Source organism: Dysgonomonas gadei ATCC BAA-286 (assembly GCF_000213555.1).
In the GTDB taxonomy this organism is placed as follows: Bacteria; Bacteroidota; Bacteroidia; order Bacteroidales; family Dysgonomonadaceae; genus Dysgonomonas; species Dysgonomonas gadei.
The window spans coordinates 468,228-525,898 of sequence record NZ_GL891979.1; the positions used below are offsets into that span (position 1 = coordinate 468,228).

Consider the following 57,671-nt stretch of genomic DNA (forward strand, 5'->3'; position numbering starts at 1 on the left):
CATGAATAGAAGGGTCGCTGCTTTATAAATAATGCAGGAATTAATAGCCTCTGAAAGTTCCTGTTTTTGGATATCGGTTTGCAGATATGATGAAAAATAATCTTCGAAATCAAAGAAGAGGTGGTATGTATATCTGTCGAAATGCTGGATTGTGCCTATATCGACGGCTTTATCTGTATTGTAATTCTTTTTTACAATATTGCTTAAAGCATCCAACTCGGCTGTTTTTATTATACTCAGTGTAGCAGAATTGAGAAATCCTGATTGCGAGTTGAAATAATTAAATGTCGATTGAGCAAATCCTTTCAGGTTGGCAGGAGACTCATACAGATAGCTTATTGCAGACTGTTTGTAGATCTCGGTAAAACCGGGGGAGACTATTTCGGCAGAAGAAACCAGTATATAATCTGTTTTATCCTTAAGCTCGTATGCTACTTCAATACCAGCCATAAAGCAGGCCTCGAAGATTATAAAATCGAAGCAATTGTCAGGTATAGCATCGGCAAAATCGGTGATATCCATTTCCTGTTTATTATCGATTAATACTGATTTGGGATTTTTCAATGTCTCCTGAGGCAACCATCCCGAGGCATGAGAAAATAAAATGAGACCATATGATGGTGCCGGGTATATTGTTTTCACTTCATTAATAATACGGCTGAATACCTTGCTGTCTGCAGAATTTTCTTCCTCATATGTATGGATAATTTCTTTTATCGGATTCCCTTTATGGCATGTGCATATTTCTATCAATTGAGGAGACGAATCAGATGGATCACTGTAAATCAAAAGTTTTCCCTCGTTATTTTTGTCCCAACCTAAACGGATAGCTTCTATCTTTTCATATACTTCGTCAGACAAGCTATTATCTCCCCCCAGATAGACGAGTACTACCCTGTTCACAGGAGGTATATCCTCATCATATATACAGGATACGGATAGTATTGCTGTTAATATGATTATTGCTGATTTGAATATTTTACCGTCAATCGTCATTGATATTATTGTTTTAGAAGAGATTAATTTCCTTTTTTTAATAAATCCTGCGAATCTCCCGACTCACAGGATTTCAGACTTTACAAAACTACACATATCTTCAACTTCGGTGTTTCCAATATGTGGATGAAGACAAATTTTTATGAATCATAGTATTAGCGAAGGGCTTTCTTTTCATTGTTTATTGTTTTTATATCAGATTCTTTATGAAGCAGATAGGTTTCTTCTAATGTATCGAACCTGTCTACAACTAGTCCGGTAGAATCGATCAAATACATTGTGGGAACTGCCGCTACCCCGTAATTCTTAAAATTCCCGCTACTGAATGATTGATAATCACACAGTTTGTTTTTCCATGGCAATTTTTCAGCATATTTCGTATACAGTGTTTTGTCTGTGTCTGCCGATAAACTGATTACATCTATTCCTTTCTCAGATAATTCTTCATATCTGTCGGTTATATTAGACAATAATGATTTGCAGCCGGAGCAATTGCTATCATAGAAAATGATGAGTTTCTCCTTGTTTCCAACCCATTCCAGTCCTATAAGGGCGGGAGCTTTTGTGCCGGGGAGCATCATTGCGGTGAGTAGACGCATGGCTATTTCGCTGTCGTCGTTCGCGCTTATATTTATTCCATTGGAATATGCTACGATACAAGCGGCTATTTTCTCTTGATCTATACCTGTTAAGACTTCGGCTGATTTGCGCACTAAAGGCTCGATAATTTCAGGGTTTTCTATCGCAACACGCTCCAGTATTCTCTTTGAAATATATGTAAATTCTTCGGTCGGAAACGCTTGAGCCGGATTTTTACTGAACAGGCTAATCCAGTCTTCAATAAACTTATCCCATAACGGTGAATCATACAGTTCTGCGAAGTTTAATGTATCGCATACGTATGCTTTCATGTCTTCCTTTTCTGCATCCGTATTTGCAGATTTCAGGTGGTAGTATCTGTTCTCTATTTCAGTGTAATTCTCATATGTCCGGGATTGGTTATGGGTACACGAAATAGCAGATAGTAACACTATTATATGTATATATGTGAGGGAATTATGTATCATGTTTTTTGTTATCTTATTCTCCGGCTTTTTTCTGTATTAAATCACCTACAGGCAATTCATGCGTTACGTTATTGGTATCGGTATATTTAATGAAGAAACAAATTTTTCGGGTATTGGATTCGTCATTCGGGCGCACTATAATATTTGAGTAACCGGTACTTTCCGAACTGGCTGTAACAGCTGTGGAACTTATGGTTGCAGATGTACCGTCTTTATTGTCATATCTTGCAATTCCGGTCCATGCTACGTTAGTTACGGCTGTAATCCTTACTGTAGCACCGGTTGATGGTAAGTCTATATTAGCTGGTTCCATACTATATATGCCGATGTATGCCGGAACCGTTCTCTTGAATGTGAGTGTTCTCTCGATATCGTTTCCCGAATCACCGGTAAAGGTTGTCAAGAAGGACAGTGTCGTGGCAAACTTTGTACCTGCAACAGGAGTATGGTCTATTGATGGTGAGAAGTGGAATGTTATATCTGCCGGTTGGGCGGAAGTCCCTCCTATATTGAACGGCGCATCCAACGGATGTGATGCATTTAGGATTATATTAGAAAAGGCATTGTTATTTGTATCGTCCGATGCTGAATACTTCCAACGTGCATTTGTTCTGATGTTTACATTGTAAATCAGACTTTGGCTTGCTGCTCCGAAGTCTATAATATCTCCATCTGCGAGATCTTTGAATTCAAAAAGGGGATCGACACTATAATAGGTTATTCTTTTTACCAGGTTTCCGGCCAGAATATCCAGATATCCGATCTCCGCCTTATCCGCAGCTGAGGTATTTACAATCAGGCCTATCTGGGTAGAGCCTGTATTTCCTTGTATATTGGTTACTTTGAGCCAGTCCGGATTTGTTTTATTATTCGTGTCACTTATTTTTATTTTCCAGCCCTCTGGTTCATCGGTACTTATTACCAGTTTTGAGGCCTCTTCTGTTCCATTAAGATTTTTTCCTGAGTAGGACAAGAACTCCCCTATATCTACACCAAGCATATACCGTCCGTTAAAAACAATGTCTTTTATAAGTCCCTCATCATATATTATAGGGTTGATATCCAGATTGGAATGAACCATATATGATGCCAGTGCATCTTCAAGAGAGGGCAGCCCGGCACCTGTAACGCCGTTTATTTCTATTTCGTATCTGTAATTACGTAACAGGGGCATATAATCTCCCTTTTCGATTCCTGCATTAGCTTCAGGATATGTAAAGTCGACCCGGTAGAATGACGAGTTGCTTGCACCGTTATATTTCCCTTCGATAATCAGACATGTTGCATCTTTACGGTCGGTGTGATCATAGCCATTGCCATCGCTGGCGGCATTGGCCTCGAAAGTATATATTTCACCATTGAACAAGGTTAAACCGTCTGCTTCATATTTTATCGCACTTCCTATTCCTGGCTTACGTCCGGGAGAAGCCGGAAGGTTAGGAGTAGTTGCAGCAACAGATGAAAGATCTCTCTGAGAGTTCCAGGTGGGGGCGATGCGTCCGTTTGTATTGTAATTGCAAAGATAAATATTGGACAATTTGAATGTAGCAGGAGTCACAGATGCATTTATCTTTACATCTATACGTGCCAGCATCCTGACTAAAGATACATTTGTTATATGCATCCCTATTGTTATATTTATCTTGCCTGTTTCGGCTATCATCGGTATATTTCTATAAATTCCATCACCATCAGCCTCCCATTTATCTTCATTGGAATATTCCAGCAGAGACAATACTTCCTCTTTTGTAGACACTCCATTGATAAGGGTACTTAAAATATTATCTACTTGTGTCCGGGCATTGGCCACCAGTAATATATTACAATCAGTAGCTTCATCTATTACAGTATGGAATTTTGCTGTGCCGGATGCATTTTTAATATTTGTCGCTTTTTTATGATAGATAAAAGTCTGCTCTCCCGAGTTACTCACTTTAAAAATAAACACGTCGACTTCCTTCACTTCATTTTCCTTTACCCCATCCATGGAATATGTGGATGGGAGATTCAGACCCGGAATGTTTAATGTAAAATTTATGGCATGCTTTGACGTGTCATCCAGCTCAATATTAGTCTCTTCGTTGCGACAAGAAAAAATCAGGGTCAACGTAGAGATTAAGAGCAGATAGATTAGCTCGCTTTTATTCCTTATTTTATATGCTTTATTTTTCATTTTCTATGTGAATGTAAATCGTCATTATGATAGAATTGAATATTAATCTTTTACACAACGTACCGAGAGCCAGTTGTTTTCGTCGGTGAGTACAGGGCCATTCATGTTATTGGCGTTACCGGTATAGTAATAAGGATTGTTGTCAATCGAAGAACACCACCAATATCCTTTAATATCCCAATCGTGCCATTCATTATTGGTATTTAAATAATAACCGGACATACTGTAGTTGTAATTGTGTCCGAACCAAAACTTACCCAAAGTGGAAGGCTCTGCTGCAATTACGCTGACGAGCGCATTAAACTCTGCTTGTGTTGGCAGATGCCATCCTTGTGGGCATGCGTTGTCTGCAAGAGTTGCCTGTTCCCAGGTATAGTAGTGTTGATAGTTTTCTATCCCCGGTACAACGCCTATAATTGTTCCTCCCTCTCCATATTTATCAGAAGCATAACCGGGTACATTCCCACTAAACAGTTTTTCTTCTCTCGAATTTTCGACCATCCAGCATTTCCCGTCATACAAATGGGTATAGTAGGCACTATTTTGGGTAATTTCCATCAATTCGGCTGTTCCGTTATCTCCACAGCCTTTCTGGGCCACTTTTACCACATAATTCATATTACCGGCAGTTACTGTTATTTGTGCCTGTCTCTTCGCCTGATAGTTGTCGTCATTAGTGGATATTTTCCATTTGTTGGCGCTTAACTGTGCAATTTCGAGCCATCCGGTCATGTTTTCATCAATGTATGTAATAGGGCTTATACTTATCCCTGACGGATGGGTAGTGCTTATTTCTATCTCCTGGTCTTCAATGTGATTTTTGAAATCAATAGAAGCTTTGTTTAGGATCAGATTATACTGGCCTTCGAATATTACATTTTGCTTAGCGAGATTCCATGGAGTGACTGTAGCGGTTATTTTTATTTCTCCATCAAAAGCGTTTTCCGGTGTTTCCGCGCCTTCGTCAGCTACAGATTGTATTTCGATATCATAAAGATGGTTTCGGAGAATATCCCCACTGAAATCTGTGCTGGATGTTTTCGGAATGTCTATGCGGTAATATGTTACCTTTGATGAATTAGCTGGATAATCATAATAGCCGCCAACAATGATAGCTGTAGCTTCACCCCGGCTTTCGGCTCCTTTAGCTTCGAATGTATATATACTTTGTGTAATTTGATGCGATGCGTCTGTACTATACAGGATATTATTCAACTTTGTAGTTATAGCATCTTCAGGTACATCGGCCATCGTTACTTTTGTTCCGTCCCAATAGTAATCTTTGTAAGCGATATATCCTCTATTTTTACGATTGAATATACATGCATTCACCAGTTGAAAATCAGTAATGCCGTCCTTTGCCCTTATATCCAGTCTGGCTAGCATTCTTGTTAGGTCGAAAGTGCCTAAAGTCGAGGTTGTGTTGCTGATAATAGTCGGGACTGTTTTACAATACATTGGAATATTACGTAATATACCAGAATTGTTATTGTTTGCATCCCATTCCGCATCGCTACCCGCTGTCAGGAGGGGAAGGACAGAATTTATATTGTCGTTCAATGCAATATTAACAGTGCTTAATTCATCAGATGCGTTAGCTAATATAACTAAAACCTGAGATTTATAATATTCAGCAAGAGTTACTTTGAATGTACCCTCTCCGTCGTTCAGGGATATGTTCTCTCCTTTCGATTTGTATGTATACAGATAATTTCCACTACCATCGTTCATAAAAGCAAGGACATCGATCGTTGTTACGTCTTGTTCTTGTGCTTCCGTCATCGACTTGGTAGTTGAAGATGCATTCTTGCGCATATCTCCGGGTAGTTTCAATGATAACGTAACAGTCTTCATATTTCCCTCATCTATAATGACATCAGATTTGTCATTGTCTTGACAGGAAAATCCCAGGATAAAGAGAATTAATATGATATAGGGTAATGTTTTTTTCATCATTAATCTGTTATATTAAATTTCTGGTTCAACGGGTACTTCTTCCCATTTAAGAAGTTCTATTGTTACATTTCCATTTTTGAACAGAATCAGTATTGGGATAGTCAGTTCTTCTCCTTCCTGAACTGTAATGGAATTATCTTCCATGAATTTACTGAGTCCCACTGTACATAATATGTTGTTTCCGATAGTATTGTCCAAAAGCTCTATCGTTATAGGATTGTCATTTTCAAAGCGCAATGTGTTGCATCGTGCAATAGCCGTTTTTTCTGTACTATCTATATTTACATCAGGATAATAGGTCGTGCCTGTACCTGCCGTTTGCATATCAAAGTTGCAGGTGGGATCGAGATTGTTTATCCTTATTACCGGATATTGTGCAGGTAAGAGGTCTGTAGATAATGCTGCTAGACCTTTTACATATACATGTATTTTGATGTGTGAAGGTTTGAAATAAACAGTATGTTCAACTCTGTCTCTGGATGTGACCGTGAAATTATGCTTTCCGTAATATAATGAATCATGTGTCGGTATTTGTAGAGCTGTACCATAGTTGGGATGTGAAATTATCCCATCGTGTATGAATGAATTAGGATTGAAACAGGTAATACGCGTATCGTCGAAAGCATTGCCCCAACAAATAGCAGTGTATTCTCCTGTATTGAGCGTTAGATATGTTCCTTGAAACGAATTAAGATTTTCTTTGTCAATCTGTTGATTGAGAACGTGTGCCCCATCTTTATCAAAAATACCAACATTCACCCGATTAATACGATCCGGAAAACTGGGGTAATCGAAATGTAAAATAACATTATTCAGAGGAGGACAGTCGTCCATGTTGTCGCCTATACATCCGGATAAAAATATGGATATAATAAATACAGGCAGAGCTTTCAACAGTTTCATTTATTTTCTATTTAAATTCCTCGTTTTGAAAAATCCATGCAAGCGGGCAGTAAAACCTGCCTGCATGAATTATAATTAAGTCTAGTGCGCCTATTATAGATTATAGAGCAGGTTCAACATCTACACCTACCCATGCCTGTACCTGAACGGTCACAGTGACGTTTCTGGCTCCGGTTTCCGGTTTCGGACTTAAATCTTTTCCATCTATATCGATAGATGTGATTTTATATACTTTTCCGGCTTCCAGATGAGTCAGTTCAAGAGTAGTATTGCTATCTATCAGTTTTGTTATTGTCAGATAAGCAGGGGAGAACCCGAGATTGCCACTGGTTGTTGTTACATCTTCTAATTTTGCAACAATATGTGGTACAGATGTTTGAACTTCGGTGTCGATAGTAGTACCATTACCTGCAACAGGTGGCATAATAAAGTATGCCCATTTATGGAGAGGATTTACAGGCTTGAAAGAAGCATCTGCAGTTACGCTGGCGCTAGTCCATTCATCTTTGAAACTTGCAGGATATGATCCGTCTGTAAATTCTATTGCGTCAGCCCCGTATTGAAGAATATCTGTTGCTAGAGTAGGAACATCAGCATAGTTTAAACTTACTTTTGTATAAGCATTATTAATATAGATACCTGTTAATTTGAAATCTACAAGAGGCAATTCCGCACCGGCCGTTTTAGCTTTTATTTCACCAATCTCTATGCGGGAAATAGCTGCGCGTACAGGAACATTTACAGCTGCATCTCCAGTACCGGTTATAGTACCGGATCCTAACAGGTTGACTGCAGTTTTTGCATGAGTTTGTACACTATGCTCAAACATTACAGCTTCTAGCTGTGCTTTGGTCGTTATAGTGGTTGGCAATGCAGGAGAAGTTAAATTGGTACTGTTACCAACTATGATAATTTCTGTAGCCGCCGCAGGAACATCTGTAAATTGCTTAACCGGAAATCCTGCTTCACTATCGTCCATAGAGCCTCTCTTCAGTATATTTCCACTACCGATAAAGAATACTTCTGCATCATAAATATCCGGGGCTACATCAATAGCAGTTTCTTCTTCTGCATATGTTGTTGGCTTCACTATTTTAACTGTTACATTCTTCGGTTCTCCCGTGCCTACAGGGACAGTTTCCTCGCTACCACAACTCGCAAAGCCGAATAGGAGAGTAGCAGCTGTAATCATTACATACTTAAATTTCATTTTCAATTGTTTTTAATGAATAATAAATTAATTGTGTTATCAGAATCTTTTTAAATGACATCGAGTCTAATCATAGAATAATATATCTATGCTGATTATCCTTTTTGAGTGAGTGATTTTAGTTCAGGAGTATATTGTAATCCACATTCTTCTGCAATTCTAAAATACTCTTTGATCTAATTATAAATGCATTATGGGCTATGCAATTATATTTGTTGAATACTAACCTGGAAAATTTGTTATTGTAACACCATTTCTATTTGGGCTTCGTCCATCCAGTTTTCATAATTGATCTGCACAGAGTATGTACAACTGAACGATTTATTTCCATTGATTGCCTTATATATGTTATAAACAGAACTTACTGTTTTTTTTCCGACCGAACGTACCATTTGCTTATAGCCTTTATGCCGGCTTTTTCCATTAATCAGAAAATAAGGAAGTTCTTTTTTATTTTCACCTACTGCCAGCAGAGGTGTTAATATTATATATGCATTCTCTGCTACATGAAAAGGCGGCATTTTTATTCGTAGGTCAATATGCAGATATTCTCCTTTTTTTATAAACTTATCTTTTTGGATAATCTGTGAAATCATAATTATTATTCTTTATAATTACAGTTTGATCTATATTTAACAAATCTGGTAGTATAGGCATTGTTATGATGTCTCTCATTCAACGATTACAAAAGTAGCAGGTCTTTTTGTCTGTCTTGTTATTTAAACTTACCTAGTATTACATAGAAATTACCTTTTTTGAAACTTATATTAATTTTACTTAATGTAGATTAAAATTTTAAAAAATACATTTTTGTTTCAATTTGTTACTTTATAGAATTGCTTATTGTTTATAATCGATCTAGATAAACTTATTAAGGATATAGAATGATTGTATAGCTTACTAATAGTCATTTTCGGACTGTATTTCAAATAAATAAAAAAACACAGAAACTCTTAGTCAGACACGAATTTGTTTCGAAATATACATTCGGTATTTTTTCGTTAATGAAAACTGGTGTCAAGTTTATATTAAAAAAATTAATATATTTGCGAACACTAATATAAAAAATATAGGAGCAGGCTTCTTCTATAAATAAAGAGGGGATAATATTTCGCAAATGTCATAAACTATATTATAAACTATATTGTATTGATAAAGCAGAGGGATCTTAACTGAATAAGCCGAGAATAAAATAATTTACCTGAAACGAAGTGTATATAAGGAGTGATGGAATTTACTATCTCTTAGATGGTTTATTTTTCTTATATATACATTTCCGATTGGGGATTTGTTAACACGTCAAAATAACATATATATTGATTATGGGTATCATTACGGACTTCCATGAGCATAGAACATGTGTCAATTATGAAGATGTTAACACTAACTCAAATAAAAAACCAATTATTGAAATTACTGAATTCTTGAAAGGGAAAATCAAGGAGAAGACTCTCTCCGAATCTAAAATCATGTTAGTTATGAAAGGCGAATTTCGTATATCGTATGAGAGGCATATCGATAAAAAAGTAAAAGAAGGAAAGATGCTCTTGCTTCCATCCAGCAGTAAATATATTGCAAGAGCTGAGGAAGATGCTTCTGTTTTTATTTTTAGACTTCGGGATAAAATTGATTTATGTGACCGTATAGGTTTAGAACAATTATTTCATAAGTTTAAAGAACCGGAAAATGGTTTCAATCTTTTGGACATAAAGGAAGAAGTATCATATTTTCTAAAGGGTTTGGAGGCTTGTTTGTCAGATGGTTTACGTTGTCGTTATTATTTCGAATTGAAAATGAAGGAGTTTTTCTTTCTTATAAGGGCTTACTATACAACCGAAGAGTTGGCACGATTTTTCTACCCTTTATTGAGTAACGATACAAGTTTCTCCGAATTTGTATATAACAACTATAGTAAGGTGAAAACAGTACAGGAATTGGCTTCGTTGTCTAATTATAGTCATTCGGGTTTTATCAAGCGTTTTAAAAAGACATTTGGAGTACCTGCATATCAATGGATCAAACAGCAGAAAGCCAGTCGTATATTGCATGAGATTAACTGTACGGATAAAACGCTGAAAGAGATATGTGATGAACATGATTTTAGTTCATTATCGCAATTTAATGACTTTTGCAAATCTAATTTTGGATACCCTCCTAGTTATATAAGGAAGAATAAAGCATTCTGAAAAAATAGCCTGTAAATAAGCGTTAAAATAATAATGTCGGCGCAACTGAATTTTTCGGTTGCGCCATTTTTTTGTGCATTGTAAACGTATTATAAATCAAGTAGATTCCGAGAGTGTCAAATCCTTTAAAGAAAGAATAATATAAGATGTTTTTATAGGATCAAATTAAATTTATGTCAGAATTATGTAATAAGGGGTAAATATTAATAAGTATACAAAACGTTTATTAGCCTAAGTTTGCAAAGGTTTTTCCAGTTAGTGTTCATCTATCACTGTTTTGTGATACAAAAGTAAATTTTAGTTTTTAATTACAACAAATTACAAAAAAATTAATCACTTAAGATCAAATGTTGAAGCTACACCTCTTTAAATAAAAAGAGAAGCCAGACAGTTATAATAATAAAATATTACGAGGCCAATGTTAACGGTATTTTATTATTAATAACAGAATATAATTTAATTTATTTAACAAATGAAGAAAGTTTTTATTAGTTTAATTACTGCTACACTATTGTTCTCTGCATGTAGTAACGATGACGGGCAAAAGCCTGATGGAGACGAAAACAAAACGGGTTCACTATCTTTCAACCTTGCGTTTGAAGAAGCAGGTTCGGGTGTCAAAGCCACAGCTCTTTCTAAAGCTATACCAATCACAAGTTGGAGTAATATTGAGCGCGCACAGATGTTTTTATATGAACAAGGAACAGGTAAAGTTGTCTTTTCTTATGAAATACAACCATCTGATGGCAATACGACTTTTCCATGGTCCAATATTCCTGTAGGTGATTATGACCTGGCACTGGTTGCAAATATGAAAAATAGTACAAAAAACAATATCACTACTTATGTAGCCGGGGGTGCAACCAGTGAGGCAATTACAGATTTTAATGTAAGGGGAAGAATTTTAAATTCTCAGATCTTTATGGATCTTAAGAAAATTACTTTTCCTACAGGACATGTCTTTGAAACAGGAGATGAGGCTTATGCACCTGCTTCGGAAGTGTTTACCGCTTATGCAGAAGATGTTCATATCGTAGAAGGAACTCCTGCTAACCTGGGTACTTTAAAGCTCAAGCGTGATGTCTCTCTCATGCGTGTAAGGATTAATAAGAAAGCTGATTTCCTTAATGAGACAGGAAAAAAAGTGAACTTTGCCGATGCATCTAACTTTATTGTAGTCCATAGGTTACCTGTTGGTTTCGGGATCAAGACACCACATACATCACCTGTGTTTTTGGGTGGTATCTTAAATCAGAATTCCAACGAGAATAGGGTAATGATAGGTGCTACCGGTACTACTACATTCAATACCGCTAATCCTGGTGCAGATAAATATAAAAATCCTGAAATCATAGATGCTGACTTCACGCTGTGGCAGGATATAATTGTATTACCTAATGTTTTAACAACTGCCAGTATGGATATTAGCGCAGATGCACAGGATAGCAGGAAATACTATGTCGTAATCAGTGCTTTGGCTCCAGCCGGATATAAACTTGATGATGGAACAGAAATAACAACTCCAACACCTTTATATTGGTCAGGAACTATAAAAGGAGGATTTACTCCGAATGTAATCCGTGAAGTAAACCTTACTATCAGATCGCGCGGTTCGATCATAAATCCTCCCGGTCCGGAAGAAGAAGGTGATTTGATAATCACAGTTGAACCGCCTCAGGACTGGAATGATAATATACAAAGAACAGATCAGGAAGTTTAATTAAATACAGCATTCAGACACATCAATCTATTACTTGATCTTCTCCTTTAGGTGCAATGATCCGGAGTTAAATTCGGATTATTGCATGGGAAGGGGTTACCCAAACAGAAGCTTTTTCTTCACAAAGCAAAAGAACAAATGACAAATAGAATATATAGCGGTCTTCTTTATTTTATATTATCGGTATGCATCTGTTTTGCACCATCTTGCACATATGATTATTTCGAAGATGAATCGAACTATGTAATATATGTTCCTAAGGTTGACATGAATACGAGGACAGATACTTATAAAATAAATGATATCAGCATCTTTATATATAATAGCAATCTGGAAAAAGAGCGTTATTCATCCTACCCGTTCGAGGATAATGCCCGAACGAGAGTCGGTAATTTTAATTTTAAGCTTTTTCCCGGAGAGCATTCTGTATATTGTTTCACAAATATTTCCGGAGTCAATTTCTCGGAGATCGATGCCTTCAGTACAGCCCGCTTTGGGTTGAAACAAAATGAAGAAGGATATTATGAAGAGCCGTCAGTAATTTTTTTGGAAAGCATGAAACCCTTCATCCACTTTCCTGGACCTGTAGTGACAGATACTGCGTGGTTTGAAAAGAAATATGTAGGGCGTATATGTGTTGCTTTCAAAAATATGACCAACCTGAATTCTTCACTCACTTTTAGTAATATTAAGAAAGTTGAAATATTGGCAAAAGGAGTCGGAGTGACACAATACTTATCTCAAATAGAAATAACAGACCCACTTGATACAAGGTCTTCACGTAACAGTATCGATGACAAAATTTTACTTACCTCACAGTTATCCGAAAATCCATATCCGGATTTTGACTTTGGATTTGATAATTACTATTTTCCATCTCTAAGCCCGGTAGATGGTGTCACAGAGCCAATAAGCCTTCAGTTAAGCTTCCTGGACGAAAATAACGATATAATAAGTACACTTGCCATAGACCTGATTGACAGAGTTACAGGGGAAGCGACTATCCTTCATATGGATGAAACTATCCTTGTGACAGTAGATGGAAATAATATACAGATACTTCGTCTGGAGGATCCATCAGATTGGAACTCTGACATCGAATCGGGGGGCAACAATACTCCCGGAGGTGGAGGAACAGAGATATGATAAGACAAATAACTAATAAATAAACACGATTGAATAAATGAAACGTCCTTTGCGGTACATATTTAGCAGCTTACTTTTATTCATAGTATGTTGTCCCGGAGCCGACGCTCAGGCTATAAAAACAAACATACCACTGATTGCTACAGGAAATCCCAACATCGGTATTGAATGGTCGGTCGGAAAACAGCTTACTGTTAATGGCGATGTTCTTTGGGCGCCTTATCTGTTCAAAAAGAACGAAGAGGTATTCAGAACACTGATAGGAAGTGTCGATCTGCGATATTATATCAAGCCAAAATATTATTACACCAATGATCTTTGGGATGGATTGTACATCGGTCCTTATGCCATGGCCGGGAATTTTAATATTGGCCTCAAAAACAGCGATGATACTAAAACCAGTTATCGAAGAAAAGGATGGGGGATTTCCACGGGTGCTACCATTGGCTATAAATTTTATCTATCCAGCAGATTTCGCTTAGATATCAATGCCGGAGTCGGATATGCCCATTTACAATACGATAAATTCGAACTGGGAGGAGAATATGCCGATTTTCCTCTGGAAAGTAAAAAAACGAAGAGTTATTGGGGACCGACCAAGTTTGGAATTCACTTAGTGTATAATATATTCAGATAATATATAGCTAATGATAAACAGAAAAATAAGAATGCGATTTTTATCCCTATGCTGTTTGGTTGCATTATCGTTTAATGTATACCCTCAGGATGTGCGGCAGGATAAACAGGATAATAAAGCCCGTAAAATAGAGGTAAAGGCTGACCGCAAGTTTGTTGAACAGGATTTTGATAAAGCAATGAAACTTTACGAATCTGCATTAAAAGAAGTAAAGACTAATACTTATACAGCCGTCCTTCACCTGAAAACAGCAAGGCTTTATCTGACATTATTGGATTATGTGTCGGCAATACCTCATTACGATGCGGCAATATCATCAAACGAAAACCTATTTACATCTATAGATATCTGTAACTATTTGGATGCATTAAGGTATTCCGGTGAAAAATTGAAAGCAATCAGAATTGCAAGGGAATACGCCTATAGAGATGTATACAAAAAGGATCAACGCTATCTGAATATATTACATGCGTTAAATTATGAGGATGGTTTCTTGCCTGTAGGTACACCCGAGTTTAATATTCAAAAGCTCGATAAGTTTAACACTCCATATTCTGAATTCTGGGTAGGAAAAATGAGAAATGAATATTTCTATGCTACAAGTAGCAGCCGATTCCATGACCCGAACAAAAAGTTTTACCACAGAACCAGATATTACTCTTTGGATGAGAATTCCGAATATTCGATCAACTCATCCCAAAAAGGAAAATCGAAGCCATTACTGCATATGATTCCTGTCGATTTGCAAAATGGGCCGCTATCTTTTTCTGATGATATGTCAAAAATGATAGTAACGGAGGTTGCATATGATAAGGGTGAATCTATAGAGATGTCCTCCGGTGGTGTGAATACCTATAAAACAAAGTTACGTTATTCCGAATATAATAAGAATCGTAAAGGCTGGTCAGCATTCAGGGCCGCTTTCCCTCAGAAAGAAGGAGCTTCTTATGCGCATCCTTTTATATTCAACAGGAATCGTTCTGTCCTTTTCTCATCCGATATGGATGGTGGCTATGGTGGCTATGATATCTATATTGTTCATTGGGATGAGAAGCTACAAAGTTGGGGTGATCCTATTAATCTGGGTGAACAGGTAAATACAGAAGGTGATGAAATATCTCCTGCCATATTTAATGATATGCTGGTCTTCTCATCAAACGGACATGTTGGCTTTGGAGGCTATGATATATACGGTATAAGCTATGAAAATGGTAAGATCCTGGATGGAAGTCTTACCCATTTCGATTATCCGATAAATACTGTTCTCAACGACTTCAGCATGCTCCGAATAGACAAGGATAAAGGATATGTGGTATCAGACAGGCAGCGTTTCAACAAAGATGATATTTTTTATTTCGAACGGAATAAGAATTTTGGCAGGGAAAATCTTATATACGGAATGTCGGAAGTAGATGCAATAACAAATGGGGCTATAGTTTTAGTCAATAATGAAGGAAACTTTAATAGACCTCGCAGGGAGTCTGTGCCTGAATTCAGTCTTGAATCTGAGTCTTTACTGAGTGTGTATTTCGACTTCGACAAATCGGTTTTACTTCCTTCTGCAATTCAGGAATTAAAGATGTGGCTTGCAGAAACAGACCTCCATAATATAGAGTCTTTGATCATTGATGGATATGCAGACGAAATGGGGACAGAAGACTACAACTACGATTTATCGAGAAGAAGGGCTGAAGTTGTTGCCCAATGGCTATCACAACAAGGTATTAAAGCACGTGCGAGGGTGACAGGTAAAGGTAAGATATTCGTCAACAGCGATTCACCACTGGAGGTCCCATTCTATAATGATAACCGGAATACATCTATTTGGAACCATAAGATATGGATGAATAGAAAAGCCAGAAGAGTAGATATAAAAGCAGTAATTAAATAACATAACAAATATATACATGAAGTACAGAAGAAAAATATTGGAAAGTTTACTGATTTGTGCTCTATTGATTGGGTTTTCAGTACAAAAGGCTAATGCTCAGTATATGCCGGTAGTCTATGACAGGACGTATGATGGTGAAGGTATTCAATACCAGCATATCTATCCGGCTTCGGATGGTCAGGTTGTATTGGTTGGGTCTGTGGGTGAGAAGACCACAATAACATGGGTGAAGCGTGAAGGAGATATTTATTTCTCTCATTCCTTACCATCAGGCTTCACATCAGTGAATAGCGTTTCTTATATAGACAAAAATAAAATATTAATTCTGGGACAGTCCAATTATCTTATTTTGAAAAAGAAAACAAATAAGGTATGTGGTCGTGCCATTATTGTAGATAACACAGGGAAAATTCTTACCGATGTGTATCTCGGGGAAGATGGTAGCGAATTATTCTGTGGAAAAGTATTAAAAGACGGAAATCTTGTACTCGGTGGCTATGAGCCAAAGACAGGGGATGTAAGAGCCGGATTGTTGGGAAAAGTAGATGCTACAGGGAAAGTCATATATAAATATCTTTCCAGCGAAAGCGGGACTTGTATCGGTTTCGATGTTTTAGGCAGTACTACAGAATATATACATGCCGCATTTACCGGAGAAGAGGGGACCACTGCTTCTGTAGTTCGTTTAGATAGTAAGGGCAAACCGTTTTTTGTAACAAATCTGCCCGATCAGGGTTTTCATATACACAAAATGATAACAGCGCCTGACGATCATATCTTCCTTATAGGGAGTAGTGCTTCTACAGGCGGTCGCGTTATAAAAATCAGAACTGAGGGAGATATTGTCTTTAACAAGGAAATTGTTCCTGCTTCGGAGTTTTCTACATTAGAGCATCTCTATTTGGCAAACAATGGAAACATACTGGTTGGAGGTAATGGCGGCGATAAATGTTATTACTCGCTTTTGCGTAACGATGGTACAGACCTCTTGAAGTATATCTTGAGAGGAAGTATATCAGGCATGGGTTTGAATCCTGTTTCAGGAGAATCTGTCGTAGTCGGTTTCGATGCAGATCGTGGTCGCGGAACAATTGTAGGATTGGCTAAAGACGGACGGCAGATATATCAGAAATCTACCGATGGAAATTTCGATAAAACCCAATTGACTCAGAATGGTATTTTCCTAGCTAGTACAGCAACGGGACGTATTTGCATGCTCTCCAACATGGGTGATATGCTCTTTGACCGGTATGCTATCGAAAATGAGAGGAATGTTTTTGAAGAAATCAACTTTACATCCAACGGAGACATATTGTTCAAAGGAAGAAGCAACAGGGTGGTTAAGCTCGGTCATGGTGTATATGTGTCTGATGTGAGAATTAATAAACCTGTCAATGGTTATACAACTGCATTGTTTACAGTAACACTTACTGGATATTCAACCACAGAGCAAGGTGTACCTGTGCCTGTAACCGTTGAATACGGAACTAAGGCAGGGACGGCAACAGAGACGGACAACTACTCCCCGATAAAAGGAAGCCTTTCTTTTGTTCCAGCCAATGACGGTGCTACACGCTATATGATAAAACAAGATGTGGAAGTGCCTATCAAGGCTAATAACCTAATGGAGGGACGCAAAGTGTTCGAAATGCATCTGGCTAATGTAAATCACAGTTACCTGGTGAAGCCTGTAGGTATTGGTACGATTGAGGATCAGGAAGTTTTGGTAAAATTGGTAAATACCGAAGATGGTGTCGAAGACCAGAAAGATGTTACATACGAACTGGGAATATTCAAGACAAATGGTGAGATGCTAGTGAATTCAACCGGATCAGACATTATTGTAGATGGTGTATACGGTAAAGGGACTGCTGACGCTTTGGATTTTGATATGGGAATAATACCGCGCGTAGTCATAAGCAAAGGCCAAAAAACAGGTGCGTTTAATGTGAAGACCCTGAATGATACACGCTATGAGTTACCTAAGTCAGTGGTGGTGGATTTCAATAAAATACATGCTATAAACGATGCAAATATCAATTTTGAAAGCTCGCTGTTGAGTTGTGCCGGTAATATTATCGACCAACAGGCTATGATTGCTATTACTTCTTTGGGTGACCATGGAAGAATGAATAATATTGTCTCTGGCTTTTATCGCATATCATTGTTGAGAGCGTCTGACGGAGCATTACTGACAAATGCTACAGGAGGAGACGTAAATGTAACATGTTCGATTGGAGCTGAAACTACAGCCACAGAGGGGAAAGACTTTGTTCTGACTAACCTTCATGACCTCCGTATCTGGGGTGATGGCAATCGTAGTACCGTGAATCTGAATGGTATCGTTCTCTTCGATAAAGATAAGGCCGGGCCTAAAAAATTAGTTATGGAAATTAATTCTGTAACCACACCGGAGTATAGCCCACAAATATCCATTTCAACCGAAGGCAAATCAGCAAGCTTTGTAATTAATGATTAACAATTAAAAAGTATCTGTTTTGTTTTTATTTGCTGACCCTGTTTTTGAATAACTAATTTAAAGAATGAGAAATATGGAATATTTAAACGTCCCTTCTATTCTGTCTTTTAGACATTCTGTAATTAAAGAGTTTAAGGTATATGCTGGTTCCCGTAAAGGGGCAGTAGAGTTGGATTCTTCCGAATTTGACCCGATGGCCATTTGGAAACAATATATTGTACAGAAAAAAAATATCTGTAAGGAATTAATGTTGGCGTTTATAGATGATACAACACTGGCTTTCTTTCCCGAAAAATATACTTATACCTACAGATTCGAAAACGGGGTTTTGCAAATATATAATACCATACATAATTCCTGGAACAATTTTGCTTATGGCGATAGGAATAAACTGGTGATAAAACAAGGTCTTACCGGTGTTGGAAAAGAATTGTCCTTTATGCAGCGCAGGGCAAAAAATAGGGACGAAACCTGTTTTGGTGCATTAAATTATGCAGGTGTAAATTCATTATCCTATCTAAAAGATAAAAAAGCAACTATAGCTTGGTGTAATGTACATTATACCTTTCAATAACATCCTGAAAATAATATGCTTGATTCCTGAATATTAAGGAATGAGGATCAGTGTAATCGTAAGGATAAATGGTACAAGCAATGAAAAAAATGAATATAAAAGAACATATAAATATGACCATTATACTCCTGTGGATAATGGGATTTGTATGTTCCTGTTCCGCAGATAGTGTCTTTATTGATGAGGGTGGCAATACTGATGGTGAAAAGAAGATTTTTCTTTCCATGTTACTGAACCCGAATGAGGATACAAAAGAAAAGTCGGTAGGCAATATTGATGATTCTGATTTTGAAAGTCAGATTTACAGACTCGATGTTTTAATATTTAAATCAGCAGGAGAATATGAAGCTGGAAAAGTTGACGGACATGATTCTGTACCGCGTAAAATAATCAACGGAAATGAGTCTCAAACCATAGATGAAATAAAAGGCATCAGCCTGACAGCCGGAAAACGGGATATATATGTTATAGCCAATGCCCCGGAAGGATATTTTGCCTCTGTCAAAAATATTACACAATTTCTACAAAAATATGAAAAATTAAATACGCAAGGTTTATTTCCTCATCCTGGGACGGTAACTCCCAATCCGGGTGATAATCCTCCAATAGGGGGGATTAATCCTTCAGATATGAAGACCAATCTGACCATGTGCCATTATGAGAAGAATGTAAGTTTTAAAAATACAGAAGAACAACATTACTTGGGATATACATCAAATAATGGCCGTCCCGGAGATGTTGCATCTGATTATGGGCATGCTTTGTTTGGAGCTGATCCGTTTGTATTGGAACGGCTGGTGGCAAGGGTAGCGATTCAAAAGATTGAATTTGACCTGGCAACTGATATAGAATTTGAAAAGGATTACCCTACAAGTAATTATACATATCATATCGATTCGGTATTTATGATGAATGTGAAAACTGCATCGTGGTTTCCTGCCGAATCAGGAAATGTGCTGTCCGGAAAATTTGGTCATGGATGTAATATCGGATACCAGTTTTTGAAAAGTCCGATGTTATTAAATAATCTTAACCCGGCAAGCGAATTGACAAACTATTTAACAGAGCCAATCTTCACACAAAAATATGATATAACATCTGACGTAACGGCCAATGATACCCCTTTATGGTATTATGTTTTCGAAAACGATGAAAGTACCCTTTATCCTACCTATTTTGTGATAGGTGTAAGATACAATTTTGAGAGTACAAAAGATGCAGGGGTTATTAAAACGGTCAAGTGCTATTATCCGGTAATAGTAAATGCTCCGGCACCGGGAAAAACAACACATGATTACATAAAACGCAATTACCAATATGGTATCAAAGCTACAATAAAAGGTTTGGGAACTGTATATGGAAATAATGCTAGCCTCTTAAAAAGTGCACAGAGTCCGAATATGGCGATCGAGATAGATGAAACAATAGGTAAGAATCTCTTTCCTTGGGAAGGAAATACTTATAAGTAAGAAAAAAGAAAAATTATGAGAATAAAAACTATTATATATACATCTTTACCTCGTTTTGTTTTCTTCTTGAAAACATGTATGACTTTATTCTTCTTAACCTTTATAGTATTGCTTTTAATGCTTCTTCTACAAGGTTGTACGGACAGTAATGTTATGCAAATTCCTCAGGGAGAGGACGGACAATCCAGCCTGTCCTTGCAAACAAAATCAGTACCTGCTGAATTAATTAATAATTCACATTTGTATGTATTTGATGAGGATAGGAAATTTGTCAAAGAACAATTTAATGTTGATAAATCAGGGGACAAACTTTCCACTACGATGGCAGTTGGGGAGTGGAATCTGGTACTCATCAGTTGCAATACAGATGTTTCAGGCCAATTGAATATTCCATACGGAGGCGATATTGATACTTCCCCGATGTGGGAGACCAAATTGATAGCTCCTGCGAATCAGTTCCTATCACAAACTCCGGCAGAATTAAGTTATGCGCCTATCTTCAATACAGAGATACAACAAGGCATACCAACTTATAAGAATGCTTCTCTAAACAGAAATGTGGCAAAAATACAGGTGATATTAGAAGAATATACCGGTTTTAGTAATATCGTAGCGGGAACTAATCCTCTTGCTTTTGTGGAATTACTGGATGTACCAACAACTTTGGCTTGGAGCGGAAAGTATCTTCCTACCAGAGATACTCCATACCAGTCTGATAAGCCAATAAGGGAATATTTCAATTTTAATAGTCAACTGAAAGCAGATACTGTCGATTTTATTGTACCGGCACATAGAGGTGATGACTCATTTGCTACTACACATAGCGATACTACGCATCACAAACTACGCCTGCGTGCAAGTATGCCGTTAAATAATGCCAGTTATTATGGAAAAACTCCTATCGAAATACCTTTTGTCCCTAAAATCAACCGTATTGTTCAGGTAGTACTGAAATTCAGAGGCGAACCTGATACTGACCTCGATGTAAAGGTGACGGTGAAAGACTGGGAGGATTTCATAGATCAGGATATAACATTCGATTAACGAATAATGATGTAGCCCAAAGTGGGTTATTCGAAGTTTTGTAAAGTTTGTGTTAAGGTGAATCCTGTGAGTCGGGAGATTCGCAGGTTTCTTTTAATCGAAGTATTTCATAATTAGATTTTAAACATTTTAGAAAAGATGAAAATCAGAAAAATACATAACAATTTAAAAGCAATATTTTTATCCGGATTTCTTCTGGTTTTTCTTGGAGCTAATGCTCAATATATTAGTACCGAGGATAGTATTGCAATAGCAAAAGAGAGGGCCAGGGGGTCTATAATGCCACGAACATCTAATCGTCCGGCATCACCTAATGCAAATAGTATTTCTGTAAACAGGGATGCGGCCATCGTAACATATACCCCGGCCGAACTTGTAGAAAAAATATTCCTCAAAAGTCAGGGAGGTGATTGTGCAACGGAAGGAGTCATTGAAGATGTTACACTTCATGCACTAAACTGGACAGGTACAGCATGGTCAACAACGAGTCCCGAATACAACAGATCCATGTCATACTTTAGTGGAGGACAGACGACGGGAACCCGTGTATTGGGAGTAGAAAGCGGAATATTACTGACCACTGGGCCGGGGCTGTATGCTGAAGGCCCCAATGGTAGTGGAAGTGGGGCTCAGAGTGCACTGAATGGAGGTAAAACGCTTAGTGATGCTGATTTACAAGCTTTAACAACTAATGGTATAAATTGTGGTACGGTATTGGAATTTACTTTTACCCCACAATCATCTCAAATTAGTTTTGAATATGTATTCGGGTCGGAAGAATATCCTAATTATTCTAACAACCAGACTTATAATGACGTATTTGGGTTTTTTATCTCGGATGAGGATGGTGTTTCCAACAAAAGAAATATTGCGATAGTACCCGGAACTACCGATTTACCAGTTGCAATCTATAATGTAAACCAACTAAGGAATACTGAATATTTTGTTAATTGTTATACTACTGCCGGACAACAAGTAGAATATAACGGACATACAACTGTACTGACAGCAAAAGCCAATGTTGAGCCGGGGAAAAAGTACAGATTAAAGCTTGCGATAGCTAATGTAGGGGATAGCAGTTATGGGTCGGGAGTATTCCTTAAAGCTGGCAGCTTCGACTTAGGGCTTGGTATCACTAATCATGGGAACGAGATTCAGGGTATGGACAATGTCTTCCAGGCTTGTGAGAGTAATAAATTCACATTGAAGATAAACAAAAGTTCTGTGGCAAGGACAATAGCTATGACTTATTCCGGAGCAGCTTTGAATTTTATTAAACAGCCGGATGGAAGTAATATGCCTGCGACAATTAATGTACCTGCATATTCGACGGAAGTAAGTGTACCTTACAAAGTATTGAGTACTGTGTCTACAAACGGTGGAGACTTTAATATTAAGGCAACGATTCCGGGATGTGGTGAAATTACAAAAACAATATATGTATATCAACAGTTCTTATCTGCTACAGTAAAGACTACACCTTCATGTAATGGAAATGACGGCAGTTTATATGTTGAGGCCGCTGGTGGTTCTCCACGTGTAGAAATGAGCCGGAACGGAGGGGGCGACTGGCAAAAGATAGCTGTACCTTTTACCGGACTGGCACCGGGAAATTATACTGTACTTGTGCGTGACTCTATCGGATGTAATACAGAGACACTTACTGCCGTTGTAACTGGTAAACCTGTTATAAATAATACCTTCACCGAAACTACTGTCTGTGCCGGGACTATTGTGCCTAAAGTAGCACTTACAAGTACTGTCGCCGGAACTACTTATGTCTGGACATGCAATAATTCTGCCATCGGTTTAACATCAGGTACAGGGGATATTCCTCAATTTACCGCGAAGAATACAACCACAGGACAGTTGGAAGCTACGATAACAGTTACTCCTACAGCATTTGGTTGTGTTGGTGTTTCAAAAAGTTATAAGATAATAGTCAATCCGGTTGCCGGTGTAAAACCTATTTCTAATCTGACAGTCTGTAATAACAGCCAGGTATCGTCTATCCCATTCGAAACTACGGCAATGCCAACAAATAAGGTAACATATACATGGAAAAATAATAATGCTGCTATCGGTCTTGTTGCCAGCGGTTCGGGTTCGAATCTACCGTCTTTTACTGCTGTAAATTCAGGTACTGCGCCTGTAACAGCAACAATAGAAGTAACACCCAAATATGAAGATTGTATTGGCACGCCGTTGTCATTCACCATTACGGTCAACCCGACAGCCGTAGTGAAGCCTATTACTAATTTGACAGTATGTAATAACAGTCAGGTACCATCTATCCCATTTGAAACTACAGCTACTCCGTCCGGAAAAGTGACATATACATGGAAAAACAGTAATACTGCTATTGGCCTTGTTGCCAGTGGCACTGGATCTAATCTACCTTCTTTTACTGCTGTAAACCCGGGTACTACACCCATTACAGCCACAATAGAGGTAACACCCAAATATGAAGATTGTATTAGTACGCCATTGACATTCACTATTACGGTCAACCCGACAGCCATAGTGAAGCCTATTACTAATCTGACGGTATGTAATAACAGTTTGGTTTCATCGATTCCATTCGAGACCACCGCAACACCAACTAATAAAGTGACATACACATGGAAAAACAGTAATTCTGCTATTGGTCTCGTTGCTAGTGGCACCGGTTCAACTCTACCGTCCTTTACTGCGATAAATCCAAGTACTGCGCCAGTAACAGCTACAATAGAGGTAACGCCCAAATATGAAGATTGTATCGGCACACCGTTGACATTCACTATTACAGTCAACCCGACAGCCATAGTGAAGCCTATTACTAATTTGACGGTATGTAATAACAATCAGGTACTATCTATCCCATTTGAAACGACAGCTACTCCATCCGGCAAAGTGACATATACATGGAAAAACAGTAATACGGCTATCGGTCTTGCAGCGAGTGGTTCGGGATCGGTCTTACCTTCTTTTACGGCTACTAATTCAACAAATAGTCCTATTACAGCAGTAATAGAAGTAACACCGAAATACGAAAACTGTGAAGGTACTAAACTTACATTTACTATTACCGTAAATGCTCCTGTTATGGCAGGAACTATAAAGGGCAATCCGTTTGTATGTGAAAATCAGAACCCATTGGAAATAAAAGAAATTACAGCAGCTTCGGGTGGGAGCAATTCATTTACATATCAGTGGAAGTACAGTACAGACGGTGTAATATGGACAGATATACCGGGTGCAAACAATATTTCTTATACACCGGGCCTCCTCACTGTTGATACACATTTCAAAAGAATGACTATCGATGGGTTCTGTGGACAACAATTTGAAAGCAACACCTTTACCATAAAGGTTATGGCTCAGCCGACAACATTATATTGGAAATCAACAGCCGGAGACAGCAATTGGAATAACCCTGACAACTGGGTGGATAAAGATGGTAACCAGTTGGGAATGGTGCCATTGGCATGTACCGATGTTCAGATAACCGGTGGTTCTGCTAATTATCCTTCATTGGACTTGGTGAGTACACCCGTTGATTTATATGGAGCTCCGCAATGTAAGAATATTACTTTCCAGTATGGATCTGAAGTTGCGTATCAGCATAAATTAGCTTATGAAAAAGCTTTTGTTCAGTATAACTGGGGATATTACAGTAGTACAAGTGGGCTGACGGAAGGTACTCAGCCGGACAAGAACGGATCAGGTTCTCCATGCTTGGTGAAAGAACGGGATACCTGGTATGCCTTAGCTGCTCCATTAAAGAATATGGCATCGGGAGACTTTTCATTTGGCGGTTTTCCGGTAACATGGCAGGGTGGTTTTAATATACAAGACCCTGTAACCGGGCAGTCTGTAGAGGTAGAAGCCGGAGACTTCAGTAAAGCATATGCGAGAAATGATATTAATCTGGCAGAAACTAACAATGCGGTTGCAATAAAAGTTCCTTCATACAAAGATCAAGTAGGCTATAATAATCATTGTCATATGGATGGCCTTGAAGGAGTACTGGAATTCCCATACTTTGAAAATGAAACGAAAGCGCCATTTTATCCAGCTCACACTTATGATAAATTTACCGGAGAAAGTAAGTTTTTCTATTTTGATACTAAAACACTTCAATTGATATATTCTCCGGTAGGACAAATGAAACGTGGATCGGAGGCTTATCGCTTTATATATGAAACATCTTCGAATGAGGTTAAGAACATTAATATAGGTGGAAATAGTGTACCAGGATATGCTCAGGAAATATCGAAACACATTGCCACATCACAGAAAGTTATGGTTGGAAATCCATTTATGGCATCTATAAATTCTAAGCGTTTCCTTGATGCCAATAATATAGATCCGATAGCACCGAAACTATTGGTTAGTGATGGATATTTTGTATTCAATAGCACATTGCAAATATGGGAGAACCGCCCGTTTTCGGCGACAAACAATATCAAACCTCAACAGGCATTTATTGTGACATTGGCCGAAGGGGTAAATAGCACGGAGTTATTGTATCCATTCGAAGGGACATATGCTCTGACCGGACCTGCTTTCAGAGGACTATCCCAAGTATTGCCGGAAGGAAGTTCTCTCTATCTGAAAACGAGTGACAATAATGATATGTCAGGAGACTATGCTATATTGAATGCATCCTGGATGGGGAATATTGAAAGTAATGTGAAGAAAATGATATATACAGAGGGACACATTGTACCCGAAACATTCTTCATCACCCCTGACGGTAACGATTATAATCTTGTTCAGGCAATTGAGGAAGGTGTCAAGGAAATAGGTATAGGTGTAAAATGCTCCGATACTCAAAAACCTCTGAAGTTTACATTCGAAAATGTATCTGAATTTTATTCGACTTATGGCGTGCGCCCTGTATTAGTGGATAAATTTATGTCTATAGAGCAGGATTTGACCGATAATGATACTTATCATTTTAATCAGCGAAAGACAACAGTAGAAAACAAATACATAGATGCAGACAGGTTTGTGTTACGTATGGCATCTCCTGGCGATATTGTTGGAAGTGTAAATGATGGCATTCATATAGTTTATCAAAATGGAGTTTTGGATGTAAAATCGGATAGAATAATTAAGACTGTTCATGTATATGATTTGTATGGAAGGCTGATACATTCAAATAGGCAGATAAACACAACAGTTTATACCAAATCTCTATCGTTAGCCCAAGGCTTATATATTGTAAAAGTGCGAACAGAAGATGGTAAAACTAAAGTGGAAAAAATAATGGCTTTGTAAGTAATAATTGATTAAAATAAGCGAACTCATGGATAACATGCAACAAATATTGATGAAAGAAAGTAAAAATGATTCTGATAATAACCAGATATACCTGTATAAAATTAATGATTATTGGTTTGCGTACGAATATTCGGCATTTTATCTATACTCTATTTGTTGTGTTGATGCCGTTTTTAAATACGTAGAGCCTGAAAATAAGAAAACAATATTAATATCTGTCTTAAAGAATGGATATGAAAAGGCCGGTAATCCTCAACTAAGGGTTATAGAAAGAACAGAACATCAAATGGTACTCAATTGCGGGATTAAATGCAAAGGTTTTCAACAATGGAAAGACGGGTGGATAACCTTATTTAAGGATCGGTATTTTGTTCAGATTATTCAGGAATTTTATCGCTCATTGTGTAAATTATGAACGAAGGAGCACGAAAGTAGTCATTTTTCGAGTTTTACTTATTTATTTAAAATATTACAAATTAAAATCATATAAAAATTGAATATGTTTAATAAGAAAAATAATATATCAGGTATTATATCAGCGACCTCTTTGGATAAGTCGCATAGCGTTCTATCCCAATCAACAATGTTTTCGGGAGAGATAAACTCAAAAGGAGATCTAAGGATTGATGGTAGTATCGAGGGTAATATTAATTGCGAAGGAAAAGTTATTATTGGTCCCGATGGAAGAGTCAATGGCAATATCAAAAGCAGCAGTATCGAACTGATGGGTAAGATTAACGGCGATGTTATTGCTTATGATATTGTCCGGCTTAAATCATCATCTTATTTCAAAGGAGAGATAACTGCTTTAAACTTAGAGATCGAGGCAGGCGCAAATTTCTTCGGTACCTGTAAGATGGTAACAGAACAAGATACAATTGAAAGAGCAACTTTTGTACCGGAAGCCTTAGCTATAGAATAACTGTTTTGTAAAATATAATTGAAATTTCGCACGACGTATTCGAAGTACATTAGAAGCCGCCTGATATAATTTATATCAGGCGGCTTTTACCATAAAAGTATCGATTTCAATCCTCTATTTCAACATTAAGCATACAATCATTAATAATAGGTATGGTTAATTTCAATTTTCATTATTTTTAGGGATTGTACAAGCTATACCTTACCCGTACATTTGTAATCGTAAAATTGGCACTATTATACTGAATTTTATGAAAAAACAATAATCCCGGATATTATTTAAAATATCTAATATATTCTATAAACATATGTTAAAGTATATATTTATAGTGACTGCACTCTTTGCAGCTACCTTGAATACTATTGCGCAAAAAACGACAAAAGAAAAAGTTTCAGGAATAGTAAAAACTACTGATGGACAGCCGGCTGAGTGCATCTCAGTCTCTTTGAAAAATACAACTTATGGTTGTATAACAGATGAAAATGGTCGCTTCCAATTTGATGCTCCTGCCGGGGAATACACGCTGGTCGTATATTCTATTGCAGCTCACCGTAAAGAAACACCTGTTGTTATTAAAACTGGCGTTTCAAACTTCTTTCCAGACCTTACTATTATAGAAAATAAAAATCAGTTGGAAGAAGTGGTTGTAACCGGACAGTTTACCCCACAGTCGCTTCGCAATTCTCTTTACAAAGTAAGAGTAATTAATAATCAGGCCATCCAGCAAAAAGCAGCAACTGATATGCAATCGTTGTTGAATACTGAAATCGGGGTACGGATTACCAATGATATAGCTTTGGGAGAAAATAAATTTGAACTGATGGGAATGGGGGGCAATAATATAAAAATTCTCGTAGATGGAGTTCCTCTTGTAGATAGGGGTGCTACTAAGCAAAGCCTTAGCCAGATAGATATAAATACGATCGAACAGATAGAGATTATAGAAGGCCCTATGTCTGTCATATATGGTACCGATGCCTTGGCTGGAGTGGTAAATGTGATAACTAAAAAGGCAAGAGTAGTACCCGAAAAGAATACCTATTCCGTATCAGCACGCGTGCAGGAAGAGACAATAGGAGATGAGTATGAAGCATTTTCGGGAGAAGGTATCCACAACGAAAGCCTGAATCTGAACTGGGGATCAAAAACAGGCATCTACCTCGATGGTGCATACTCGCGTAACGTCACAGGAGGATGGAGAGGCGACGAAGTGGCACGAGCCAGAACATGGGCACCCAAGGATCAGTTCTACTACGACGGAACTGCCGGATATAAGAAAAAAAACTTGAATGTATGGTATCGCCTTAGTTATCTCGATGAGACGACATTTAAACCGGAAAATCCCAAAACAGAAACTTCAAACGAAATTGTAGACGTAGATTACCTTGTTGATAGATATACCCACAACATGCAAGCTGATTGGAAAATAAGCAATAGGCTGGGTGTCAACGTCGTTTCTTCCTATCAGGATTATAAACGTCGTACACGTACAATTGTTTCTGATTTGGAAAGCGGTGAGAGATGGTTATCGACAGATGAATCGGCTCAGGATGTATCAAAGTTCCAGGGGGCGTTTATGCGTGCCACAGCTACATGGAAAGCAACATCAGCTATAGATTTACAGCCGGGAGTCGAATATAATTGGGACAAAGGCTCGGGAGGGCGTATATTGGGAAAACCAGATATTTCTACCTTTGCCGCTTTTCTGTCAGCTGAATGGCGTGCCACAGAATGGTTCAGCATTCGTCCCGGAGTGCGTTCCATTATAGTTGCCGATTACGATGCTCCGGTGGCCATTCCGTCGGTAAGTACAAAGTTTTCGCTAAATCCGGATATGGATCTGCGCCTGTCGTATGCATACGGCTTCAGAGCGCCTACATTACAGGAGTTGTACTTCTCTTTTCACAATGCCAATCACGACATAGAGGGCAATCCGGATCTGAAAGCCGAATACTCCAACAATTTCACAGGCTCTTATACATGGCGTATATTTCACAACGAAAATATAAGGCTTACTTCTACACTATCAGCTTTCTATAACGATTTCCAAGACCGTATAGAGACAGCTTATGAATCGGAGAATTCGACCAAAACCACATATAAAAATATATCTAAGTATAAAACAACCGGCGGAACGTTAGAGAATGCACTGATATGGAAAAACCTACAGGCAAATATCGGCTTCTCTCTGGTTGGGCGCTACAACAATCTGCAAGACAACGAAGATGTAGCAGCCGAAAATAAAGATATGCCCGATTTTCGTTTCTCTCCCGAACTGAGTGCGAGTATCACTTATCATATAACAAAGAGTAAAACTAACCTTAATCTGTTTTACAAATTTACAGGTAGCCGAGACGAATATCAGTACGATAGCACGACCAAAGAATTGTATCTCGGAGGCGTAGGAAGTTTCAATTGGGCTGATTTTACAATTAGCCAGCGCGCAGGTAAATATCTGAATATAAATGCCGGAATTAAAAATATATTTGATATAACAACCGTAAGAAATACAACCGGAGGTAGTGGACACGACGTCAGTGGCCCTTCCACACTGAAGGGATGTGGACGTTCCTATTTTATCGGTTTAAGTTTCCTTTTTAACAAATAATTAATCAATAAATAGACAAAATGAAAAAATTACTGTATTTATTTCTTTTTACGGCCTTGATAGGCTTCAACTCATGTAGTGATAGTGAAGACGATGTGAAATTGCCAGATATTACTGTCAATTTTACATCTGCTGAATTGGGACTCGATGAAGATAACGAATCTATAGATATTACTATAAACCTGAGCCGTAAGGCCGAATCAGCAATTGATGTCACTCTGGGAGTTACAGCTACTGGAGCAGTCTATGGTACACAGTTTACAACTGGTCCTGCCGTTACAAATAACCAACTTGTAGTGAATATCCCTGCAGGAAGTACATCAGCTTCATTTAAAGTATCCAAAGTTAGCGAAGCTTTATTTGATGGTACGGAAACCTTGACTTTTACCATATCCTCGATATCCATAAATAATGGAATTGTTATTGGCGATAAAAAAGAAGCCACCCTTAAATTCGGTGCAATAGTATCGGAAGGTCAAAAGCTGATTCTTGAAGGAAAAGTAGGTGATGTAGCTTACGCTAATTCTGTGTATGTAGATTTGAGTAGTAATACACAGACTCCTGTGGACCGTAAGAGCTGGAATTTAGGCTTCTACGGTGGCAGTGATTTTAAAGTTGTATTGAATGGAGCCTATGCGACTACGGCTACAGCTTCGACTAAGACGGATATTACGGCCGTAACTCTTGCCGATGCAGAAGCTGCAAAAGATATAGCTGCAAGTCCTATGACTGTAGAAGGGTTATCTACAGAAGTAATAGACAGTTTTGACGGCGATCTTTCAAAAACCGTATTTGCTACAATATCTGCTACAGATAGTGAAAACAAGGTTTATTTTGTTGCATCGGAAGGAAATAAATCGAGCCGAGATCAATGGTATAAAGTGAAAGTCAGCCGTAATGGAGAAGGTTATAAAGTACAATATGCCAAAGTTAGTGAAACCACAATCAAGACTGTCGAAATAGCTAAAGATGCCGCCTATAATTTCACATTCTTGTCTCTGGAGACAGGAACAACGGTTAATGTAGAACCGGAAGCTAAGAAATGGGATATCGTATGGGGGTATAATATCGGTTCTACGATGGGCATGCCTTACTTTATGCAGGATTTAGTGCTTATTAATAATGTTGCCGGAACGGAAGCTATACAAGTAATGGTTTCGGATATTGCATATGAAGATTTCAATGAGTCTAAAATTGCAAGTCTCACATTCTCGAAAGTTCGTAACGTAATTGGTAGCAATTGGCGCGTAACATCTAATATGGGTGGATCTACAGCTCCTCTTGGCATACAGTTTGACCGCTACTATGTGATAAAAGATGCTAACGGATTCTATTATAAACTGCGCTTCCTGACAATGGGCTTGGCTAATGATAAGGGGGACAGAGGACGTCCGCAGATAGAATATGCATTAATTAAATAAAAATATATTCAGATAGAATAAATACAAGTATGGCAGACCGATTTATCGGTTTGCCAACTTGCGTTAAAATATCTGACTAATAAATTAAGTAACTGTTACGAAGTATGTCTAAGTCAAAACTTATAATTATAATATGCGCTGTATTGCTAATTATTGCCGGATGGATAGTTTGGGGTAAGCTTGTTTCCACCACCAAGATCGGTCTTGTCAATTTTCAGCAGTTTCAGGTCACCAGCCTTATAAAATCAAACACAGATGATTTTATAAGTTTTGAAGAGGTATCTCTTGATGATCTCGACAAACTGAAAAAGTATGATTTCGTCCTGGGATTCGGTATGGGAATGAATATTTCGGCAGAGCAACGTGCCGAAATACAAAATGCAGCCGATAATGGAGTTCCTATTTATATATACGCTGCTACCAATCCCGACAATAATATATGCAATCTCGATAGTATACAGAAAGAGAGCGTTTCTTCATATATCAGCAATGGAAATAGAAAGAATTATCAGAATCTGGCAAGGTATATCCGTCAGCATATCGATAAAAAGTCATTCTTTGTTACTCCAGCCGATTCGGTAGTCGAAAGTGCATCCGATGTGCTTTATCATTTAGATGAGAATGTATCGTTCAATACGGTGGGTGAATATGAAAAATATATCAAAGAACATAACTTCTATAAAGAAGGCGGGGCTAAGATTGCCATAGTAGGCGGACTTAACGATCCTTTTAGTGGAAACAGGGCAAATATAGACAGCATGATCGTTTCGTTCCAAAATGCAGGGATGAACGTTTACCCTGTTTCTTCAGCCATGAAGCGTATCGATTTTCTGAAACAAATACAACCCGATGCGGTAGTATATTATGCACATGGCCGTTTGGCTATGGGGCAGGCAGATGCTGCTGTGGAGTGGCTCAAAGAAAGGAATATACCTATATTCTCACCTCTTACTATCTTGCAAACGAAAGAAGATTGGATGAAAGACCCGATGGGAATGTTTGGCGGATTCATGTCTCAGAGCGTAGTCATGCCCGAATTGGACGGAGCCATCTATCCGTATGTTGTCAATGCTCAGGAAGTTGATAAAGACGGCTTATATCTATTCAAGGCTATACCCGACAGGTTGAAGAATCTGACACAGATTGTCAATAATTTCATCAACCTGAAGAGAAAAAGTAATACAGATAAGAAAGTTGCTATCTATTACTTCAAAGGAGCAGGACAGGAAACGTTGACAGCTCAGGGATTGGAAACAGTTCCATCACTCTACAACTTGCTGAAGCGACTAAAGGCTGAAGGCTATAAAGTAGACAATCTGCCTGCAACGGAGCCGGAGTTCGAAAAGCTGCTCATGGCTCAGGGTGCAATCCTAAGCACCTATGCCGAAGGGGCATTCGACAATTATCTGAAAAACGGAAAACCGGCATTGGTCGAAAAATCGGAATATGAATCTTGGATACATCAATCGCTTTCGGACGAACTCTATGCCGATGTCGTAAATACATACGGAGAAGCTCCCGGAGCATATATGAGTGTTCACAAGGATAACAAATATTATCTGGCAGTTGCCCGTATCCAACTCGGAAATATAGCACTCCTGCCTCAGCCTATGGCTGCACTGGGGGGTGATGCCTTTGCCATTGTCCACGGAGCTAAATCAGCACCTCCGCACACATACATCGGAGCATATCTGTGGTCGCAGTATGCGTTCAAAGCCGATGCTATGCTGCATTTCGGCACACATGGCAGTTTGGAATTTACACCTCAAAAGCAAGTAGCGTTGAGCAGCAACGACTGGCCTGACCGTCTGGTAGGGACTATCCCGCACTTCTACTATTATACCATTGGCAATATCGGAGAAAGTATGATGGCCAAACGCCGTTCGTATGCTACCACGCTATCGTACCTGACACCGCCGTTTATGGAGAGCAATACCCGTTCGCAGTTCAAATCTTTACAGGATAAAATCCGAGATTATTACAAGATCGATGAGGCTCATCAGTCAAAAGCTTCGCTAGCCGTGAAGAAAATTGCCGTGCAGATGGGATTACACCGCGAATTGCGATTAGACAGTGTTCTTACCTCTCCCTACACTACGGCAGATATAGAACGCATCGAAAATTTCTCGGAAGAGATTGCCAACGAGAAGATGACAGGCCAATTGTACACCACAGGAATACCTTACGATGCTGAAAAGATAAAATCGTCTGTATTGGCTATGAGTGCCGACCCTATTGCATACAGTTTGGCAGCACTCGACAAACAGCGAGGTAAAGTAACCGAACAGCAATTGAAAAATAAAGTTGTATTCACTCAGCGTTATTTAGAACCTGCCAAAATATTGGTAAATCAGGTATTGAATGGCAAAACAGTAGACAGCACATTCGTTTGCCAAGTGGCGGGTATTCAGACAAAAGATCTCGGCGAAGCAAAAAAAATGCTGACACCGCCACGGCGCGGTATGATGGCAATGGCAGCATCTTCTGGTGCAAATGCAAAACCTGCTGCCAAATCGGGTGGGGGGCATCCTTCGTGGATACCCAAAATAGGAGAAAGACCAGAGGAAACGAAAAACAAAAAAGAGGAAACTCCTAAACCCGCAGAAAAGCCTAAGAAGCCCGAATATACAAAAGAGCAAAAGGACCGTGCCCGTGCTATTACAGAAGTAGAACGCACGATCAATAATATTGTCAACTATAAGAATGCATTGGTACAGAGTCCCGAATTGGAACTAAAATCTATCCTAAATGCACTATCGGGTGGCTATATCGCTCCATCATCGGGTGGCGATGCAGTGGCAAATCCGAATGCTGTGCCTACAGGGCGCAATCTGTATTCTATAAATGCAGAGGCTACACCATCGGAAGTGGCTTGGGACAAAGGAATCGCCCTTGTAAATGCAACACTGGATCAGTATAAGACACAGCATGGAGAATATCCGAAGAAAGTGAGCTATACATTCTGGAGCAGTGAGTTTATCGAAAGCGAAGGAACTACTATTGCGCAGGCTCTTTACATGCTCGGTATAGAGCCGGTGCGTGATGCTTTTGGCAGGGTATCGGACATTCAATTGATTTCGTCCGAGACTTTGGGACGTCCTCGTATCGATGTTGTAGTGCAGACATCGGGTCAGTTCCGCGATCTGGCTGCATCCCGCCTGTCTCTGATTACGCGTGCTGTGGAAATGGCAGCTTCGGCCAAGGATGATAAGAATGGCAACTATGTATCTACCAGTACAACCGAGATCGAGCGTCAGCTTGTAGAGCAGGGCATACCGCCAAAGAATGCGCGTGAAATGTCTACCCAGCGTGTGTTTGGAGGTATCAACGGTATGTATGGTACAGGCATTCAGGGCATGGTTACCAGTGGCGACAAATGGGAGAGCGAGAAAGAAATAGCCGATACCTACATCAATAATATGGGTGCAGTGTACGGAAGCGATAAAGAGTGGGGCGAATACAAAGCGGGACTTCTTCGTGCAGTGCTTCACAATACGGATGTTGTAGTACAGCCTCGTCAAAGCAATACATGGGGAGCATTGAGCCTTGACCATGTATATGAATTTATGGGAGGGATGAATCTGGCTGTTCGTGAAGTAACGGGCAAAGACCCGGATGCTTACTTTGCCGATTATCGCAACCGCAACAATGCCAAGATGCAAGAACTGAAAGAAGCTATCGGCGTAGAGTCTCGCTCTACGGTTTTCAATCCGGCTTACATCAAGGAAGTAATGAAAGGTAAGGCATCGAGTGCCGCACAAATAACTGAAGTAGTGACCAATACCTATGCATGGAATGTAATGAAGCCCGACGTTATCGACAACGAGATGTGGGACGAACTGTATGATGTATATGTAAAGGATTCTCACAATCTGGGTGTTCAGGGTTTCTTCAAACAAGAAAATCCGGCTGCTATGCAGGAGATTACCGCCGTAATGTTGGAAACCGCCCGTAAGGGTATGTGGAAAGCATCGGAACAGCAACTGGCAGATGTGGCCAAACTACATACCGACTTGGTAAATGAATTCGGCGCAACAGGATCAGGCTTTTCGGGTTCGAATGCGAAGTTACAGGATTTCATCGCACAGAAATCTACCCCTGAGAATGCGGCAGGCTATAAGCAACAGCTTCAGAAGATGAAGACCGCAGATGCGTCATCCGACATTAACAAGAGTGGAACTGTGCTGAAAAAAGACTCGATGAGCCAGTCTGACAATGGCGAAGAAAACTCATTGAACGGTATCATTGTTGTTGCAGTCGTTCTGCTTGCATTCCTTGCACTATTGTTCGTACTGCGCAAAAAACGTAAGAGTAATAACTAAATATAGAGGTCGGAGACGTTGTCTGTACGATTTCTCCGACCTTTTATTTTATGGAATTAATTATACAGATATTAATGCTTTTTATTGTTATAAATTGCATTGTAAAACTAAGTTTCTGGAAGCCTTGGCAGGCAGCTATATTCGGTCTGATTTGTGCTGTTTTCGTCCTGTGGACGTGTCAGTATGCCACCATGCAGTCGAAGACCCAATTGGCTGACTACCTCAAAAACATAAAGGTGATGCAGGATGCTGCCGTACTCATTACCATTGAGTCGGCTATTTGCTTTGCTTTCTGCTTTGCCGCCTTACGGGATATGTTCGGGAAGAAGGTGAAACGGTGGATACAACCTCTCTATTGGTATCCTAGTTTACTTATATTCCCCGTACTATTCTATCTCCTCACTCAACTGATATTCAGTTTTCCGGGAACGGATTTCGATGCCATATCCTACATCTTGGCTGCGGCCGCTCTCCTTATTTTACCCGCATTGAGCTATCTGGTCAGGTATATTTATCATGAAAAGGAACTAAGACTGGAGGTGTATTTCCTTGTCAGCCTTTTTGTCTGCATTATAGGTCTGATAACTACCGTGAATGGCAATGTGACTTATGCCGCAGTAGAAGAACAACTGAATATTAAGGCCTTATTGCTGTCTTTGGGATTGTTTAGTACAGCCTTTGTGCTGGGCTTTTTCTGGAATAAGGTAAAATGGATTATCCGACAAAAGAAAGAATCAAAGAACAAATTATCACAACCAACTAAATAAGAATTATTAATGGAAGTAATTTCAAAAGTATTATTCTGGGTAGCCAATAGTTTACTTATACCCGACATTATTATCCTGTTATTTCTTTTTGCACGTTCACTACTGCTAATTGGTAGTTTCTACAATCAGTTTATGGTAAAAAGGAAAAATGATAAAGAACTGAACGATAAGATTAAAAATCTAAGCATAACAAACATAGATACGCTGAAAAGCTCTTTGCCCGAAAAAGACAACTCTTTGTTTGTCAGATATCTTCGCGATTTGCTTACCACTCCCGCCAGCGATGCCTATTCAGATTATCTGATCTCTAACTTTGAGAATGAAGCGGAGAAAGATGCATCTCTATCGAAACTTCTTGCCAAGATGGGGCCCGTACTTGGTCTTATCGGTACGTTGATAGCCATGAGTCCGGCTTTGGTAGGGTTGTCTACGGGAGATATATCGGGTATGGCTTACAATATGCAGGTCGTATTTGCGACTACGGTTGTGGGGCTTGTGGTGAGCGCAGTAGGTCTGGTTACGCTTCAGTTCAAGCAACGCTGGTATGCCAAGGATGTGAATAATCTCGATTATGTGTCGAGGATATTAACCGAAAAAGAAGAGCAGGTATGAGACGGAGGCAAAGAAGAATCAGCAAGTTTTCGAAAGAAGAGGACACCGATCCGCTAAGTGTGATAGTTAATCTTTTCGATGTGGCAATGGTTTTTGCTGTGGCTCTGATGGTGGCCATGGTGATGCATATGAATATGACAGAGGTTTTTACACAAGAGGACTATACGATTGTGAAAAATCCGGGTAAAGATAACATGGAGATCATTACCAAAGAGGGGAATAAGATAAACAAATATACCCCTTCTCAGGATCAGTCTTCTCCGCAGCAAAAAGGTAAGAAGGTGGGTATAGCCTACGAATTGGAGAATGGGGAAATAATCTATGTGCCCGAATGATATAGATAAAGAGTACGCTCTTCATTAAATACTATTAATCGACAAGGAACTACAGGCTGTATAGCTTGTAGTTCTTTTTTTACCAATCAAATACCAATTGACAGGCTGCTATAGAGTAGCCTGCTTTGTTTTATAAAGCAGGCTAAGAGTGATTTTATAATGGCAATCCTCTGCTAAATTGCGAAATACTTTGATATACTTAATACTACAGTTCGTATACAAAAAGCCTTCTTTCGTCTACTATTCAGATTCCAGTCTGCATCAAACCCTACTTTCGTATCAGAATCAAAAACAAAACCATTATGAATAAGAAAGAAACAATAATGAAAGTATCAGAGGTGTCCGGAGTTAACTTAACCAATTGCAAAAAGGTATTGGATGCTTTTGAGATGATCTTCAGCAATGAACTATCTCAGTCAGGCGGGGCAATGAGTGCTTTTGACAAGATATACAAGGTGATGAGTTTCATCAAAAATAAAAAAGATAACTAATAATAACTATATAAAACTAACAGCTATGCATCTCAAATTAAAATCAATTATTACTATACTTATTTGTTTATTGTATCCGGTTGGCTTCTCAGCCCAGACTAATGGATTGCGAACTCAGACAATACGTGGTATTGTAACAGACAGGGCATCGGGTGCCCCTCTGTCTTATGTTTCCATCGGACTTCTTGACAAACCTGAAATTGGCGTTACAGCAGATGAAGATGGTAAGTTTGTCCTGAATAATGTACCTGTGGGCAGGCATACGGTACAAGCTACATTTGTAGGGTATGAGCCGAGTGTTTATCGTGAAATATTGATTACTTCGGCAAAGGAGGTTTATCTGGAGATACAAATGAAAGAGAATATAAAGGAACTGGATGAAGTTATGATTTATTCCCGCACCAATAAAACACTACCGCTTAACGAAATGGCGACTACAGGAGCCCGGATGCTTAGCGTAGAAGAAGCAAGCCGTTATGCCGGAGGAATGGATGATCCTGCTCGTCTGGTGGGGGCTTTTGCCGGAGTGTCGCCTAGTGTATCGAATAATGGTATATCCATTCATGGGAATGCCCCGCATCTTTTGCAATGGCGTTTGGAAGATGTCGAGATCCCTAATCCAAATCATTTCGCAGATATTTCCACATTAGGAGGAGGTATATTATCCTCCTTGAGCAGTAATGTATTGGGTAACTCGGATTTCTTCACTGGTGCTTTTCCTTCCGAATATAGTAATGCCGTGTCGGGAGTATTTGATATGAAATTGAGAAACGGAAATAACCAGAAATATGAAAATACATTCCAGCTCGGGATATTGGGGATCGATTTTGCTTCTGAAGGTCCATTAAGTAAGAAGCACAATGCATCATATATTTTCAATTATCGCTATTCAACAACATCTCTTTTGAATTTAGGTGGAGATTTGGATTATCAGGATTTGAACTTTAAAGTAAATCTTCCAACAAAAAAAGTAGGTATATTTTCCGTCTGGGGAACAGGCTTGGTAGATAAAATCGTAACTGATTTTGAGGAAGATCCTAATAAATGGGAAAAAAATGATGATGCAAAAAAATCTACAGCGAAACAAAATATGGTGTCTGTCGGTATAAGCCACCGTTATTTCTTTGACAATAATACTCGGTGGAAAACAACTATAGCGGCCACTTACTTTAACCATGATGCATGGGAGGATATTTTCGATACAGGAATGAATCATACTCCATATATGAAAATGGAAAGAAGCAATACTAACCTTGTTTTCACGACATCATTTAACCGCAAGTTTAATAAAAAATTTACTAATAAAACTGGATTTACATTCACCAAAATGTACTATGATATGAGTATGGACTTATCTCCTTTCTTAGACCGCCCTATGGAGAATATCACAAAAGGAGAGGGCAATACCGAACTTATATCCGGATACAATAGCTCATCGCTGGCATTAAATGATAAGATTTCACTAAATTTTGGAGTGGATGCTCAGATACTTACTTTAAACAATAGCTGGACTATAGAGCCTCGTATGGGAATGAAATGGCAGACAGACTCAAAATCGTCTTTCGCTTTAGCCTATGGATTACATAGCCGCATGGAGAAGATGGATGTCTATTTTGCGAAAACAAATAAGACAGGCGATAAATTGGTAAATAAAAATCTGGATTTTACAAAATCCCACCATATCATGTTTACCTATAATTATAAAATATCTAATGATATGAACCTTAGAATAGAGCCTTATTTTCAACACCTGTATAATGTCCCGGTTATGGCCGACAGTTCATATTCTGTACTGAACAGAAATGAGTTTTATGTGAAGAATGCATTGGTAAACAAAGGTAAGGGGCGTAATGTCGGTGTAGATATTACATTGGAAAAGTACCTTACGAACGGGTTATACTACATGATCACAGGTTCGGCCTTTAATTCTAAATATTGCGGTGGAGACGGAGTTTGGCATAATACGAAGTTTAACAGAGGTTTTATACTAAATACACTGATCGGTAAAGAATGGATGCTGGGAAGCAATAAACAAAACATACTAAGTGCTAATCTCAAATTTACACTTCAAGGTGGAGACCGTTATTCTCCTATTGATGAAGAAGCTACAATGAATCATCCGGATAGGGAAGTGCAATATGATGAAAATAAGGCCTTTTCTAAGCAATATTCTCCTATGTTTATTGCTAATGCGACAATCAGTTATAAGATCAACAAGAAAAAAGTATCGCACGAATTTGCCATAAAAACGATAAATCTGACCGGAGCAAAAGAATATTACGGATATGAATATAATTACAAGACAGATGTAATAGAGAAAAAAAGTGGTTCTACATCAATACCGAATGTAAGTTATAAAATAAATTTTTAACTTCTACTTTTAATAATATGAGTACCTGATTTTTTTTAACTTAGCAGTATGAACGATCTTTTTTTTAAATATGATGTTATATATAGATAGAAACAATTCTTCAGTTTTGTACAGATTTCTCATCGATCCTGGGTTTCGAATATGGAGGCACCTTATACTGATATTGAGTATTTCGATTATATCAATCAACCAGGCATTTAGTGTATTCGATTACGGTATTGTTAAAAGCAGATCAGGTATATTCTTTCTTTGTATTATTTACATGATATCCTATTGTACAGTGGGATACTTCAATCTATTTGTTTTAATTCCGAAATATTTTTTAAAGAAAAAATATATTTTGTTCTTGACCTTTATGTTATTATCAATGGCATTGTTATTGTTGGTTCAGTATAGTTTTGAATATCTCGCTTTATTATTCTTACAAACGGCTCCGGCACCGACCTCAATCTTCAACCCTGAGAATACTATGTTAATAGATATATCGTCTGCATTTATAACTATTACATTGTGTATTGCGGGTGCGTCTGTCAGTGTGTTAATTAAGCATTGGGTGATAGATAATCAACGTATTTCCCGTCTCGAAAAAGAACATATACAGTCAGAATTGGAACAACTGAAAGATCAGATAACACCTGATTTTTTATTTAAAATACTCAATCGTACAAGTGTTTTAGTAAAATCCGAACCGAAGAAAGCTAATGAAATGCTGATGAAATTGAGTATGATACTCCGTTATCAATTATACGACTGTGGCAGAGATAAGGTTTTATTGAATTCGGAAATAAATTTTATTCAGAATTATTTGAATTTACGACACTTGTTTTGTGATGACTTCATGTTCGAAGTTGTAATAGAAGGAAATGTTAACAGGACATTCCTTCCCCCACTTTTATTTATACCTTTTGTTCAAAATAGTATTAGTCATATATCAAAAGGGGAAGGGGGAAATTATCTATTGAAGGTTCGTTTTGAAGCAATTAGTAATACCATCAACTTTTGGTGTAACAGTACTAATGAAGTATCAGTAAATAGTCCTGATTTGTTAAATATCAAACGACGTCTCAATCTCTTATTCCCCGACAAATATTCTTTAAATATTGTCAACTCCGGAAATGAAAGTAACATGATAAAATTAGAATTGAACTTAGAATAAATGAATAAATTAAAAATAGCGGATGACATAATTCCTGCGCTTCTGGTAGATTCTCGTTTCAGAATTTGCAGGCATATATTACTATTCATTATCATATCGGTAATTACACTCAACTTTATTTGGTATATACCTGAAAAATATACAGTTAATTTCAGTATGCTTTATGGCTGGATAATCTACATGCTGGTATTTGTCGGCGCGATATATGCTAACTTATATATTTTTGTTCCTTATTTGCTCTTGAAAAACAGGCTCCTGTTATATCTGCTTTCGCTGATATTTATGGTATTCCTTACTTTATTTTGCATATTATTTGTACAGCAATATTTTTTCAAAATAAATAACATGGTGGAAACGGAAAAACAAGTGCTTTCCATTGATATACTTAACATTTCATCAGCAATAGTAGCTTTCAGTCTGTTATTTATGGGGACGACAGCATTTTTTCTCCTGAAAAATTGGATAACTTATAACCAACATATAGATGAACTGGAATCTGCAACACTCAATTCTGAACTGAAAATACTCAAGAGTCAAATCAATCCGCATTTTTTGTTTAATATGCTCAATAATGCCAATATTATGGTGGATGAAGATCCCGATACGGCATCGGAAATACTGACTAAACTGGAAGACATGTTACGTTACCAGATAGATGACAGTTCGAAAGATAAAGTATCTCTGAGTGCCGATATCCAATTTCTTACACGATTTCTTGATTTGGAAAAAACACGTCGCGATTACTTTGGTTATACAATATCGGAAGAAGGGAATATAGGTGCAATAGAAGTTCCCCCATTGTTATTCATCCCGTTTGTGGAAAATGCAGTGAAGCATAATTCGGATAGCGACAACGCTTCCTACGTGCATTTACACTTCAATGTAGATCATGGCTGTTTATATTTCATTTGTGAAAATTCAAAACCGAAGAAACCGGAGGAAAGGGCAGTCGGAGGATTGGGACTGATAAATATTCGCCGTCGCCTCGACCTTTTGTATGGTAAAAATTATGCATTGGAAATAAACATTACAGACTCAACATATACTGTAAACCTTCAACTGAATTTATTATAAATACTAAAATTACACGGAATATGAAATGTATTATAGTCGATGATGAGCCGATAGCTCGCAAAGGAATCAAAAATCTGGTAGATCAGGTTCCGCAACTGGAACTCCTGGATAGTTTCAATAGTGCTGAGGCTGCCTCTCTATTTTTGTTGAACAATCCGGTTAACCTGATTTTTCTTGATATACATATGTCCGGAATTACCGGAATAGAGTTTGCGAAAAATGTAAATAAAAATACATTGATTATTTTCACAACAGCCTATTCGGAATATGCATTGGATAGTTATGAGGTGGAAGCCATCGATTACCTGGTGAAACCAATCGAAGGTGAAAGGTTCAGGAAAGCAGTTGATAAGGCTATCGCATATCACACACTGTTAGTTTCGGAAGAAAAGAAGAGTGTGGAAAATGTAGAGGATGAATATATATTTGTGAAATCGGACAGGAAGTATTTTAAGGTAAATCTTTCGGATATTCTTTTTATAGAAGGATTGAAGGACTATGTAATTATCCAGCTTGACGGACAACGTATAATAACGAAACTTAACCTGAAGACTATGCATGACCTATTGCCTAAAACAATATTTCTGAGAGTGAACAGATCGTATATTGTAAATATCAATAAAATTGATTCTTTTGATAATAACGATGTTTTCATTAAAACATATGAAATTGCAATTGGGAATACTTACAGAGAATCTTTTTTTAACGATTTTATATCAAAAAAGAGTAAGTGAAATTCCGTCAGAAGAATATTCAATGTAATAACGATTAATTAGTATAATATTTAGATCGGAGTTAACTTGTTGTTAAATAGATGTTAGTACTGAAATTTACTCATAATAAATACTCATACTATTTAGGTATTAAATGCACTATAAATACCTATTTGTGGTGATTGTGAGGAGAGAGGCTGTATATTACTTTTACGCGTTCGAAAATGAAAGATAAATTCTTTCAGAAATGATATTCGCACATAAATTAAAACAGACTCTAACAACAACAATGAGTAATAAACTATCCGGAGCTAACTTTTTATGCTCCTTGCTTTTATTGTTTTTTATAAGCAATACATTAAATATATCGGCCCAGCAATCAAAAAGTGGAACTATCACCGGACGTGTAACAGATTCACAGAAAAAAGCTGTTTATTCGATAGCTATATCGGTAGAAGGAACCACAATTGGTGAATATACAGATGAAAAAGGAGATTTCAAGCTGGTCAATGTTCCATCAGGAAATCGAATTATTGTAGTATCGGGAGTGGGGACAAAGACGATCAGAGTAAAGGTATTGGTTGAGCCGGGTAAAACTACCCGTGTCCCTGATATTGAAATAGACAATTCCGTAGAATTACATGAAGTAGCTGTAGAAGGGAAAACCGAAGCCCGCCAGAAGCAGGAGCAGGCCTATGCTATAACTGTGGTCGACCTTAAAAAGTCATACAATACTGTAGCCCCTCTGAGTAAGATGCTGAGCAATATCTCAAGTGTCCGTATCCGGGAAGACGGAGGAGTAGGGTCTAACTACAACTTCAGTCTCAATGGCTTTTCAGGAAATCAGGTGAAATTCTTTCTGGATGGGATTCCGATGGATAACTTCGGCTCTTCGTTCAATCTGAGTAATATCTCTGTGAATATGGCAGAGCGTATCGAAGTTTATAAAGGTGTCCTGCCTGTAAGCCTAGGCGCCGATGCCTTGGGCGGAGCGGTGAATATCATCAGTCGCAAAGATGCCAACTATCTGGATGCATCATACTCTATCGGGTCATTCAATACGCACCGGATATCTCTGAATGGAGCTTATACTGACCTGAAAACAGGCTTTACCGTCCGCGCCAATACATTCTTCAATTACTCGGATAACGACTATAAGGTATTCGCACCTATTAAGGATTTGAGTAACGGAAAAACAGTCGAAGAACGATGGGTGAAACGTTTCCATGACGATTATCAGTCGATGGGGATAAAATTTGAAACAGGGATAACCAATAAATCATATGCTGATTATTTATTAGCCGGAGTAATACTTTCCAAGAACGATAAAGATGTACAAACCGGTGCTGTGATAGATGCTGTATACGGTGGCGTAAAATCCAAAAGTGAGTCGATGATACCGTCTATCCGCTACAAAAAGGATGATCTGTTTGTTGAAGGCTTATCCGCTTCATTCTATGGAGCATACAGTATGGTCAACTCATTCAGCACAGATACTCTGGCGCGTAACTATAATTGGCTGGGCGAATGGGAGCCTTCCGATACAAAGGGCGAACGGGGAACTAATTCCTATACCGATTCCAAAATAAGGAATAGGGAGTGGGTCGCCAATGCCAATATCAGCTATATGATAGATAATCATCAGTCTGTTACACTCAATCATGTGTTTTCATCTTTAAACCGGAAAATTCATGATAAGGTCGATCCTGACAATGAATCGAACAAGATACCTCAAAAGTTGACGAAGAATATAACAGGTCTGGGCTGGCAGGTAAAATATGACAGATGGAATGCCAATGTCTTCACTAAACTATACAGTACAAACAGTTCTACCTATAAGATAGTGAATCAGTATATGACAGATGAAAGGCTTGATAAAGTAGATGATGATAAAACAAATGTTGGATATGGAGCTGCATTTACTTATTTTATTTTACCCAAGTTACAGGCTAAATTTTCTTATGAAAAGGCTTACCGCTTGCCGGAAAGCACCGAAATGTTCGGTGACGGACTTAATCAGTTGCGTAATCCCGATCTGAAACCGGAGAGTAGTAATAATGCGAATCTTGGTTTTATATTCGAACAGAATTTAAAAGAACATACTATCTTCCTCGAAGGTAACTTTATATACAGGGATACGAAAGACTTTATATTAAAGGACCTGACAGAAGCCTCGGCTGTTACCGGTTATAAAAATATGGGGAAAGTTCTTACCAAAGGTGTAGAGGGCGGAATAAAGTATCAATGGAAAAACCGCCTTCATGCGGGAGCTAATCTGACTTATCAGGACATAAAGGATAATCAGAAGTATGAAGAGAATACAGGCACTTATGTAGGAAACGGAAAATCCGAGAATCTCAATTATAAGCGTCGCCTGCCTAATATCCCGTACTTTTTCGGTCATGGAGATATAGGCGTGCAGTTTCAGAATATAGGGCTAAAAGATTCAGAATTGTCTTTAGACTATTCGATCAATTATATGTGGAAGTATTATCTGTCTTTTCCCGGTCTTGGGGCAAAGTCGACCAAAGATGTAATTCCCGAACAGACTTCGCATGATATCTCCCTGGGCTACACGATGCAGAACGGGCGTTATAGCGTTATGCTGGAATGTACGAATTTCACGGATGAAAAATTATATGATAACTACAGATTACAGAAGCCGGGTAGGGCATTTAATCTGAAATTCCGTTATTTCCTGAAATAAACTAAACTATACAATCAGATCTACTTAATGAAAACGAGCATGAAATATATAAATAAAATTACAGCATATATAATTATAGGATGCATCGTCTTATTTGCTTCGGCATGCGACGGTGATGAATTTGGAACTGAAGAAATACCTTTTGCGCCTTATGTCCTCAGTTTGGGTATTACATCCGGTGGTACAACTGCCTATTATCTCGTTACAGCGGAAGACCTGATGTCGGGGAATATCAATGCCGTAGGGAAAGGGATAGAGCAAAGCGGATTCCATGATTATGAGCAAGGCAATCAAACTATTTTTTGTGTAGGCGGTCTTGGAGTTACCAATACTACCGGAGTAGTAAGGGGAGGGGATGGTTACTTATTTGAAAAAGGTGAATTCACCTTCAATCAGTCCCTTAGTGCTTTTACACAGATTGACAATAATAGTATGATGGGAGTAGAAATTCCCGGTAATGCCGAAGAGGGAAGTAATATAACGTTTTATAATGTTGATATTAACAGCGTTGCTATTACCAGCCGCAAGACTGCTTCGATAGCGCCTATTTCCCAATTCGAATGGCCGAGTATTACAGGACTGTGTATGAGCGGTAATAAGATTTACATGACTTACTTCCATATGAATCCGAAGACGTATGAAACCAAATATACCGATACTACTTATGTCGCTGTATATTCTTATCCTGAAATGACATTGGACAAGGTGATGAAAGATACGCGTACAGGCCCGGCCGGATCGTGGTATGCACATAACGGTATATTCAAGGTAGAATCGGGTGATATGTACATCATGTCCAATTCTGCAATTTCTAATGGATATTCACAGAGCACTAAGAAAGCCGGATTCTTGCGTATACCGGCAGGTACGACAGAGTTCGACGATTATTTCTTCGATTTCGAGACTAAGTCGGGAGGCTTGAAACCTGCCCATGTAAAGTATATTGGTGACGGTCTGGTATTCGCCGAGGTTAGTACTATCAATCCCCAGACAGCAAATGACAGATGGGGAGATAAATCACTGGCATGCTATATAATAGATCTCAATAACCAGTCATTTAAAAAGATATCGGAGATTCCTGTACATGATGGGGATGGAGGACGCCGTTTTTCTGTCTTGGTTGATGGTGGATACGTTTATTTCCCCGTAAAGGTGAAGGATGAAGGCGTCTATATTTATCGTATTGATCCTAAAACGGCGACAGCCCAACGGGGAGCTAAAGTTTCTACTAATTTTGTCGGTGGCTTTTTTAAACTTAATTGAAATATTGTTTGATCTTTCTGATCCGATAAACCTGAGATATGGGTGAATAAATCAGGTTTATGTTGTTAAATCGATTATTAGTCTTACCTTTGTGGCGCAAAATAATTTGTGTCGGTCCTATCCTGTGATTATTTCCCCCACAATTTTGCACATTAATAAATTAAAGATGACTGCTAAGAGAGCAGACTGAATATTAGATGACATTTCAAGAATTAAATATCATAGAGCCGATATTAAGGGCTCTGCAAGAAAAAGGATATACAAATCCTACACCTATACAAGAAGATGCAATCCCCGTAGTTCTCAAAAATCAAGATATGCTTGGCCTGGCGCAGACCGGAACAGGTAAAACGGCAGCATTCTCAATTCCGATTATACAACATTTATATCAGAATAAAATAAGCGGAAGGAAAAGAGAAATAAGGGCGTTGATTATCACCCCCACCCGTGAACTTGCAATTCAGATTAACGATTGCATCAGGGAATATACCCTGTACACAGGATTACGCCATTGTGTGATATTCGGAGGTGTGAAGCAAAAGGCCCAGACAGATGAGCTGCATAAAGGCATCGACATCCTCGTTGCTACGCCCGGACGGTTACTGGACTTAATGAATCAGGGCTTTGTAAGCCTGAATGCTATAACTCACTTTGTACTTGATGAAGCTGACCGTATGCTGGATATGGGCTTTATACATGATATAAAGCGTTTATTGCCCAAACTGCCAAAGGATAAGCAGACTTTGTTTTTCTCGGCAACTATGCCTCCGGCTATAGCCGCACTTTCACGTTCTATATTAAGGAATCCTGTCAGGGTGGAAGTTGCTCCTGTTTCGTCCGTAGTGGACGTGATCGAACAAAGTGTTTACTTTGTAGAAAAGCAGGATAAGAAAGATTTGCTTATCAATTTACTGAAAAAAGATAAGAAACAATCGGTTCTGGTATTTTCCCGTACAAAGCATGGAGCCGATAAGATAGCACGTCTGCTATGTAAAGCGGGAATTGGTAGTGAAGCCATTCACGGGAACAAATCGCAGAATGCGCGTCAAAGAGCATTAGCTAATTTCAAATCGCATAAGACCCGCGTACTTATTGCTACTGATATTGCTGCCCGCGGAATAGATGTCAATCAGTTGGAACTGGTTATCAATTATGATTTGCCTGATGTCCCTGAAACCTATGTGCACCGTATAGGACGTACAGGAAGGGCCGGTCATAGTGGTACGGCTCTTACATTCTGTGCTGAGGATGAACGTCCGATGCTTAAAGATATTCAAAAGCTGACAGGTATAGTATTGCCTGTAGCTATTTAAAATGGATTTCCGGACAGGAGTCCGAAGATAAAACGAAAGATCAGGACTGGCTACTTAGATGTAACCAGTCTTTTTTTCTCCATTAGTTTATTCAGGAATGATACGGTTTCTTCCTGTGTCGGCAGGTTGTATAATGCTGCATTGGAACTCTGGCCAACTTTAATTGTTATCGCATCTTGCGGTAATGCCAGAAACATTTCTTCATCGGTGGTATCATCTCCTATAGCCATTATGAAGTCGTAGCTTCCTTTTTCTATCAATCTCCTGGCTTCTGAACCTTTGCTGATATCGCCGGATTTTACTTCTACTATCTTATTGCCTTTCATTATCTGCAAATTGTGACGGGCACAAGGGTTTAATAATGCATTGATAAGTTGGGTAACACGCAGGTCGGCAAGCCAGATGTCTACATTCCGGTAGTGCCACACCAGTGCCGTATCTTTTACTTCCATTTTCGAACGCGGAGTCCTTTTTACAGTTTGTTTGATTATGTTTGGTATCTCCTCATCCCATTCTACTTTCTGGGCGGTTTGATACCATATCCCTTCTTCCCGGTAAAAGGCGCCATGTTCGGCTGCCAGTCCTATTGGCAGATGCCCAAGCCATTTATCGAGAGTTTGCTTGTCGCGTCCGCTACTTATGACTACATGATTTCCCGGATAGGTGCTTAACTCTTCCAATATTTTGAGCAGGTCGGGTGTCGGATATGCTTGCATCGGCTCTTTTTTGAATGGTGACAACGTTCCGTCATAGTCAAGTATAATCAGCCTGTTCTGAGCTTTATCATATGCCTGCTTGATAATATCGAAGTTTGTTTTTTCTACTATCTTTTGTTGTAATGCATCGTTTTTAGATTTTATGTCAGTCAGCTCTTCAATGAAATCCTTAGCCCATTGATTGACTGTTTGGGTAGATATGATTTCCTGCATAGATGCTATCGTTTCTAACTGTTCATTAACAGGCATCTCCAACGCCTGTGCTATTGCATTCTCTATCTCTTTGGTATCTGTAGGGTTCACTATAATGGCATCTGACAATTCTATGGAAGCACCTGCCATTTCACTCAAAATAAGGACACCCGGCTCATTTCTTTTGGTCGCCAGATATTCTTTGGCAACAAGATTCATACCGTCCCGTAGCGGGGTTACCAGAGCTATATCTGCTATATGGTAAAGGGCAGCCAGTTCTTCGAAATTGAATGCACGGTAAAAATAATAAACAGGAGTCCAGTCGATTGTTGAATGCTTCCCATTGATTGCTCCCACTTTCATATCTATATCCTTCTTTAGTTCGGCATAAATATCCACATTGTCGCGCGAAGGGGCTACAATCATTACCAATGAAACTTTACCCGTATATTCCGGATGATTGTCCAGAAACTTTTCAAAGCTTTTGAGACGGATCATAATTCCCTTACTGTAGTCTAATCTGTCTACAGATAAGATTAGCTTACCTGTGCCGAAGCTGGCTCTCAGCTCTTCTGCATTTTTGTTTATATCGGGATCTAATAAAGCATTGTGAAACATATCATAGTTGATGCCCATAGGGAAGGCATCTACATCGACTACACGCCTGTCCATTTGTATTTCATCCAGGTTACAATCCAGCTTCAATACCCTGTAAACAGCACTTATGAAGTGGCGCATATAGCTGTGAGTATGGAACGCCACTAAATCTGCGCCCAGTAGTCCGTTCAGTATTTCAGCTCTTTCGGGCAAACCACGAAACAGTTCGTAAGAAGGGAAAGGAATATGATGAAAATACCCGATGCTGATATCGGATACTTTATCCCGTATCATTTTGGGCAATAACATCAACTGATAATCCTGTATCCATACAATATCTCCGGGTTCTATAATTTCCAGAGCCGCTTCACAAAATAAATTATTGACCTCTTTATAAGCTTCCCAGTATTTGTTTTCATAATGCATATAGTTGGAAAAATAATGGCAGAGCGGCCAAAGTACACTATTGCTGTATCCCTCGTAGTAGTTTTCTATCTGTTCAGGAGATAAGTAGACCGGATGGAAGTTTTGCTCTTCGAGCTGGTTATCTATAATTTCTTTTTCTTTACAATCATCGAGGTACATTCCCGGCCAGCCGATCCAGTGTTTTTCCATCTTCATTTCCAAAGAATCGAGGCCGGTAGACAATCCTCCCGGACTGGATATTACTTTATATATGTTATTTTTTTCAACTATTTTGAGTGGTAACCTGTTAGATATAATAATAAGTTTCATCTTTTTGATTTTTAATAATTAAAAGTTGACGGAGTATCCGGAGATATTCCTGACAATGCATTTCTTCCGGGACAAGGGAAGAAATAAATGATAGCAAAAATGTGAATTAATACTAATTAGAACAGAAAAATAACGTATTTGGTTCAAACAAAGGCTATATTGTATCATAAAGAACGGCATAAAGACTGAACAAAAAAAATAAAAACATGAATAATCTGAATTACGGAGTTATAGGAAATTGTAAATCGGCGGCATTAGTATCTGAAAACGGAAGCATAGATTGGTTATGCGTACCTAATTTTGATTCACCATCGGTATTTTCTAAAATTCTGGATGAAAAATCGGGAGGAAGTTTAGCTTTCATAGTATCAGAAGATTATAAATGTTCTCAGCAATATCTGAGAGGGACTAATATTCTTTGTACAAGATTCGTCTCGGAAGAAGGAAGTTTCGAAGTACTTGATTTTATGCCCAGATACAGGACTATGCAAATGGATTACTTTTTTCCTGCTGAGGTTTACCGTTATATCCGCTTAATTGGAGGCAAGCCGCGTTTCCGAGTCAAATATGAACCTGTAATGAATTATGCAAAAGAAACAGCCGTTCATCGTAAATTTGAGGATTGCATAAAAACATCTTCATGCGAGAATGTAAAGGATAATATGTATCTGTATTCGAGTATTGATTTTGATACGATACTTAATGAAGAAGAAATGATACTCGAAAAAGAGGAGTTTCTGATGTTATCATACAGTCAAAAACTTGTCTCCATAGATATCGACCGGGTTTATCTCGAATACCAGCGGACCAAAGTCTACTGGCTCAACTGGAATAGCCGGTCCCGTAAATTTGTTCAGTACAATGATGTTATATCCCGTAGTTTATTGATATTGAAATTGATGTCTACTCAGGATTCAGGGGCGGTAATCGCCGCTCTGACGACCAGTATGCCCGAAACGATTGGTGAGGTGCGCAACTGGGACTATCGCTTTTGTTGGATAAGGGATGCTTCCATGTCGATAGAAACCTTGCTGAAAATGGGACATCAGGCTTCCGCAAAGCGATTTATGGGATTCATAAAAAGAATATTGAAATCCAAATCTGATTCTTTCCAGATTATGTACGCGATAGATGGCAACCGCATTCTCCGGGAAGAAATACTGGAGCATTTGTCAGGATATGAGAATTCTCAGCCTGTAAGGATAGGAAATGCGGCTTATAATCAGCGGCAAAACGATTCGTTAGGATATCTTATGGATGTTATCTACAACTATTATATCCATTTTCCGGGTACTTTGGACGAAATTGAGGAGATGTGGGAAGTCGTGAAAACTATCGTTAAAACGGTAACTGTAGAATGGCGGAATACCGACCAGAGTATCTGGGAATTCCGGAATACGGAAAAGCATTTCGTGTTTTCGAAAGTAATGTGCTGGGTAGCACTGGATAGGGCTGTTAGTATTGCCACTTTCCTGAATATGCCTGAGTATGAGATGGAATGGAAAGAGCAGGCTGAGCTTATAAAAAACGATGTTTTAACAAATGGATGGAATGAAGATATACAGAGTTTTACGCAGGCTTACGATAATTGTGATGTAGATTCTTCTCTTTTGCTAATGGAACAGTACGGATTTATTGAACCGGATAATGAGAAATTTATCAAAACCGTGAAGAAAATAAAAGAAGAGCTTTTTCACAACGGGTTGATGTACCGTTATAAGAATAAGGATGATTTTGGTTTACCGTCTTCTTCTTTCACTATTTGTACATTCTGGCTGATACGTGCATTGTATGTTACAGGAGAGAAAGATGAAGCGTTGAAGATATTCAATGAATTACTTACATATTCAAATCACTTGGGTTTATTCAGTGAAGATTTGGATTTTGATACGAAGAGGCAGTTGGGTAATTTTCCACAGGCTTATTCGCATCTGGCATTAATAAACACGGCATTGTTGTTCTCAGATGAGCGTCCATTCTCTAAATTTGTCAGGGCGTGATTTATAATAATTGTATAAGAGATAATTTCGTACGCGATAAGATCAGGTCAATGTTCTTGCTGTTATTATATACGCTATTTTCTTTGTTATATATGTTATTGCCACATTTATCCCTTTAATTTAATTTTTCGTTTTTGGTATCACTATAATTTGGTATTAAATGGTATATATATAATTATATATGGTGATTGTATGGAATGTGTCATTATCGTAGGTTTGTGTCAATTTTATTTCACAAATTGACATTTTAAATTAAGCGATGAAAACTTTGCGATTTTGTTTCATGGTTATGCTATTTATAACCAGTATATCTATACATGCCCAGAATATCCGTTCTACTGTATCGGGCACAGTTGTATCTCCTGATAAGATACCCTTGGAGAATGTATCCGTTTCGATTGAAGGTACTCATTATGGGGCTTTAAGTGATGAGAATGGAAAATTCCGTTTCAGCGGGCCAATAGGCCAATATATGCTTGTTGTATCTTCATTGGATCATAAGCCGTATAAATCGGCCGTAAACCTAAAACGGGGAGAAAATACGTTCAATATTGTATTGACCGAAAAGGCGCATGAATTAACCGAAGTAGTTGTTGAAGCTGCGGTGAACAGATTCTCGAACAAGGAATCTGAATACATAGCCAGACTCCCGCTCAAAAATCTGGAAAATCCGCAGGTATATTCTGTAATTGGTAAGGACCTGATAAAAGAGCAGATAATTGTCAATTTTGATGATGCTCTTAAAAATAGCTCGGGAATTGATAAGCTCTGGTCCTCTACCGGACGCGGTGGCGATGGCGCTGCCTATTTCTCGTTAAGGGGATTTGCTGTTCAGCCCACAATGGTAAATGGTCTGGGCGGACAAACAAACGGAGGGTTGGACCCTGCCAATATAGAACGTATAGAAGTCTTGAAAGGGCCTTCGGGTACACTGTTTGGCAGTAGCTTGGTTTCTTTTGGCGGATTAATAAATATTGTAACCAAAAAGCCATTTGAGAATTTTGCCGGTGATATATCATATACTATGGGCAGCTACGGGCTAAGCCGGATAGCAGCCGATATAAATACACCGATAGACAAGGACAAGAAATTGTTGTTAAGGACAAATGCGGCCTATCAGACAGAAAATAGTTTTCAGGATGCCGGTTTTAAAAAGTCTGTATTTCTTGCTCCGTCTTTGCTGTATAAAGCAAGTGATAGATTGTCATTCACCGTCAATACTGAATTTTATACTTCGGAAAGTACAAATCCATTGATGGTATTCCTTAACAGAAGCCGGGAATTGGAATATAAGACACCTGATGAATTGGGGATGGATTATAAACGTTCATTTACAAGTAATGACATAACAATAAAAACACCTACCACTAAGTTGTTTGGTATGATGGAATATAAATTATCTGATAAATGGACGTCGCAAACATCTGTTTCATACAGCAACCGTCAGTCGAAAGGTTTATACTCGTATGTGATGTTTCTCCAACCTCTTAGAGACGATACATTGAGCAGGTATGTCGGTTCGCAGAATACAACCGGAACAACAGTCGATATCCAGCAAAATTTTATAGGAGACTTCAAAATAGGAAATATGAGAAACCGCCTGGTGGTTGGATTCGATTATTTCAACAGTAAATCGAAGGGTAGTAGCAACTATATATTGTTTGATAAAATAAGTAGTACCGGAGCCGATCCAAACTATACAAATCTGAGTGAGGCTGCTGTAAATGCCAAGCTATCAGGGAGCACCCCATCCAAATCAAATTCGAACGCAAATACATATAGCGTGTATTTCTCTGATGTATTGAATGTTACCGACCGGCTTCTATTGATGGCGAGTTTACGGCTCGATTATTTTGACGACAAAGGTTATTATGATGTTAGTAGCGGGGAAACATCAGGCGATTACAATCAGACAGCTTTCTCTCCTAAGTTTGGGGCCGTTTATCAGATATTACCGGAAAAACTTTCTATTTTTGCCAACTATATGAATGGTTTTGAAAATGTGGGTTCTTCGGTTCAGCCGGACGGTTCAGTCCGTACGTTCAAACCAAAACAGGCAAACCAAATAGAGGGAGGTATTAAAACATCATTGTTTGATGGAAAACTGGTAGGTACAGCGAGTTATTATGATATATATGTGACTAATGTAACTCGTCCTGACCCCGATCAAGTCGGTTTTACGATTCAGAACGGAGATGTTTATAGCCGTGGTGTGGAATTTGATCTTACAGTTAATCCCATAGCTGGTCTTAGTATTATCGCCGGATACAGTTACAACGAAAGCGTAAACAAAAAGACAAGTCCATCTGTTGATGGTCGCAGGGAGATAAGCGCAGGCCCCAGAAATTTAGTAAACGGATGGGTAAGTTACACAATACAAAATGGTGCAGCTAAAGGCCTTGGATTCGGATTCGGTGGTAATTATGCCAGTGAGAATGCAATAACTAATACTGCAGAAACAGGCAGATTCGTTATCCCTGCATATACGATATTGAATGCCACCGCTTTTTATGCGACAGGTGCATTCCGTTTTGGTTTGAAGGTGGATAACCTGACCGATAAAAAATATTGGAAGGGCTGGAGCACTGTTGAACCTCAAAAATTAAGACAGGTAATCGGAAATATTTCATTTCACTTTTAATGAACACAAAACAAAAGAAAAGATTTTCATTCCGTAAGGTATGCCATTGGGCGCACCTTTGGCTTGGTTTAATATCAGGGATTATTGTTTTTATTATAGCTATCACCGGTTGCATTTATACTTTTCAGGAAGAACTTCGTGGCATATTTCAGCCACAGCAATCTGTAGTAAAGGAAGATAAGCCGTTTTTGTCACCCCATCAGCTCAAAGAGAAGGCAGAGCCATATGTTTTCAAAATCCCCGGAGATAGTCTTAATACAATCTACGGAGTAAGTTACAATAAAGGAGACAAGCCCGTTACAGTGGCATATAACCATAGCGAAAAAGGATATACCCTTCTGCTGTTAAACCCTTATTCGGGTGAATATATTGGAGAACAAACTTATAGTGGCGACTTTTTCGGTTTTATTCTTTCCGGTCACCGCAATCTTTGGCTACCTTATGCAATAGGGCATCAGATAGTGGGCTGGGCAGTTGTTGTATTTGCAATAGTGACAATAACCGGAATTGTGCTGTGGATTCCCCGCAAATGGAAGAAAAAGGCTGTAAAGGCGGGATTGGCTATAAAGCGGAAAAGCAGATCATTTATGTTATTCTACGAATTACATAAAGTATTGGGGTTTTATACGGTTCTGTTCGCTCTTATTTTCGCTCTAACAGGGCTGACATGGAGTTTCAAATGGTATTCAAATGCATATTATAATGTAATCTCCGGAGGAGAAGAACTCAAAGAGTGGACTCCGGCTTTGTCCGATACTACTTTAGTATCCTCATTTTCAAATCCGGACGAAGTATTATGGGAACGTGTTAAGCAGGAATACAAAATAGGGGAGCAAGGTATATTTATATTTGATTTTCCTATCGGGGAAACGGGTGCTTACCGCATTTGTTTCAATTCGGCTGATAATAATGAGACGTATTACAAACGACATTTCCGCTTTTTTGACCGTAACTCATTGCAGGAACTCGAAGGTGGCGGTATATATGGCATAAGTTATGAGGAGTCTTCCAATGCGGATAAGTTTTACCGTATGACTTATGATATCCATGTCGGGGCAATCGGCGGTCTACCGGGCAAAATAATTATGTTTCTGGCAAGTTTTATCATAGCCAGTTTACCTGTAACCGGTTTTATAATATGGCTAAAGAAAAAGAAGCCGAAAGCGGAAAAATAAAACGGAATAACCAGCATTAAATAAACAAAGGCTGTCTCAAAAGTAAGGCAGCCTTTGTTTCTGTGATTTTAGATAAATTCTATATTAGTTGTGCAAATAAATAATTTAATTAAAATATTCTATTCTTTTATTTTTTACAATGATTAAACTTATATTGAAAATGGTTATTTGTTTTTGCTAACGTTTTATCTATAAAGTAAGCTATTAGCCATTAGCTTTTAGCTGTCAGCAGATAGCTCTTTGAAAAATGAGATGAGGATTTAAAGATTCAAGGTTTAATAATTTGAAAATTGAAAATGTGTAACTTTTGTTACCTTTTAACTATATATCATAAATAAAGGTTAATTAAATGTCACTGGTGATAAGTATATTGTTAATATTAGAAAGATGTAAGATATGAAGATTTGATTCTGCCGGCCAGATATAATAATGCATAACAAAGCTACTACCATATTGAGAAAGAAAAGGAATTCGCCTTTACGACTAAATTTTTCGTCTTGATACAAAACGGAAAACTACCAATGTTTTAACATCTTACTTTTATACTGAAAAAACAACATAGATCGTGAAACATTAGTTATGGAGCAGAACAAATCTTTTTCCACATCCTTGCAGAGAATTACAGTCATAGATGCTTTAAGGGGCTTTGCCCTATTGGGAGTCATACTCACCCATATGTGGCAACATTATGGTATTTTTTCATTTTCCGGTATGGACCTAGGTGAACCTTTGTTTCCTAAATTAGATGAGTCGCTCCGGTGGCTACTGCAAAATGCGATAATGGGAAGGTTTATAAATATCTTCGCATTCCTGTTCGGTCT

Annotated in this window: 38 protein-coding genes (2 of these 38 cut by a window edge); 30 read left to right on the top strand and 8 right to left on the bottom strand. The window is 38.5% G+C overall.

Translation table 11 applies throughout. The features are described 5' to 3' along the window. From HMPREF9455_RS01765 to HMPREF9455_RS01795, 7 genes are all read right to left on the bottom strand, one after another. A protein-coding gene (locus HMPREF9455_RS01765; protein ID WP_006797853.1) for a clostripain-related cysteine peptidase crosses the window boundary here: on the bottom strand, positions 1–996 show its 5' portion. Its footprint begins 129 nt before the window's first position; the window shows 996 of its 1,125 coding nt (coding positions 1–996); the start codon lies at positions 994–996; the stop codon falls past the left edge of the window. 155 nt (positions 997–1,151) lie between these two features. After that, positions 1,152–2,063 carry a peroxiredoxin family protein gene (locus tag HMPREF9455_RS01770; protein WP_006797854.1) on the bottom strand — a complete coding sequence of 304 codons (912 nt, stop codon included), beginning with the start codon at positions 2,061–2,063 and terminating at the stop codon, positions 1,152–1,154. A gap of 13 nt (positions 2,064–2,076) precedes the next feature. Next, the gene (locus HMPREF9455_RS01775; protein ID WP_006797855.1) at positions 2,077–4,236 is read right to left on the bottom strand and encodes a hypothetical protein; all 2,160 of its coding nucleotides are present in this window, start codon (positions 4,234–4,236) and stop codon (positions 2,077–2,079) included. Between the two features lie 42 nt (positions 4,237–4,278). Continuing rightward, positions 4,279–6,192, bottom strand: a complete 1,914-nt coding sequence (locus tag HMPREF9455_RS01780) for an FISUMP domain-containing protein (protein ID WP_006797856.1) — start codon at positions 6,190–6,192, stop codon at positions 4,279–4,281. A gap of 12 nt (positions 6,193–6,204) precedes the next feature. Next, a complete protein-coding gene (locus tag HMPREF9455_RS01785) occupies positions 6,205–7,095 on the bottom strand; it encodes a FimB/Mfa2 family fimbrial subunit (RefSeq protein WP_006797857.1) in 891 nt (296 codons plus the stop codon). Positions 7,096–7,195: 100 nt separating this feature from the next. Next, positions 7,196–8,305: a hypothetical protein gene (locus HMPREF9455_RS01790; protein WP_006797858.1), complete on the bottom strand. Its 1,110-nt coding sequence runs from the start codon at positions 8,303–8,305 to the stop codon at positions 7,196–7,198. Between the two features lie 239 nt (positions 8,306–8,544). Beyond that, positions 8,545–8,901 carry a DUF3868 domain-containing protein gene (locus tag HMPREF9455_RS01795; RefSeq protein ID WP_006797859.1) on the bottom strand — a complete coding sequence of 119 codons (357 nt, stop codon included), beginning with the start codon at positions 8,899–8,901 and terminating at the stop codon, positions 8,545–8,547. Positions 8,902–9,783: 882 nt separating this feature from the next. Between HMPREF9455_RS01795 and HMPREF9455_RS01800 the strand changes: the two genes are divergently transcribed. The 26 genes from HMPREF9455_RS01800 (at position 9,784) to HMPREF9455_RS01925 (ending at position 48,794) form a co-directional block, all read left to right on the top strand. Further along, positions 9,784–10,491 (top strand): helix-turn-helix domain-containing protein, encoded by a 708-nt coding sequence (locus tag HMPREF9455_RS01800; protein ID WP_157256586.1) that lies wholly within the window; start codon positions 9,784–9,786, stop codon positions 10,489–10,491. A gap of 472 nt (positions 10,492–10,963) precedes the next feature. Continuing rightward, entirely contained in the window at positions 10,964–12,211 is a 1,248-nt protein-coding gene (locus HMPREF9455_RS01805; protein ID WP_006797861.1) for a FimB/Mfa2 family fimbrial subunit, read from the top strand. A 138-nt stretch (positions 12,212–12,349) separates the two neighbouring features. Further along, positions 12,350–13,357: a hypothetical protein gene (locus HMPREF9455_RS01810; protein WP_006797862.1), complete on the top strand. Its 1,008-nt coding sequence runs from the start codon at positions 12,350–12,352 to the stop codon at positions 13,355–13,357. Between the two features lie 37 nt (positions 13,358–13,394). Then, the gene (locus tag HMPREF9455_RS01815; RefSeq protein WP_006797863.1) at positions 13,395–13,994 is read left to right on the top strand and encodes a DUF3575 domain-containing protein; all 600 of its coding nucleotides are present in this window, start codon (positions 13,395–13,397) and stop codon (positions 13,992–13,994) included. Between the two features lie 10 nt (positions 13,995–14,004). Beyond that, positions 14,005–15,885 carry an OmpA family protein gene (locus HMPREF9455_RS01820; RefSeq protein WP_148401819.1) on the top strand — a complete coding sequence of 627 codons (1,881 nt, stop codon included), beginning with the start codon at positions 14,005–14,007 and terminating at the stop codon, positions 15,883–15,885. 16 nt (positions 15,886–15,901) lie between these two features. Next, on the top strand, positions 15,902–18,364 hold the full coding sequence (locus HMPREF9455_RS01825; protein ID WP_006797865.1) for a Calx-beta domain-containing protein: 2,463 nt from the start codon (positions 15,902–15,904) through the stop codon (positions 18,362–18,364). Between the two features lie 73 nt (positions 18,365–18,437). Further along, positions 18,438–18,938, top strand: coding sequence for a hypothetical protein (locus tag HMPREF9455_RS01830; protein ID WP_006797866.1), 501 nt, complete (start codon positions 18,438–18,440; stop codon positions 18,936–18,938). Positions 18,939–19,018: 80 nt separating this feature from the next. After that, positions 19,019–20,407 carry a fimbrial protein gene (locus tag HMPREF9455_RS01835; protein WP_006797867.1) on the top strand — a complete coding sequence of 463 codons (1,389 nt, stop codon included), beginning with the start codon at positions 19,019–19,021 and terminating at the stop codon, positions 20,405–20,407. Positions 20,408–20,422: 15 nt separating this feature from the next. Next, positions 20,423–21,451: a FimB/Mfa2 family fimbrial subunit gene (locus HMPREF9455_RS01840; RefSeq protein ID WP_006797868.1), complete on the top strand. Its 1,029-nt coding sequence runs from the start codon at positions 20,423–20,425 to the stop codon at positions 21,449–21,451. 138 nt (positions 21,452–21,589) lie between these two features. Further along, positions 21,590–26,716: a choice-of-anchor L domain-containing protein gene (locus HMPREF9455_RS01845; protein WP_006797869.1), complete on the top strand. Its 5,127-nt coding sequence runs from the start codon at positions 21,590–21,592 to the stop codon at positions 26,714–26,716. A 28-nt stretch (positions 26,717–26,744) separates the two neighbouring features. After that, complete coding sequence (locus HMPREF9455_RS01850; RefSeq protein ID WP_006797870.1) at positions 26,745–27,134, top strand: hypothetical protein; 390 nt, start codon at positions 26,745–26,747, stop codon at positions 27,132–27,134. Positions 27,135–27,218: 84 nt separating this feature from the next. Then, positions 27,219–27,641, top strand: a complete 423-nt coding sequence (locus HMPREF9455_RS01855) for a bactofilin family protein (RefSeq protein WP_006797871.1) — start codon at positions 27,219–27,221, stop codon at positions 27,639–27,641. Positions 27,642–27,948: 307 nt separating this feature from the next. Further along, positions 27,949–30,249 (top strand): TonB-dependent receptor, encoded by a 2,301-nt coding sequence (locus HMPREF9455_RS01860; protein WP_006797872.1) that lies wholly within the window; start codon positions 27,949–27,951, stop codon positions 30,247–30,249. Positions 30,250–30,269: 20 nt separating this feature from the next. Continuing rightward, positions 30,270–31,670: an HmuY family protein gene (locus HMPREF9455_RS01865; protein WP_006797873.1), complete on the top strand. Its 1,401-nt coding sequence runs from the start codon at positions 30,270–30,272 to the stop codon at positions 31,668–31,670. 104 nt (positions 31,671–31,774) lie between these two features. Beyond that, positions 31,775–35,992, top strand: a complete 4,218-nt coding sequence (locus HMPREF9455_RS01870; protein WP_006797874.1) for a cobaltochelatase subunit CobN — start codon at positions 31,775–31,777, stop codon at positions 35,990–35,992. Between the two features lie 50 nt (positions 35,993–36,042). After that, positions 36,043–36,759, top strand: a complete 717-nt coding sequence (locus HMPREF9455_RS01875; protein ID WP_044215328.1) for a hypothetical protein — start codon at positions 36,043–36,045, stop codon at positions 36,757–36,759. 9 nt (positions 36,760–36,768) lie between these two features. Further along, positions 36,769–37,371 carry a MotA/TolQ/ExbB proton channel family protein gene (locus HMPREF9455_RS01880; RefSeq protein ID WP_006797876.1) on the top strand — a complete coding sequence of 201 codons (603 nt, stop codon included), beginning with the start codon at positions 36,769–36,771 and terminating at the stop codon, positions 37,369–37,371. Beyond that, positions 37,368–37,706, top strand: coding sequence for a DUF2149 domain-containing protein (locus HMPREF9455_RS01885; protein WP_006797877.1), 339 nt, complete (start codon positions 37,368–37,370; stop codon positions 37,704–37,706). The genes HMPREF9455_RS01880 and HMPREF9455_RS01885 overlap by 4 nt, the downstream gene beginning before the upstream one ends. A gap of 302 nt (positions 37,707–38,008) precedes the next feature. Next, the gene (locus tag HMPREF9455_RS01890; protein WP_006797878.1) at positions 38,009–38,197 is read left to right on the top strand and encodes a hypothetical protein; all 189 of its coding nucleotides are present in this window, start codon (positions 38,009–38,011) and stop codon (positions 38,195–38,197) included. 25 nt (positions 38,198–38,222) lie between these two features. Then, positions 38,223–40,568 carry a TonB-dependent receptor gene (locus tag HMPREF9455_RS01895; protein WP_006797879.1) on the top strand — a complete coding sequence of 782 codons (2,346 nt, stop codon included), beginning with the start codon at positions 38,223–38,225 and terminating at the stop codon, positions 40,566–40,568. Positions 40,569–40,935: 367 nt separating this feature from the next. Further along, positions 40,936–41,724, top strand: a complete 789-nt coding sequence (locus HMPREF9455_RS01900) for a sensor histidine kinase (RefSeq protein WP_052303037.1) — start codon at positions 40,936–40,938, stop codon at positions 41,722–41,724. Beyond that, positions 41,725–42,798, top strand: a complete 1,074-nt coding sequence (locus HMPREF9455_RS01905) for a sensor histidine kinase (RefSeq protein WP_006797881.1) — start codon at positions 41,725–41,727, stop codon at positions 42,796–42,798. Between the two features lie 20 nt (positions 42,799–42,818). Beyond that, positions 42,819–43,532: a LytR/AlgR family response regulator transcription factor gene (locus HMPREF9455_RS01910; protein WP_006797882.1), complete on the top strand. Its 714-nt coding sequence runs from the start codon at positions 42,819–42,821 to the stop codon at positions 43,530–43,532. Between the two features lie 268 nt (positions 43,533–43,800). Then, positions 43,801–46,218, top strand: a complete 2,418-nt coding sequence (locus HMPREF9455_RS01915; protein WP_044215402.1) for a TonB-dependent receptor — start codon at positions 43,801–43,803, stop codon at positions 46,216–46,218. A 39-nt stretch (positions 46,219–46,257) separates the two neighbouring features. Then, positions 46,258–47,481: a DUF4374 domain-containing protein gene (locus HMPREF9455_RS01920; RefSeq protein WP_006797884.1), complete on the top strand. Its 1,224-nt coding sequence runs from the start codon at positions 46,258–46,260 to the stop codon at positions 47,479–47,481. A gap of 197 nt (positions 47,482–47,678) precedes the next feature. Continuing rightward, positions 47,679–48,794 carry a DEAD/DEAH box helicase gene (locus HMPREF9455_RS01925; protein WP_006797885.1) on the top strand — a complete coding sequence of 372 codons (1,116 nt, stop codon included), beginning with the start codon at positions 47,679–47,681 and terminating at the stop codon, positions 48,792–48,794. A 50-nt stretch (positions 48,795–48,844) separates the two neighbouring features. Here HMPREF9455_RS01925 and HMPREF9455_RS01930 read toward each other — a convergent pair whose 3' ends face one another. Further along, a complete protein-coding gene (locus HMPREF9455_RS01930; protein ID WP_006797886.1) occupies positions 48,845–51,034 on the bottom strand; it encodes a bifunctional alpha,alpha-trehalose-phosphate synthase (UDP-forming)/trehalose-phosphatase in 2,190 nt (729 codons plus the stop codon). Between the two features lie 206 nt (positions 51,035–51,240). Between HMPREF9455_RS01930 and HMPREF9455_RS01935 the strand changes: the two genes are divergently transcribed. The 4 genes from HMPREF9455_RS01935 to HMPREF9455_RS01950 all read left to right on the top strand — a co-directional run. Further along, entirely contained in the window at positions 51,241–53,034 is a 1,794-nt protein-coding gene (locus tag HMPREF9455_RS01935; protein WP_006797887.1) for a glycoside hydrolase family 15 protein, read from the top strand. A gap of 259 nt (positions 53,035–53,293) precedes the next feature. Next, positions 53,294–55,675, top strand: a complete 2,382-nt coding sequence (locus HMPREF9455_RS01940; protein WP_006797888.1) for a TonB-dependent receptor — start codon at positions 53,294–53,296, stop codon at positions 55,673–55,675. Then, positions 55,675–56,850 (top strand): PepSY-associated TM helix domain-containing protein, encoded by a 1,176-nt coding sequence (locus HMPREF9455_RS01945; RefSeq protein WP_006797889.1) that lies wholly within the window; start codon positions 55,675–55,677, stop codon positions 56,848–56,850. Before HMPREF9455_RS01940 ends, HMPREF9455_RS01945 begins: the two co-directional genes overlap by 1 nt. Positions 56,851–57,429: 579 nt before the next feature. After that, a protein-coding gene (locus tag HMPREF9455_RS01950) for a DUF418 domain-containing protein (protein WP_006797890.1) crosses the window boundary here: on the top strand, positions 57,430–57,671 show its beginning. Its footprint extends 1,012 nt past the window's final position; only the first 242 of its 1,254 coding nucleotides appear in the window; its start codon is at positions 57,430–57,432; the stop codon falls past the right edge of the window.

What these genes read in the sequence shown, in the direction of transcription:
- HMPREF9455_RS01845 (WP_006797869.1), top strand. Translation starts at nt 21,590, where the DNA reads ATGAAAATCAGAAAAATACATAACAATTTAAAAGCAATATTTTTATCC.
- HMPREF9455_RS01920 (WP_006797884.1), top strand. Translation starts at nt 46,258, where the DNA reads ATGAAATATATAAATAAAATTACAGCATATATAATTATAGGATGCATC.
- HMPREF9455_RS01885 (WP_006797877.1), top strand. Translation starts at nt 37,368, where the DNA reads ATGAGACGGAGGCAAAGAAGAATCAGCAAGTTTTCGAAAGAAGAGGAC.
- HMPREF9455_RS01865 (WP_006797873.1), top strand. Translation starts at nt 30,270, where the DNA reads ATGAAAAAATTACTGTATTTATTTCTTTTTACGGCCTTGATAGGCTTC.
- HMPREF9455_RS01935 (WP_006797887.1), top strand. Translation starts at nt 51,241, where the DNA reads ATGAATAATCTGAATTACGGAGTTATAGGAAATTGTAAATCGGCGGCA.
- HMPREF9455_RS01905 (WP_006797881.1), top strand. Translation starts at nt 41,725, where the DNA reads ATGAATAAATTAAAAATAGCGGATGACATAATTCCTGCGCTTCTGGTA.
- HMPREF9455_RS01870 (WP_006797874.1), top strand. Translation starts at nt 31,775, where the DNA reads ATGTCTAAGTCAAAACTTATAATTATAATATGCGCTGTATTGCTAATT.
- HMPREF9455_RS01785 (WP_006797857.1), bottom strand. Translation starts at nt 7,095, where the DNA reads ATGAAACTGTTGAAAGCTCTGCCTGTATTTATTATATCCATATTTTTA.
- HMPREF9455_RS01855 (WP_006797871.1), top strand. Translation starts at nt 27,219, where the DNA reads ATGTTTAATAAGAAAAATAATATATCAGGTATTATATCAGCGACCTCT.
- HMPREF9455_RS01790 (WP_006797858.1), bottom strand. Translation starts at nt 8,305, where the DNA reads ATGAAATTTAAGTATGTAATGATTACAGCTGCTACTCTCCTATTCGGC.
- HMPREF9455_RS01910 (WP_006797882.1), top strand. Translation starts at nt 42,819, where the DNA reads ATGAAATGTATTATAGTCGATGATGAGCCGATAGCTCGCAAAGGAATC.
- HMPREF9455_RS01860 (WP_006797872.1), top strand. Translation starts at nt 27,949, where the DNA reads ATGTTAAAGTATATATTTATAGTGACTGCACTCTTTGCAGCTACCTTG.
- HMPREF9455_RS01840 (WP_006797868.1), top strand. Translation starts at nt 20,423, where the DNA reads ATGAGAATAAAAACTATTATATATACATCTTTACCTCGTTTTGTTTTC.
- HMPREF9455_RS01770 (WP_006797854.1), bottom strand. Translation starts at nt 2,063, where the DNA reads ATGATACATAATTCCCTCACATATATACATATAATAGTGTTACTATCT.
- HMPREF9455_RS01815 (WP_006797863.1), top strand. Translation starts at nt 13,395, where the DNA reads ATGAAACGTCCTTTGCGGTACATATTTAGCAGCTTACTTTTATTCATA.
- HMPREF9455_RS01825 (WP_006797865.1), top strand. Translation starts at nt 15,902, where the DNA reads ATGAAGTACAGAAGAAAAATATTGGAAAGTTTACTGATTTGTGCTCTA.
- HMPREF9455_RS01945 (WP_006797889.1), top strand. Translation starts at nt 55,675, where the DNA reads ATGAACACAAAACAAAAGAAAAGATTTTCATTCCGTAAGGTATGCCAT.
- HMPREF9455_RS01820 (WP_148401819.1), top strand. Translation starts at nt 14,005, where the DNA reads ATGATAAACAGAAAAATAAGAATGCGATTTTTATCCCTATGCTGTTTG.
- HMPREF9455_RS01890 (WP_006797878.1), top strand. Translation starts at nt 38,009, where the DNA reads ATGAATAAGAAAGAAACAATAATGAAAGTATCAGAGGTGTCCGGAGTT.
- HMPREF9455_RS01850 (WP_006797870.1), top strand. Translation starts at nt 26,745, where the DNA reads ATGGATAACATGCAACAAATATTGATGAAAGAAAGTAAAAATGATTCT.
- HMPREF9455_RS01775 (WP_006797855.1), bottom strand. Translation starts at nt 4,236, where the DNA reads ATGAAAAATAAAGCATATAAAATAAGGAATAAAAGCGAGCTAATCTAT.
- HMPREF9455_RS01880 (WP_006797876.1), top strand. Translation starts at nt 36,769, where the DNA reads ATGGAAGTAATTTCAAAAGTATTATTCTGGGTAGCCAATAGTTTACTT.
- HMPREF9455_RS01795 (WP_006797859.1), bottom strand. Translation starts at nt 8,901, where the DNA reads ATGATTTCACAGATTATCCAAAAAGATAAGTTTATAAAAAAAGGAGAA.
- HMPREF9455_RS01805 (WP_006797861.1), top strand. Translation starts at nt 10,964, where the DNA reads ATGAAGAAAGTTTTTATTAGTTTAATTACTGCTACACTATTGTTCTCT.
- HMPREF9455_RS01925 (WP_006797885.1), top strand. Translation starts at nt 47,679, where the DNA reads ATGACATTTCAAGAATTAAATATCATAGAGCCGATATTAAGGGCTCTG.
- HMPREF9455_RS01835 (WP_006797867.1), top strand. Translation starts at nt 19,019, where the DNA reads ATGAAAAAAATGAATATAAAAGAACATATAAATATGACCATTATACTC.
- HMPREF9455_RS01915 (WP_044215402.1), top strand. Translation starts at nt 43,801, where the DNA reads ATGAGTAATAAACTATCCGGAGCTAACTTTTTATGCTCCTTGCTTTTA.
- HMPREF9455_RS01875 (WP_044215328.1), top strand. Translation starts at nt 36,043, where the DNA reads ATGGAATTAATTATACAGATATTAATGCTTTTTATTGTTATAAATTGC.
- HMPREF9455_RS01800 (WP_157256586.1), top strand. Translation starts at nt 9,784, where the DNA reads ATGAAAGGCGAATTTCGTATATCGTATGAGAGGCATATCGATAAAAAA.
- HMPREF9455_RS01940 (WP_006797888.1), top strand. Translation starts at nt 53,294, where the DNA reads ATGAAAACTTTGCGATTTTGTTTCATGGTTATGCTATTTATAACCAGT.
- HMPREF9455_RS01900 (WP_052303037.1), top strand. Translation starts at nt 40,936, where the DNA reads ATGGCATTGTTATTGTTGGTTCAGTATAGTTTTGAATATCTCGCTTTA.
- HMPREF9455_RS01895 (WP_006797879.1), top strand. Translation starts at nt 38,223, where the DNA reads ATGCATCTCAAATTAAAATCAATTATTACTATACTTATTTGTTTATTG.
- HMPREF9455_RS01830 (WP_006797866.1), top strand. Translation starts at nt 18,438, where the DNA reads ATGGAATATTTAAACGTCCCTTCTATTCTGTCTTTTAGACATTCTGTA.
- HMPREF9455_RS01810 (WP_006797862.1), top strand. Translation starts at nt 12,350, where the DNA reads ATGACAAATAGAATATATAGCGGTCTTCTTTATTTTATATTATCGGTA.
- HMPREF9455_RS01780 (WP_006797856.1), bottom strand. Translation starts at nt 6,192, where the DNA reads ATGATGAAAAAAACATTACCCTATATCATATTAATTCTCTTTATCCTG.
- HMPREF9455_RS01930 (WP_006797886.1), bottom strand. Translation starts at nt 51,034, where the DNA reads ATGAAACTTATTATTATATCTAACAGGTTACCACTCAAAATAGTTGAA.